The organism is Nocardioides sp. F233 (assembly GCF_057813895.1).
Window position 1 is genome coordinate 1 of record NZ_JBVASH010000010.1, and the last position, 55,148, is coordinate 55,148.

Genomic DNA, 55,148 nt, shown 5'->3' on the forward strand with positions numbered 1-55,148 from the left:
GCTTTTCTGACCGACGCCCGAACCCAGAAGATCCAGAACAAGTGGCCGCGGGTTCCGGAAGCCCTCCGGCTGACCGCCGTCTTGCTTCCCGCCGCACCCGGCGACGAAGAGAACATTACGCACACCCCCTGCGGAACGACAAATCGAAACCGCATGACCCGGGCCACACCGCCTGGACCCGTCAGATCCGGGGCTCGGCAGCGGCTCGGATGCGCGCCACCTCGGCGCGGGCGTGGCTGACGTCCTCGCTCTCGGCGCCCCGGCTGGCGGCCACCTCGTGGGTGAGGTCGAGGATCGCGTGCCGCAGGTGCCTGCGGGCGCGACGCGCGTGGTGGGTCGGCCCGGCCTTCCGGTAGGCCTTGCCGGCCTTCCTGTCCAGCACCGCCTCGATCTCCTCGACGGACACGACTCCGTCGGCCGCCTCGGGCGCCAGGATGTCGCGACGAACTGGTGCTCCTGGCCGACGGCGAGCCGGAAGGCGATGCGCAGCAGGACCATGGCCAGGACGATCGAGCCCGCCATGGTGACCAACGTGAGCAGACCGCTGCCGAAGCCGAGCCCGGCGGCGTCGTCCCACGTGAAGTGGAGGAACATGCCAGCGAAGGACGAAGGCGATGCCTCGCCCGGGCCGGCGGCGCTGGGCCGCCGTACCGATCAGGTAGACGAAGCCGCTGCAGACCAGGGCGCTGAACAGCGGGTGCGACACGAAGCTCACCGCGATCCGGGTGAAGGAGTTCGACACGGCGTTGCCGACCGGGTCGGTGCCGAAGGCCGTCATGGTGCCGTTGGCGGCGCACAGGAAGTCCTCGAAGGCGGCGAGCCCTGCGGCCCAGCTGTTGGTCCAGTCCTGAACACCCAGAAGCAGAGGTTGCGCGGCTGGAAGAAGGTGAACCGCTCGCCCCAGGCGGACACCTCCAGCGCGTCGTTGCAGCGCTGCTCCGCGTGTGCCCGCTCGCCCATCAGGCTGGTCATGAGTCGGCCCGCTCGACGACACGGACACTGACGATCATGTCCTTGATGTCGGGAGCCGCTGCCGTCATCTGGGCGGGGGCGCCGAACGCACGGATCTCCACACCCGTGCCGTCGATCGCGAACGCGGCCACGATGCCGTCACCACGAGCACTGCTGTAGGTCTGCAGCACCCCGGTCTGGCCCGAGGCCGCGGTGATCGTCGTCGTGTCGCCGTCGACCACGAACGACGGGTCGTCGGTCGAGCTGGTCACCTTGGCGATCTGGGCCACCAGCTCGCGCGGCGTCCCGCCGAACTTCCCGGGCATCACGTCGAGGGTCACCCCGTCCCCGACGAGCGTGGCCGCGCCGGAGGGGGGCGACAGTGCGAGTCGTTCACCTGCCTGGACCGGGTCGTCCCAGGCGACGGCGTCATCGATGCGTGGCACGACCACCGTGAGGACCACGAACACCGCCAGGACGGCCAGCGCGGTCGGGAAGGACCTGTTGTCGAGGCCCAGAAGGCGGTGTTCCACCGGCACCTTCCTCCGGGCAGGTGCATCGGCGTCCGTCGCGCTTCGTCGCCGTCCCGAGGACGGATGGGGCGAGCGCCCGCGATGGCGGAGCCCGGAAAGCGACAGGGCCCCTCGCCTCGGGAGGCGATGGGCCCTGACTGCTTGGTGGAGGTGAGGGGATTCGAACCCCTGACCTTCTCATTGCGAACGAGACGCGCTACCAACTGCGCCACACCCCCAAGCGAGGAGAAACGGTAGCACCCGCTGATCAGCGGGACCGAATCGGGGTCAGCTGCCGGTGGCGCGGCGCTGCTCGGCGTCCGACGCGGCAGCGTCCTGGGCGCGCTGGGCGTCGGCCTCGCGGGCCAGCTGGGAGTCGGCCTCGTTGCGGCCCGAACTCCAGACACCGGTGGAGTCGAGGTCGATCGTGCGGACGGTGCGGCCGGCCGGGGCCTTGGCGACGTACGTCGGCAGCGGGACCGGCACCGGGGTCCAGCCCCCTTCCACGGGGGCGGCGGGCTCCGCTGCAGGCTCCTCGAGGAGCTCGGCCGTCACGACCGGGATCTCGTCGGTGTCGTCGCGCAGCTCGTCGAACGGGCCGACGTCGTCGGACTCATCGGACTGCGACGCGTCCTCGGCGGCGAGCTCCTCGTCGGCGAGCGTCGTACGACGCTTGCGGACCGATGTCGAGCGGGCGGCGCGCTCGCGCTTGACCATCAGGCGACAGGCGACGAGCCACGCAGCCATCAGGGTCACGGGGGCGGCCAGCCAGGACCAGGCGACGACCTTGCCGATCGCGAGGGCGGCGACGACCACGATCGCGAGCAGCAGCAGGTTGAAGACCCGGCGGCGGCGCGCGGCGGCGCGACGGGCAGCCGCGGACTGGCGGAGCCGGCGCTGGACCGACGACTCCGCGGCGGGGCGGGTGGCACGCGGCGCAGGGGTGGGCGCCGCGGGCTCCTCGTCCCGCTTGTCCCGGACGGGCCGGCCGGTCGCGACCAGCTCGGCCTCGGAGGACGACACCGCGTCCCGCCGGGCGAGCACACGCAGCCGGTCGGAGAACCCGTCGACCGAGCGGCTGGAGGCGTCCTCCTCGTGGCGCCGCAGCGCCATCGGGATGAGGTACACCGCCCACGCCACGAACAAGGCGACGAAGATCAGCGAGCTCAGGTCCACACCGAGAGGTTAGGAGCGGTACCTCAGCGCGGGGCGCATGTCCATCGGTGTGTCACAGATTGATTCGTGTGACTCATGTGATTTGACGGTCGAGGCGGACGAGGACGCCGCGGGGGGCCTCCTCGCGGGTGACGGCGAAGATGCGGTGGTCGCGCCACTCGCCGTCGATGTGGAGGAAGTACGGCGCATAGCCGACCTCGCGGATGCCGAGCTTCTCGACGACCCGCAACGAGTTGGAGTTCTCGGGGCGGATGCAGATCTCGATGCGGTGCAGGCCGCCGAGGAAGAAGCAGTGGTCGATGACCATCGCGACGGCACGCGGGATGACGCCGCGACCGGCGAACTGCTGGTCGATCCAGTACCCGACGGACGCGAACTGCGCGGAGCCGCGCACGATGTTGTTGACGCTGACCTGGCCGGCGAAGACACCGTCGACCTCCACCACGAACGGGTACGTCGTCCCGCGGCGCGCGGCCCTCCGCAGCCGCTTGACCAGCGCGCGGAACGAGGTCGGGCGGGCATCGGAGCCGGGCGGGGCGGTGGCGTCCCAGGGGCCGAGCCACACCGCGTTGCGGCGGCGGGCGGTGCGCCAGGCGCGGGCGTCGGAGCGCGCGATGGGGCGCAGCCGGACGACGGGGTCGGTGCCGGAGATCAGCTCGTTGGGCCAGGCGCGGCCGGGGACGCCGACGATCATCCGCTCGCGGGGGGCCTCACTCAATGGTCGCTCCCGACGATCTGCTCCACGGCGTGCACGAGGACCGGCTCGAGCACGGCGAGCGCGTCCTTCACCCCGCCGCGTGAGCCGGGGAGGTTCACCACGAGCGCCTGACCGGCCACGCCCGCGAGTCCACGGGACAGGACGGCGGTCGGGACACCCTTGGCGACACCGGCGGCACGGATCGCCTCGGCCAGGCCGGGGACCTCGCGGTCGAGCAGCGGGCGGGTCACCTCGGGGGTGCGGTCGGTCGGGGTGAGGCCGGTACCGCCGGTGGTGAGCACGACGCGCGCCCCGCCGGCCACGGCCGCCGAGATCGCCTCCCCCACCGGCTCGCCGTCGGGCCGGACGACCGGATCACCCACCGCGAAGCCCCACGAGCGCAGGGCGTCGACGATGAGCGGACCGGTGGTGTCGTCGTACACACCCGCAGCGGCGCGGTTCGACGCGACCACCACCACGGCGGACAGGTCAGGGGAACCCGTCACCGCGACCAGTCCCCCGACTTGCCGCCGGTCTTGGTCTCGACCCGGATGTCGGTGATGACGGCGCCCTTGTCGACGGCCTTGACCATGTCGACGACGGTGAGCGCGGCCACGGACACGGCGGTGAGTGCCTCCATCTCGACGCCGGTGCGGTCGGTGGTCTTCACGGTCGCGGCGATCTCGACGGCGTCGTCGGCGACGGTGAGGTCGACGGTCACCCCGGAGATCGACAGCGGGTGGCACAGCGGGACGAGGGCGGGGGTCTGCTTGGCACCCATGATCCCGGCGATCCGGGCGACGGCGAGCGCATCGCCCTTCGGCACGCCCTCGCCACGCAGCAGGCCGATCACCTCGGCCGAGACGAGGACCCGGCCGGACGCGGTCGCGACCCGGTGGGTCACGTCCTTGGCCGACACGTCGACCATCCGCGCCGCGCCGGAGGCGTCGACGTGGGTCAGTCGTGCCTGCTCGTCAGCCATGGAGGCCCTCCTGGGGTCGCGGGTGCAGGGCGAGCACCTCGAGTGGCGTGCCCTCGGGCACCAGCCTCCCCGAGGGCGGTACGACGAGCAACGCGTCGGCCGCGGCGAGCAGCCGCTGGGAGTGGCCGGCGTGCCCGGGCAGCGGCCGGACGGCCCCGGACGCCTCGACGACGGCGGGCAGCAGCACGGTCCGGTCGCCGGCCTTGACCGACGCTGCCAGGGGCGCGGTCAGCGGCTGCCAGGGGGTGCCGGCGAGCGCGTGGAGCAGCGGGACGACGTACAGCAGGAAGGCGGCGTAGGCGGCGATCGGCGTCCCGGGCAGGGTGACGACGGGGACCCGGCGGCCGTCGGAGGCGACGAGCACGCCGCAGCCCTGAGGGCGGCCGGGCTTCATCGCGACCGGGCCGAACCAGAAGGCGGGGTCCTCGCGCAGGGCGGCCTTGACGACGTCGTGGTCGCCGGCGGAGATGCCGCCGGTCGTGACGACGACGTCGGCTGCCTCGGCCGACGCGGCGAGCAGCGCGTGGAACCCGGGGAGGTCGTCGGGAGCAGGCCCGTACGCGGCGGCGTCGGCGCCTGCGTCGCGGCCTGCGGCCACCAGGGTGGGCGAGTTGCTGTCGGGCACGTGGCCCTCGACCAGCTCGGCCCCGGTGGACAGGACGGCCAGCCGCGGGCGGGCGTGCACCGGGGCCGACGATGCGCCGACGGAGGTGAGCAGGCCGAGCTGGGCCGGTCCGAGCCGGACCCCGGCAGCGAGCGCGACGTCGCCCGCCCGGACGTCCTCGCCCTCGAACCGAATGTGCCGACCGGCGTTCGCGCGCTCGCGGACCTCGACCGGGTCGGTGCCCGACGTCCACTCGAACGGCACGACCAGGTCGGCCCCGGGCGGGACGGGGGCGCCGGTCATGATCCGGACCGCCGTGCCGGGTGCGAGGGGCATGACGGCGTCGCCGGCCGCGACGGCGCCCGAGACCGGCAGCGACACCGGCACCGAGGCGACATCAGCGGCGCGGACCGCGAAGCCGTCCATCGCGGCGTGGTCGAACGGCGGCACGGAAAGGTCCGCGACCACGTCGGCGGCGAGCCGCCGGCCCAGCGCCTCGGCCAGAGGCACGACCTCGGCGTCCAGCGCCCTGACGCCCTCGAGGACCCGCGCCCGGTGCTCGTCGACCGAGCAGGCCGGGTCAGTCATCCGACCCCGACAGGACCTCGCCGGCCGGGATGCGCTGAGCGCTCTTGGCGCCCAGCTCGACGGCACCGACGACCTGCACGCCGTGGCCGAAGGTCCAGTCGCCCTCGACCTTGAGCGCGGTGGCCTTGGCCAGGGACGGCGCGCCCTCGGGGAAGCGCTTGTCGAACTCGCCGACGACCTTGTAGTGGGCGACGTCGAGGTCGACGTACGGGACGTCGGTGGCGACCTGGGTGAGCGCGAAGTCGGCGCCGATCTCGTAGACGTCGGAGCGCAGCACCAGGAGGTCGTTGGTCGTCTTGACCGGGATGAACCGGTCGCGGCCGACCTCGATCAGGCGCGCGCCGTCGAAGACCTCGATCGCCGCACCCATCGCGGTCTCGATCTGGACCACCTCCGGCGAGGACGGGTCGGCGGGGTCGACGTGCTTGACGTTGCGGATCAGCGGCAGGCCGAGGATGCCCTCCCGACCGTCGAGCACCGCCTTCATCGCCCGCAGGTCGAACCACAGGTTGTTGGTCGAGGTGAACCGGTGCCGGTCGAGGTCGGCCAGCGCCGCCTGGTCCTCGGGCAAGGTCTGCGCAGTCTCGCGCAACACGATCCGGCCGTCGGCCTTGCGGCGGGCGAAGTGGCCGCCCTTGCGGTCCGAGGCGGTACGACGGACCGCCTCGATGGCGAACGGCGCACCGGTCGAGGCGAACCAGCCCGCGACCCGGGGGTCGGGTACGGCGCCGAGGTTGTCGGAGTTGGAGACGAAGACGTAGCGGTAACCCTGCTCGATCAGCCGGTCGAGCAGCCCGGTGCCGCGCAGTGCGGTGTAGAGGTCGCCGTGGCCGGGCGGACACCACTCGAGGTCGGGGTCCTTGGGCCAGCTGGCCGGCGTCAGGTCCGAGGTGAGGAGCTTGGGCTCCTTGTTCTGCAGGAACTCCAGGGGCAGGCCCTCGACAGCGAGGTCGTCGTAGCGGCCGAGGGCGTCGAGCGTGTCGGAGGACGTGCGGAAGGAGTTCATGAAGAGCAGCGGCAGCCGGGCGTCGTACTGCCGGCGCAGGTGCAGTGCCTGCCGGGCGATGATGTCGAGGAAGGACAGCCCGCGGCGCACGCACAGCAGGGACTTGGCGCGCTCCATGCCCATCGAGGTGCCGAGCCCACCGTTGAGCTTGATCGCGACGGTCTTCCCGATCGCGTCGGCCGCAACCTCCTCGGAGACCTCGACGTCGGCGAGGCTCTCCATGTCGACCGGCTCGATGGTCGACTCTGGGATCATGCCGGTCTCGCCGTGCTCGAGCAGCCGGTAGTAGTGCGCGAACGTCTCGATCGCCACGGGGTCGACCCCCGCGTCGAGCATCTTCGCCCGCGCCTTCTCGAGACCGCCGCTACGGCCACTCATACCCATACTGCCGATCGTAGGCTGGTCCGGTGACAGGTCCACAACCGTGCCACGGAGCGGCCAAGGTCGCGGCCCGCGACCAGCTCCTCACCGCCCGTCGGCGCCGCTCGCTGACCGACGTCGGCGCCGCCGCGCGAGCCATCGCCGACCACCTCCTCGCAGCCCCGGAGGTACGCCGGGCAGCCACCGTGGCGGCGTACGTCTCCGTCGGCACCGAGCCCGGCACCACCGCCCTGCTCGACCTGCTGGTCGAGGCGGGCAAGCGGGTCGTGCTGCCGGTGCTGCTGCCCGACAACGACCTGGACTGGGCGGCGTACCACGGCCCGACGTCGCTGGCACCGGCCCGGCGCGGCCTGCTCGAACCGGTCGGCACGCCCCTCGGTCCCGACGCGGTCGCGACCGCCGACGTCGTGCTCGTCCCCGGCCTCGCGGTCTCCCGCGCGGGGTTGCGACTGGGCCGCGGCGGCGGGTCCTACGACCGGGCGCTGGCCCGAGTGCCCGTCGGCACCTTCACCTGTGTCCTGCTGTACGACGACGAGGTGCTCCTCGACGTCCCTGCCGAGCCGCACGACCGTCCGGTCGCCGCGGCCGCCACTCCTGCCGGCGTGGTGCGGTTCAGCCCGATCAATCCGTTCGATCGATCGGATTGATCGCCGAGGTCTCGCCGCAACGTGAGCGAACCGCGCAATTGAACGGTCCGGTCAGCCCCCGGGCTTGAGCAGCAGCACGTCGTCGGCGGCCCGGTCGACTGCCTTCTCCGAGAACACCCACGGCAGCGTCTCGCCGCGGGCCCAGAGGTCGGTCTGGTCGGTGTAGTGCGGGTGGAAGGCGTGCCCGGAGACGCCGGTGAGGTTGATCCAGCGGGCCGCGTCGAGGTCGTCCAGCGGGACGACCATCCGCATCGAGGGTGCGGTCGCGACCTGGTAGCCGGCGCGCGCGTCCCAGCCGGTCGCGTTGACCAGCGAGCCACCGCCGCCGACCTCCCAGCCGCCGCGGTTGAAGAGCCGCTCGACGATCCCGATGCCGGACTCCCCCAGCGTCGAGGAGCGCAGCTCGAGCTCGTGCAGCGCGCCCCAGGTCCACTCGTCGGGGTTCGGCGACTCGAGCGCGGTGAGCTCGTCGCGGGCCGCGATCATCGCGTCGCGCAGGATGTCGCTGCGCCGCTCGACCTTGTCGTCGGTGCGCACGTCGTCCCACCACGGGTTCTTGCCGCGCGGCAGCAGGGCGCTGACCACCGCGAACCACCGACTCCCCCCGTTGGGCTGGATCACGTCGGGCAGCTCGTCGGAGAAGGTGCGGGAGAGGACCTCGCGCCACACGACGTTGAAGTACGCCGCGGCCGGGCTGTCGGCGTCCTGCTGGTAGTTCCACGACTTCAGCAGCCTCTGCCCGTCGGAGTAGTAGCCGTGGGGCAGGTCGACGTCGAGGAGGTACGGCGTGAGCGCCTCCCCGATCGCGCTGCGGTCGTCGAGCTGGATGGCCGCCATCGTGTCGACGCCGAGCTCGTCGTCGGCCGCGAGCAGCCGGTTGATCCGGTCGGAGCGGTAGCCGAGGTCCCAGTCCGAGGTGAGATACGGCGGGTAGCGGGTCGGGTCGATCACGGCCTGGTTGGCCGTGGCGATGATCCCGGAGTCGGGGTCGAGCACGTGGGGCAGCTCGTCGTACGGCACGACGTCGCCGGTCCAGTCGGTCTCCTTCAGCCAGCCGGCGGCGGGCTGAAGGCCGTCGTTGCCCGGACGGCGGATCGGCACGACGCCGGTCGCCTGGTAGCCGATGTGGCCCTCGGTGTCGGCGTACACGACGTTCTGCCCCGGCACCGCGAAGGACGAGAGCGCCTTGTGGAAGGACGTCCAGTCGCTGGCACGGTCGAGGGCGAGCAGCGCATCGGCGGTCGGGCGCGGGGTGAGCGCGGTCCAGGCGAGCGAGATCGCCGGGTCGGCCTCGTCCTGCGCGTCGGCGACGTCGTCGACCTGGTCGAGCAGACCGTCGTCGGTGACCTCGACGTCCTGGTCGGCAGCGAACCGGGCGAGGTCGGACAGCAGCGGGCCGTGACTGGTCGCGCGGACCGTGAGCTCGACGTCCTTGCCGTCGCGGACCGCGATCTTCTCGGTACGCAGGGTCAGCGGGACCTGCTGGCCGTCGTACTCCCACTCGTCGCCGGTGACCCGCTCGACGTACAGGTCGGTCACGTCGGGGGCGAGGTTGGTGAAGCCCCAGGCGATGTCGCGGTTGTGGCCGATCACCACGCCGGGCACGCCGGAGAAGCTGAACCCGGCGACGTCGTAGGGGCACTCGACCGACAGGGTGCGGCAGTGCAGGCCGACCTGGGTCCACACGCCGGGCAGGGAGATCCCGAGGTGGGGGTCGTTGGCGAGGATCGGCGCGCCGGTGTCGGTGTGGTCGCCGTCGACGACCCACGCGTTGCTGCCGATGCCGTCGCCCTGGCCGAGCAGGGCGGGTACGCCGGCCAGCACGCTGCGCACCTTCGCGAGTGCCTGCACGGTCGCGGGGTCGCCGAGCGGCGGGCGGGCGAGGGAGCCGGCGCCGGCGCCGGTCGCGTCCTGGTCGAAGACGCCGTCGACCACGCCGCCCTGCTGGACGATCGGCGCGTGCGCGCCGTACGGGTAGCCGGGGTAGAGGTCCTGGGTGCGGTCCTCGCCGACGGTCGCGGTCGCGATCGCGCGGCCGATCTCCTCGTCGAGGTTGCCGCGCAGGTCCCAGGCCATCGCCTTGAGCCAGGCGACCGAGTCGACGGCGGTCCACTGCTCGGGCTGGTAGTCGAGGCCGGTGATGCCGAGGAGGGCGTACTCCAGCGACATCTCCGAGGTGGACCGGCCCTCGAGGTAGGCGTTGACGCCCTCCGCGTAGGCGTCCAGGGCGCTGCGGGTGGCCGGCCGCAGCATCGCGACCTCCTTCTCGGCCACCTCGCGCCAGCCGAGGGTGCGCACCACGAGATCGGTCTCCAGGCCGGACTTCCCGAAGAGCTCGGAGAGGCGCCCGGCGGTCGCGTGGCGGCGTACGTCCATCTCGAAGAAGCGGTCCTGCGCGTGCACGAAGCCCTGCGCCAGCATCAGGTCGTGGGTCGAGTCGGCGTAGATCTGCGGGATGCCGTGGTCGTCGCGGACCACCCGCACCTCGCCGTCGAGGCCGCTGATCGACAGCTCCCCGCCGGTCTGCGGCCAGGAACGCCGCACGCCGACGACCGCGGTGGTCAGCCCGGCGACCAGGACGAGGACGAGGAGCACGCCCAGGGCCGCGGTCCAGCGCAGCCAACGGGGCCAGCGGGCTCGAGCCGGGGCCGGGGCCGGGGAAGGAGAGTCGAGGTCCGCCATGGTGGGCGCCATTGTGCCGTGAGGTTGCTTGCTGACGTAGCATTGGCACTCGCCCGGTAAGAGTGCTAGGGCGAGAGTGCCAAGCGAGGAACGTCGATGCCCACCTACCAGTACCTGTGCACCGAGTGCGGTCACGCCTTCGAGCAGGTCCAGAAGTTCAGCGACGACGCCCTGACGACGTGCCCTGAGTGCACCGGCAAGCTGCGCAAGGTGTTCAACTCGGTCGGCGTCGTGTTCAAGGGCTCCGGCTTCTACAAGACCGACAGCAAGTCGTCGAGCAGCGCGTCGAGCACGGCGTCCAGCACGCCCGCGGCAGCGTCGTCCGCCTCGTCGAGCAGCTCCTCGAGCAGCTCCTCGAGCGACTCGTCCGGGTCGTCGAGCTCCAGCTCGGCCGCCTCTCCCGCCTGACGCACCCTCCCTGTGGAGGACGCCGGCAGCCGGCGGCGCGGCGGCCTACGGTCGCCCGCATGGAATCCCGCTCACTGCTGCACCGGCTGCGTGACGCCCGCGACCAGGTACGACGACGGGTGCTGCGCCGTCGGCGACTGATCGCCGCCCTCCTGCTCGGCGTGGGCGCTGCTGTCGCCGTGCGCTCCGTCGCGCCGCCACCGCCCGCGACCACCACCCTCCTGGTCGCCGCGCACGACCTGCCCGCCGGGCGCGAGGTCGCCGCCGCCGACCTGGTGTCGGTGGAGGTGCCACCGGACGTCGTGCCGCAAGGACTGGCTCGCACCCCCGTCGGTCGGCGCCTCGCGGCGCCGGTGCGGGCCGGCGAGGCGGTGACCGACGTCCGCCTGGTCGGCCCGGCCCTCGGCGCGGCCCAGCCGGCCGGCACCGTCACCATGCCCGTCCGGCTCTCCGACGCGGGTCAGGTGGCGCTGCTGAGCGCCGGCGACCGGATCAGCCTGCTCGGCACCGACACCCAGGCGGGCACGACCGAGGTGCTGGCGCGTGACGCGACCGTGCTCGCCGTACCGGATCCCTCGTCGGCCGCCGACGGCGCGCTTCCCGGGCGCCTCGTGGTGCTGGCCCTAGATTCTGCAGCCGTGTACCACGTCACGTCGGCGTCCGCTGCCGAATACGTGACTTATACATGGAGTCGCAGTTAGTTTCGGTGCCACAAGAGGGTCCCGACCTCCACCACTCGTCTCGGGAAAGAGGAGAGATTCATGTCCGGGTTCAAGAAGTTCATCCTGCGGGGCAACCTGGTCGACCTGGCCGTTGCCGTGATCATCGGCGCCGCGTTCGGCACCGTCGTCAAGGCCTTCACCGACCTCCTGATGGCCTACCTCGCCAAGGCCGGCGGCGCGAAGAAGGTCGGCGTCATGGAGCTCGGCGGCGTCGACGTCGCCCCGTTCGTCAACGCCGTCATCGCCTTCGTCATCCTGGCGGCGGTCGTGTACTTCTTCGTCGTGGCGCCGTACACGAGGGCCAAGGAGCGGTTCTTCCCCGACCCCGAGCCGGGCGAGACCGAGCTCGACGTGCTCACCCAGATCCGCGACTCGCTGGCCAGCCGCTGACCAGCAGCACTGCAGCACACGGGACCGAGGGCCGGTGGGGACATCCCCACCGGCCCTCGGTGCGTTCCGGGGGTCTCGTGACGGCCGCGGGCGGCCTCCTCGACCTCCGGTGCTGTCAGCTGCCGTGGTGCGGCGGGACCTGCGACCTGAGCCAGCGGTCGCCGGCGCTCTCGCGGGCCGCCGGCTGGACGTCGTCGCGCTCGTCGGAGGTCACCGACGGCTCGACGTCGCCGAAGATCTCGGCCAGCCTGCGCCGCCGCTCCCAGTCCGTCTCGCGCTGCTCGCCCACGACGACCTGCCTCAGGTGCACAGGCCGGCGGCCTCGCGGCCGGAGGCGCTGAGGCCTCCGGGCGTGACCGGCGGGGTCTGCGTGCCGTTGCTCGCGGTGTCGCCCGGCGTACCTCCCGGCGTGCCGGACGGGGTGCCGGTGTCGGAGGGGGTGGCGGAGTCGGACGGCGACTGCGAGGCGGTGCCGCTGGCGGACGCGGTGCCGTCGGGCTTGTCGCCGGCGCTGAGCGCGTCCTTGAGGAACTCGGGCGTCAGGGGACGGTCCTTGCGGACCAGCTGCCACAGCTTGGCGACCTCGGGTGTCCACTCGATGCCGGAGCTCACCTTGTCGGAGTAGACCCACGGCGTGGTGATGAACTTGATGTTGTCGGCGCCGATGCCCTTCGCGGTGACGGCCAGGTCGGCCATCTGCGCGATGTTCCTGAAGTCGGTGTGCAGCGACGAGGACGCCGCGTTCATGAAGCCGATCAGGCGGTCGGGCCGAGCGATCATGCCGGCGGTGAGCGCCTTGTTGATCATCGAGCCGATGAACGCCTGCTGACGCCGGGTGCGGTTGGGGTCGGTACCGTCACCGATCCGGTACCGGGCCCGCACGTAGGTCAGCGCCTCGTTGCCCTTGATCTCGCGGGTTCCGGCCTTGAGGTGGATGTTGTGCGTGCTGTCGTCGATGTCCTCGGGGATGCAGACCTCGACGCCGTCGAGCGCGTTGACCATGTCCCGGAACTGGTTGAAGTCGACGAGCACGTACTTGTTGATCCGCACGTTCGTGGCCTTCTCGAACTGGCGGATCGTGCACGCGGGACCGCCGTACGCGAAGGCGGCGTTCCACTTCTCGTAGCCGGTTGCCGCCGGGATCTCCTCGCCGTCCTCCTTGTAGCAGGTCGGGCGGATCACCGCGGTGTCACGCGGCACCGAGATGCCGTAGGCGAACTTCCGATCGGCCGAGAGGTGGAACAGGATCGTCGTGTCGGACAGGCCGCCACCGGCCTCGCCGTCGATCCCGTTGCCCTTGCCCGAGCGGGTGTCGGTGCCCATGACGAGGATGTTCATCGCCTTCTTGGGACCGGTGTCCTCCTCGGTCGGCCGGTCGGGGCCGAGCTGGGCCCCGAGGTCCTGGGTGTCGATGTTGCTGTTCCAGTTGTTGTAGATCAGCACGACACCCAGGCCGGTCGCCAGGCCCAGGGAGAGCAGGCTGGCGAGGATGACTTTGAAGACGACCTTGCCGGGCTGCGGCCGCTTCCGACGGCCACCGGCAACCCGCCGTGCCGAACGGCCGGTCGGGGTGGCCGGGGCGGCCTGGGCTCCGCGGGCACTGCGGCTGCCTCGCTCGTTGCGCGGGCGGCGCCGGTCGCGATCGGCCCGCGAGGTCGGCACCCGGCGGGCGCGGCTCCCGGGCGCGTCGGAGCGCCTGGTCTCGTCGTCCTGCGTCATGGATCACCTGGTCGTGTGGCCGCTCGCGGCGGATGGTCTGTACTCGACGCTGCTGCCGAGTCAGCGGCCGATCGGCACCCGGTGGTACCACGCCCACCGTACGGTCCGCATCAAGTGCGGCGGCGAGTCGCTCACCATTGTCACCGCTCCCCCGGGCGTCGACCCAATCCGGGCCGGGCCGTGCCGACCTGACAAGATGGCCCCCACGCCCCAGTAGCTCAGTGGATAGAGCAGCCGCCTCCTAAGCGAAAGGTCGCAAGTTCGACTCTTGCCTGGGGCACCGAGGGGAAGCACACGCCGGCGGGGCACTCCGTCCGGCGTCAGCCCCGATGACGTGCAGCGAGCTCGAGGTAGGGCTCGACTGCCTCGCCCGCCGTGTCGAAGCCGGCCCCCGATCCGGAGCCCGCCCTGCGCCGGTGGTCGATGCCGGCGGAGATGACCGCGATCTTGAAGCAGGCGAGGGCGTGGTGGAAGTCCCAGTGCTCCAGAGCGGCACCGCCGGCGCGCTCGTAGCCAGCGGCGAGGTGCTCGACCGACGGCAGCCGCGGGCTGGTCCAGGCGCTGGGGGCGCCGACGACGAGGTCGAACGGCTCGTACCGGTAGGCGCACATCATCGCGACGTCGGCGACAGGATCGCCGATGGTCGAGAGCTCCCAGTCGACGACGGCGGCGACCCGGTCGGCGGAAGTCGCGTCCGGGCGCCCCAGCAGGGTGTTGTCGACGCGGTAGTCGCCGTGCACGATCGAGGTGCGCTGCTGTTCCGGGACGGCCGCGCCGAGCCGAGCGACGACCTCGCGGGCCAGGCCGCCGAGGCGCTCCTCTCCCACCGTCTCCCACTGCCCGGACCATCGGCGCAACTGACGTGCGGCGTAGGCGTCGGGTCGGCCGAGTGACTCCAGGCCAGCGGCGACGTGGTCGACCCGGTGCAGGGCAGCCAGGGTCTCCAACAGGCTCTCGACGACGACCGGCAGCCGGTCGTCGCCGTACGCCGCGAGGTCGTCCTGGGTCCGGATCGCGACCCCCTCGACGAAACCGCTGACCGTGAAGGGTACGCCGAGCACGTCCTCGCCCTCGTGGAGCAGCACCGCGTCGGCGACCGGGACGTCGGAGGACATCAGGGCGGCGGTGACCCGGTGCTCGCGGGCGACGTCGTGGGCCGATGCCGTGCGGCCCGCGCGGGGCGGGGTCCGCAGCACCCACCGGGTGCGGCCGTCGGTGATCGCATAGGTGAGGTTCGAGCGGCCTCCCGCGATCAGCACGGACTCCAAAGGCCCCGACAGCGCGACACCGGCGCTGCCGAGACGATCGGCGACCGCGGCCAGCTCCGCGGCACTCAGCTCGCTCATCGCTCGCCTCCCGCGAGTCGTCGTACCGCACGCTTGGCGATGGACCAGCGGTGCACCTCGGACGGCCCGTCGTAGATGCGGAACGGCCGGATCTCCCGGGCGATCCGCGCCACGGGCAGGTCACGGGACACACCGAGCCCGCCGCACATCTGCGTCGCCCGGTCGACCACCCGGTGCAGCGCCTCGGCCGCGAAGGTCTTCGCGATCGACGTGGACTCCGACGCCCGCCCTCCGTCGTCGAGCTCGCGGCAGGCCTCCAGCAGCAGCGCACGCGTCGCCGCGAGGTCGATCTCGTTGTCGGCGATCATCTGCTGCATCATCCCGAGGTCGGTGAGGCGCCCACCGAAGGCCTCACGCCCCGCGACGTGCCGCACCGCGACCTCATGCGCACGGCGAGCCGCGCCGGACCAGCGCATCACGTGGGTCATCCGGGCCGGCCCCAGACGCACCTGGGCGTAGCGGAAGCCCTCGTCCACCCCACCCAGGACGTCCTCGTCGGACACGAAGACGTCGGTGAACCGCATCTCGCAGTGGCCGCCGAGCATCGAGCGGTCCACGGTCCCGATGTGGCGCACCACCTCCAGCCCGGGCGCGTCGGCCGCGGCGAGGAGCATCGTCGCGCCACCGGCACCGCCCTGCTCGCCGCTGGTACGGGCCATCACGATGAAGAAGCCCGCACCGTCGGCGCCGGTGATGAACCACTTGTGACCGTTGACGACCCAGCCCCCGTCGACCTTCGTCGCCCGGGTGGACAGCATCGACGGATCCGCCCCAGCACCCGGCGCCGGCTCGGTCATCGCGAACGCCGAGCGCACCGTGCCCGCGACCAGAGGCCGCAGGAAGCGGTCACGCTGCGACGGGGTCGCCACGTGGTCGAGGAGGTGGATGTTGCCCTCGTCGGGCGCATTGATGTTCAGCGCCATCGGCCCGAACAGCCCTCGCCCCGCCGCCTCGAAGACCGGCGCGCGATCCACCATCCCGAGTCCGAGCCCGCCGCAGTCGACCGGACCGTGCGGCGACAGCAGCCCCACGGCGGCGGCCTTCGCCTGCAGCTCACGGCGCAGGTCCTCGCCACCGGCCGCCTCGACATCGCCGTCGTGCTCGTCCTCGATCGGCAGCACCTCGCGGCGTACGAACTCCTCGGTCTCGTCGACCAGCGCCCGGTCAGCCGACACTTGCGCCGCCGTCGACGTAGAGCGTCTGACCCGTGATGTACGACGCCTCGTCGCTCGACAGGAAGGTCACCGCAGCAGCGATGTCGCCCGGCTGTCCAACGCGGCGAACGGGAACAGCCTCGGCGTTGAGGCGACGGAACTCGTCGACATCGAGCTTGAGCCGGGCCGCGGTGGCATCGGTCATCTCGGTGGCGATGAACCCGGGGGCGACGGCGTTGACGTTGATCCCGAACGGGCCGAGCTCGATGCCGAGGGTCCGGGTGAAGCCCTGGATGCCCATCTTGGCGGCCGAGTAGTTGGCCTGGCCCCGGTTGCCCAGCGCCGAGATCGAGGAGATGTTCACGACCTTGCCGTACTTCTGCTCCACGAAGTGCTTCTGCGCGGCCTTCGTCATCAGGAACGCGCCCTTGAGGTGCACACCCATGACCAGGTCCCAGTCGTCCTCGGTCATCTTGAACAGCAGGTTGTCGCGGGTGATGCCCGCGTTGTTCACCAGGACGTGGATCCCGCCGAGCTCGGCGACGACCCGCTCGATGGCGGCGTCGACCGACGCGCCGTCGGAGACGTCGGCGCCCACGCCGATGGCCTTGGCGCCCTCGACCAGGGGCAGCTTGGCAGCGGCCTCGGCGGCAGCGGCCTCGTCGAGGTCGACGATCGCGACCGATGCGCCCTCCTCGGCGTACCGGCTGGCGGTGCCGAACCCGATCCCTCGTGCGGCTCCGGTGATGACGGCGACTCGCCCGTCGAAACGACCCATGACTCTCCTCGATCTCGTTGTTCTCGTGGGTGGTGCCGGTCTCAGACCCGGCGGAAGAGGGCGGCCAAGGCCTGGCCGCCGCCGATGCACATCGTGACGATCCCCAGCTCGAGGTCGCGTCGGACCAGGTCCCGAGCGACGCGGAGCGACAGGATCGCGCCGGTCGCGCCGACCGGGTGGCCGAGCGCGATCGCGCCGCCGTACGGGTTGACCCGCTCAGTATCGAGTCCGGCGTCGCGGATGCAGGCGACCGCCTGGGAGGCGAAGGCCTCGTTGAGCTCGATCGTGCCGACGTCGGCAGGCGTCGTCCCGGTCTTCTCGAACAGCGTCTTGAGCGCGAGGACCGGGGCGTAGCCCATCAGCTCCGGCTCCATCGCAGCGGTGGCCACGGCCTCGAGCGCGACCAGCGGCCGCAGTCCGCGCTCGGCGGCCGCCGAGGCGCGGGCCAGCACCACCGCAGCAGCACCGTCGTTGATCCCCGACGAGTTGCCCGCCGTGACCGTGCCGTCCTTCGTGAAGGCGGGCCGCAGACCGGCCAGCGTCTCCACCGTCGTCGCGGGCCTGGGGTGCTCGTCCTCGATCACCGTGACCGGCTTGCGGCCGCCCACCTCGACCGGCACGATCTCCTCCGCGAACACCGCCTTCGCCTCCGCGGTCGCGGCCCGACGCTGCGACTCGGCCGCGAACTCGTCCTGCTCGACCCGCGACACGCCGTACCTCACCGCAACGTTCTCGGCCGTGACACCCATGTGGATCCCGTGGAACGGATCGGTCAGCATCATCACGGTGCCGTCGACCAGCGAGCGGTCCCCGAGCCTGTAGCCGTCGCGCGCCCCGAAGTCGTAGAACGGCATCCGGGTCATCGACTCGTCGCCACCGGCCAGCGTGACGTCCAGCCCGTTCCAACGCATCTCCATCGCCGCCGACCAGATCGCCTGCAGACCCGAGCCGCACAGCCGGTTCACCGTGTACGCCGGCACATCGGTCGGCAGTCCGGCCGCGATCGCGACCCTCCGGGCGTTGTAGGCGTCCGGCCCGACCTGGCCGATGCAGCCCATGACGACCTCGTCGACGTCGGCCGCGTCGACGCCCGAGCGCGACAACGCGCCCCGGACGGCGGTCGACGTCGGCCGCGTCGACGCCCGAGCGCGACAACGCGCCCCGGACGGCGGTGGCCCCCAGCTCGAACCCGGGGACCTCCTTGAACACCCCACCGAAGCTGCCGATCGGGGTTCGCACCCCGTCCACCAGCACGATCTTCTCCTCCACCATCAGCTCCACCTTCATCGGTTGACTCGTCGTGACGCAGCGACCGGCTCAGAGCCGGACGAGCGTCTTGCCGACCGTGCGGCCGGCCAGCATGTCGGCCATCGCGGCGGGGGCGCTCTCGAGTCCCCCGTAGACGGACTCGCGGTGGACGACCCTCCCGTCCCGCAGCCACTCCCCGACCCGCTGCTCCATCTCGGGCAGCAGGTCGAGGTGGAGGCTGCCGCGGAAACCCGCGAGGGTCAGGTGCTTCGCCGTCGCGAGGAAGATGTTGCGCGGCCCGCGAGGCTCCGACTCGTAGTCGGAGACGGTGCCGCACAATGCGATCCGGCCATGCATGCGCATCGCGTCGAGCGCGGCCTCGAGATGGTCTCCACCCACATTGTCGAAGTAGATGTCGACGCCGTCCGGAGCGAGCCGGCCGAGCCCGTCGCGCAGCGACTCGTCGCGATAGCTGAACGCCTCGACCCCGAGCTCGTCCCTGAGCCAGGCCACCTTCTCCGGCGATCCCGCGGTCGCGATCACCCGATGGCCCAGGTTGCGGGCGAACTGGGCGACCAGGGACCCGACCGCACCGGCACCCGCCGACACCCACACCACGCCGCCACCGTCGAGGCCGTCGACCAGCGCAAGTCCGCTGTACGCCGTCAGGCCCATCGGCCCGAGCGGCCCGAGGTACCACTGCGGCTCGGCGGTCGACAGATCCAGGCGCCGAAGCGTCCCGAGCCCGTTCATCGCCTCCTCATCGGCCCGGACGACGGCGTGCTCACGCCAGCCGAGGGAGTGGCTGACGGTGTCGCCGGGCCGGAAGCCGGCGGCGCGGGAGGCGACGACCTCGCCGACCGTGAGGATCCCGTCCATGGCACGCCGGAGCGGGAAGGACGCGAAGTAGCCGTCCGGAGCCGCGGCGCGCAGCCGCAGCCGCAGGCCCGGATCGACAGACGTCCAGGTGTTGCGGACGAGCACCTCGCCCTCCGCGAGCTCGTCGGGGTCGGGCAGGTCGACCACCGCCACGACGAACTGCTCCGCGCAGATCCGGCCGGTCGGGTACGTCGCGACGTGCAGCTGTGCACTCTTCATCGTGCGCCTCCTCGGTGCTGGACACCGCCAGCGTACCTGAACTAACTTCAGTTCATGAACACTGAGACGATGCGGGCCTGGCAGTGGACCGGGACCGGGCACCCCCTCCGGCTGCATGACGTCCCCGTGTCCACACCCGCGGCCGACGAGGTGCTGGTGCGCGTGCGCGCGGCCGGGATGTGCCATTCCGACGTGGGCGAGCTGGACGAGCCGTCCTGGCGCGACAGGATCACCCGGAACCCGATCACCCTCGGGCACGAGATCGCGGGCGAGGTGGTCGCCGTCGGCCGCGACGGCGGGTACGCCAGCCACCACCTGGCCCCGGCCAGCGACCTGGTGGCCGTCGCCGCGGTGAGGCCGGGCGGCACGGTGGTCACGGTCGGCCTCGGCGCCGAGCAGACGACAGTGATCACCGCGGACGTCGTACGCCGCCGGGTACGCATCGTCGGCTCCTCCGGAGGCACCCGGACGGACGTCGAGGCGGCCTACCGCGGGCTCGCGAGCGGCGCGCTCCGGCCGACGGTTGAACGGCTGTCCTTCGCCGAGGTTCCTGCCGGGATCCAACGCCTGCGCGCGGGCACGGTCCGCGGCCACCTGGTCGTCGACCCGACCGACACCGGAGCAGCGGCATGACGCGGGTGTTCCACGGCGCCGCGGAGTTCCGCGACGCCGCTGGCGGCGAGCTCGGGATGAGCGACTGGCTGACCATGGAGCAGCCCCGGATCGACGGCTTCGCCGATGTCACCGAGGACTGGCAGTGGATCCACGTCGATCCCGTGCGCGCTGCCGCGAGCGACCTCGGCGCGACGATCGCGCACGGCTACCTGGTCCTCGCACTGATTCCCCGGTTGAGCGCGGAGATCTTCGAGTTCGCCGGTATCGACCGGGCCATCAACTACGGCCTGGAGCGCGTCCGGTTCCTCGCCAGCGTTCGGCCGGGCGACCGGCTTCGGGCGCGGGCCGAGCTCGTCGAGGTGGCCGACCATCCCGCCGGCGCCCTGGGCCGGGTCCGCTACACGCTCGAGCTGGACGGCAGCACCCGACCGGCGTGCGTGGCCGAGGCGCTGATGCTCGTCATCGGAGGAGATCGTGCCTGATCGCCCCGGTCTGGCCGAGCCCCTGCACCTGGCCGGCCGTGTGCTCCGCAACCGCCTGGCCGCCACGGCGCACGGCCTCGCCGCCGTCGACGACGGCATGCCCAACGACGCCGACGCCGCCTACTGGTCCCGGATCTCGCGCGGGGGTCCGGCCCTGGTGATCACCGGCGGCGTCCAGGTCTCCGCCCCGACGACTCTGCGACAGCGCTACCTCGGCGAGGCCTGGCACCCGTGGGCGGCTCGCGGCTTCCGCAAGCGCGCCGACGCGATCGCAGCAGGCGGAGCCGTGCCGGTCGTCCAGCTCGGCCATCTCGGACGCGAGACCCTCGGCGCGCCGACCTTCTTCCCCTTCGAGGCGCCCAGCGCCGTCCGGGGACCACGGGAGCCGGTGGCGTCACGGGTGCTGGGCACCGACGACGTGCCGGGCGTCGTCGCATCCTTCGGGACGTCGGCCGCCAACATGGTCGAGGCGGGCTACGAGGGCGTCGAGATCCACGCCGCCCACGGCTACCTGATCGCCCAGTTCCTCTCCACCCTCGTCAATGACCGGTCCGACCGCTACGGCGGCGACGTCGTCGGCCGGACGACGCTGCTGCTCGAGATCGTCGAGGAGATCAGGCGACGGACGCCCGGTGCGTTGCTCGGCGTGCGGTTCTCGGTGGAGAACGACCCCGGCGGTCTCAGCGCAGACGACCTCGCCGAGGTCGTCGAGGTGCTCGCCGCCCGCTCTCCCGTCGACTACGTCAACGTCAGCTTCGGGAACCGGGGCCACTACGTGCGGGACATGGCGACCGGCGAGCCGCCGCTGGCGCAGGAGGTGAGCGGTCTCGCGAGCGCGGCCGGCGTGCCCCTGCTCGTCTCGTCCGCCTTCCGGACCCGCGAGCAGATCACGTCCGCACTCGACGACGGCGCCGCCCTCGTGGGCATGGCGCGCCCGTTCCTCGCCGATCCCGAGGTGGCACTCAAGCTGCTCGAGGACCGCGAGCACGACATCCGCCCGTGCGTCTCCTGCAACGAGGAGTGCCGGGCCTTCGAGCCCACGGCGATGTGCACGGTGAACCCGTCGCTCGGGCCGGACGGCGCGGCCCGCAAGCCGGCACAGCCGATCCGGATCGGGCGCCGACCCCGGCAGCCGGCCGGCCGCGTGGCCGTGGTCGGTGCCGGTCCGGCCGGGCTCGAGTGCGCACTCACCCTCGCCGGAGACGTCCGGACCGAGGTCACCCTGTACGACGCCGCGGACGATCTCGGCGGCCAGCTCCGGATCGCGGCGGCCGGCTCCGGCCGGCACACCTGGGGCGCCCTGCTCGACTTCTACCGTCGTCAGCTGGCCAGCTCCGGCGTCCGGCTCGTCCTGGGCACCAGGGTCGACGGCACCGACGAGCTCGCGCAACATGACGCGATCGTGTGGGCGCTCGGGGCGACCGAGGCCGCGACCACGGACCAGGGCGGCCCTCAGCGGACGACCTCGACCGACTTCCTGCTCGGCGCCGCCGCTCCCCGGCACCCGGTCGTCGTCGACGACGGCTTCGGATGGTGGCCGACCGTGACCGCGGTGGAGACGGCGCTGGCCCGCGGCGCGGAGGCGGTCACCGTCGTCTCGGCCGGACCGGGGTTCGCCGGGTCCATCCCTGCCGAGTCACGGCTGCAGCTGATGGAGCGGCTGCACGGCGCGGCCCTCCGCGTGCTCCCCCACACCCGGATCGGCTCCGCCGGCCCGGATCGGCTGACCGCGCACCACAACGGCTCCAGCCTGGGCGTGGAGCTCACCACCGACCTGGTCATCGCGGTCGGCGAGCGTCGGGCACGCCCCGCGCCCGACGCCGGCCCAGTGCCAGCGCTCGCGATCGGCGACTGCGTCATGCCGCGCCGGGTCTCCCACGCTCTCGCGGAGGGTCGCGCCGCGGCCGCCACCCTTCTCGGCGAGGACGTGGTTGCGGTCACACCCCATCGCCACCTAAACTGAACTCATCTCAGTTTGCTTGGCAGGGGGACACCTGCCTGACGACGCGCCGGAGGTGCAGCAACGTGGACCAACTCCTGATCACGCTGATCGGAGGACTCGCCAACGGCGCCGTGTACGGGCTGATCGGACTGGGCCTCGTGATCGTCTTCCGCTCGACGGACGTGATGAACTTCGCGCTCGCGACCATGGCGACCATGGCGACGTACGTCGCCCTCAGCCTGCACAACAGCGGGCTCGCCCTGGTGCTGGCCGCGGTCGCCGCCATCGTCTTCGGCTCCGTGAGCGGCCTGGTGGTCCGCGAGGTGCTGATCCGGCCCCTCGGCCAGGGTCGGCTGTTCGCGGCCCTGGTCGTGACGATGGGGCTCTCGCTGATCGTCGAGCACTACATCGGCCAGCACTGGGGGGAGCAGCCGAAGGCGTTCCCGCGCCTGGTGGACGGCACGGTGACGATCGGCAGCTCCCGGGTGACCGTGCAGGACCTGCTGGCCCTGGCGTTGGCGGCCATCGCCATGGGGCTCGTCGGCTACCTGTTCACCCGTACGCCGCTCGGCTCCGCGATGCGAGCCGTCGCCGAGTCCTCCGAGACCGCCGCGATCATGGGCGTCGACGCGCACCGGGTCGCCCGGATCGCCTGGGTCCTCGGACTCGCCCTGGCCACGCTGGGCGTCCTGCTCTACGCCCCCAAGACCGGGTTGACACCGGTCGTGATGGCCCCGGTCATGTTCCGCGCGTTCGCCGGCATCTTCCTCGGCGGGCTCAACAGCATGGTCGGCGCCGTGGTCGGCGGCCTGATCATCGGCGTCCTCGACAACCTCGCCGCGGCGTACGTCTCGGCCAGCTTCCGCGACACCTTCGTCTTCAGCGTCGCCATCCTGGTCCTCCTCATCCGGCCGCAGGGCATCTTCGGCCGCCCGGTCTTCGAGCGGGTGTGACGACTTGAGCACCTCCCTGACCTCCCCCGAGCACGACGACATCCGGACGGAAGCGACGACGATGGCCAGCAGCAGCGCACCCGCGCGGACGATGTCACCGACCTGGGTGAAGGCATGGCTGCTCGCCCGCCTACTCGGCGGGCCGGTCGGCGCCGTCGCGGTCGTCCTGATGATCACGTCGGGCAGCATCCCGACCTACACCGCGTTCACCGTCGCCCTCGCCGCGGTCTACGCCCTCACCATCCTCTCGCTCAGCCTGCTCGCGCACTGGAGCGGGATCTGGTCGATCGGCCACCCCGCCCTGCTGGCGATCGGCGCCTACACCGCTGCCTGGGGCAGCTCCCACGAGTGGCGGCTCGAGCTGACCGTCGCCCTCGCCATGGCCGCCTGCGGCGTGCTCGGCGCCTTCCTCGGCTTCGCCGGGTCCCGGTTCTCCGTCCTGTACGTCGCCCTGCTCACCTTGGCGTTCACCCTGGTCGTGGCAGAGGTGGTCCTGGTCTGGAAGGACGTGACCAACGGCGACGAAGGCGTCTCGGTGATGGGCTTCAGCTGGCTGTTCGGCGAGTTCTACGCCTCCGACAACACCGCGCTCGCGATCGTGGTCGCCACGCTCGGCCTCTGCATCGCGGTCGCCGAGCTGGTGCGCCGTACCCCCCTGCGCATGCGCCTGGTCGCGGCGAAGACCCACCCCATCGTTGCCCGCACCGTCGGCATCTCGCCCGAGGCCCAGTCCTCGATCGGGTTCGCCCTCAGCGGCGCCGTTGCCGGCCTGGCAGGCGTGATGCTCGGCCTGGTCTCTGGCTTCGTGAGCCCCGAGTCGTTCTCGCTGGTGCTGGCGATCAACCTGATCGCCGCCACCGTCCTGGGCGGCACGGGCAGCCTGATCGGCGCCGTCGCGGGCGGAGCCTTCCTGGCCTGGGCACCCAGCATCGCCTCCGACCTCAGCATCGACCAGCCCTACCTCGTCGGCGGGCTGCTGATCCTCTCCCTGATCTTCCTGCCCGACGGCGTGGTCCCCACACTGGGCCGCCTGCTCGACCGGTTCACCCACTGGTCCGAGCGACTGCGCACCGCTGCGGTCGCCGGCAGCACCGAGGCAGCGGAGGGTGTCGCCCTCCCCACCGGCCACGGCACCGACGGGTCGGGCCACAACCTGCTCGAGGTCGACGGCCTCGGCGTGCGGTACGGCGGCCTGCAGGCCGTCGACAACGCCTCGCTGACGCTCGCCCGCTCGGAGGTGCTGGCGATGATCGGCCCGAACGGCGCGGGCAAGACCACCTTCGTCAACGCGCTGAGCGGCCTGACCGGCGACGGCAAGGTCGACGGCAGCATCACCCTCGACGGCCAGGACCTGCGCCGGGTCCGCACCACCCGGCGTCGCGGCGCCGGGATCGGGCGCACCTTCCAGCACGCCGAGCTCTTCGACGAGCTCACCATCATCGAGAACGTGCTGGCGGTGCGCCGTCGGATCAGCCCCGCCGACCGGGTCCGCGCCTTCGCGCTCCTGGAGGCGGTCGGGCTCGCCGATGTCGCCCACCGGCGCCCCAGCGAGCTGCCGTTCGGACTGCAGAAGCGGGCCGACCTCGCCCGCGCGATCGCAGAGTCGCCGGCGCTGCTCATCCTCGACGAGCCGTTCGGGGGCCTCGACGCCGACGAGCGGGGCATCCTCGCCGGACACATCCGCCGGGTTCGCGACGAGGGGACCTCGGTGCTGATCATCGACCACGTCCTCGAGGACCTGTTCTCGGTCGCGGACCGGGTGGTCGCGGTCGACTTCGGCCACACGATCACCACCGGCAGCCCCGACACCGTGCTGCAGGACCCCGACGTGCGCCGCTCCTACCTCGGGGTGATCGACGAGGAGAGCACCTCCGTCGCGGCGCTGCCCGTCGGCGGCGAGCCGGTCCTCACGCTGACCGACGTCGGCCACCACTACGGCGGCGTGCAGGCCCTGCGCGGCGTCGACCTGACCATCCCCCGGGGCGGCATCGTCGGCATCGTCGGCGCCAACGGCGCGGGCAAGAGCACCCTCGGCCGCCTCCTGCACGGCTCGCTCACTCCGTCGTCCGGCGAGCGGGCCACCCATCCGACCGAACGCGAGCCGCTGCGGATCAGCCTCGTCCCGGAGGGTCGTGCGCTGTTCAAGACGCTGTCCGTCCGCGAGAACCTCGAGGTCTCGGCGTACGCCATGGGGCTCGGCGGCCGCCAGCTCGCGACCACCCTGGACCAGATGACCCAGCGGCTGCCGGAGCGGGTTCGCACGCGGATGCACATCTCGGCCGGCGCGCTCTCCGGCGGCGAGCAGCAGCTCGTGGCGATCACCCGCGCGCTGATGGCCGACCCCCAGGTGCTGATCCTCGACGAGCCGGCCCTCGGCCTCTCGCCGGCGATGGTGCAGGAGGTCTACCGCCAGATCACCGCCCTGGCCGAGCAGGGCATCACCACCGTGCTGCTCGACCAGTCGCTCCCCCGTGCCCTGCAGACGTGCTCGACGGTCGTCGTCCTGCGCCAGGGCGAGGTGGTCGCCACAGGCAACGCCGACGACGAGGCCTTCGCCGCACGGGCCGAGGAGGCCTACTTCGGCGAGGTCGGATCGTCCGGCCCCGCATGAGAACCGCGCTCCCCTGGTGGCATGCCCCGGCCTGCCACCAGGTCGCCGACGGCGTGCACCGGATCGTGCTGAGCATGCCGAACGACGGCCTGCGCGCGGTGAACGTCTACGCGGTCGAGCTGGGCGAAGGCCGTGACCTCGCCCTGATCGACGGCGGTTGGGCGGTCCCGTCGGCCTTCGCCGAGCTGTCGGCCGGCCTGGCCACGATCGGGCGGACACCCGCGGACATCCGCGACGTGTACGTGACCCACATCCACCGCGACCACTACACCTTCGCCGTCCGGCTGCGGGAGCGGTACGGCGCCCGGGTGCACCTCGGGCGCCCCGAGGCACCGGGCCTGCACGGCATCCAGCAGCTCGGCAGCAACGTCCCGACGACCTCGCTCCACCAGCTGCGCCGCTCCGGCGCCGCCGACCTGGCGGACGCGGTCCTGGCCGTCACCCGAGACGAGCCGTACGACCCGGCCGACTGGGCCGACCCCGACTGCTGGCTCGACCCCGGCCCGATCGGACTCGGCCTGCGCACGCTCGAGGCGGTCGCGACGCCGGGGCACACGAAGGGCCACCTCGTCTTCCACGACACCGAGCAGGGGCTGCTCTTCTCCGGCGACCACGTGCTGCCCACGATCACCCCGTCGATCGGCTTCGAGCTCGGCGACTGGGACCTGCCGCTCGGGCACTTCCTGCGCTCGCTCGAGTCGCTCCTGGCGCGGCCGGACGCCACCCTGGTCCCCGCCCACGGGCTGCCCGGCGGAAGCGTCCACCAGCGGGTCCGTGACCTGCTGGGCCACCACGAGGACCGGCTCGCACGGACCCGCGCCACCGTCACGGCCGCACCCCGGCAGTCAGCAGCCGCCGTCGCCGGCCGACTGTCGTGGACCCGCCGCGGCGTCCCCCTGGCCGAGCTCGACCGGTTCAACCAGATGGTCGCGATCTGCGAGACGATCGCGCACCTCGACCTGCTCGTCGAGCGGGGCGAGGTCGACGCCGACCCCCAGGACGGCGTCGACCTCTTCAGCTGACGCGTGGTCAGCGCGCCGACCAGCCGCCGTCGACCCGGACCTCGCTGCCGGTCATGTACGACGACTCGTCGCTGACCAGGAAGGCCACCACGGCGGCGATCTCCTCCGCCCGCCCCAACCGTCCCATCGGCGTGTTCGCGAGCATGGCGGCATGCCGCTGCGACCCCTCGAAGCGCTCGAGGAGCTGCCGGGTGCCGATGAACCCCGGATGCACGGAGTTGACGCGCACCCCGCGCTGCGCCCAGTGCAGCGCGGCGTTCTTGGTCAGGTTCGTGACCGCGCCCTTCGCGGCGGCATAGGCCGCGCTGTTGCCCAGACCGCCGCCGATCCCGAGGATCGAGCTGATGTTGACGATCGAGCCGCCGCCCTCCTCCACGAAGGCACCGGCGTACTTCATGCCGAGCCAGACACCGGTCTGGTCGATCCCGACGATCCGGTCCCAGCCGGCCAGGGTCTCGTCGGTGACCGACGCCATGCCCCCGATCCCGGCGTTGTTGACCAGCGCGTCGAGGCGGCCGTAGCGCGCGCGGACGGCGGCGACGACCTCCTCCCAGGCCGCCTCGCTGCTCACGTCCTGCGCGAGCGCGAGATGGCGCTCCGGGGCGGTGAGTCCCGCCACCAGCTCAGCGCAGGCGTCCCCGTCCAGGTCGGTGACGACGACGCTCGCGCCGTCGGCCGCCAGCCGGCGGCAGATCGCCTCCCCCAGCCCTCCGGTCGCACCGGTGACGAGCGTGGTCGTGGTGCTCAGGTCGGTCATCGTCAACGTCCTCCTCGTCGCCGCGCAAGCGGCGCGGCCGGGCAGTAATGAATTCAGTTCAGAAGATGCTTGCAGCCGAGATGTGACGGAGCCTACACTGAAGTGAACTCAACTCAACTTGGAGGCTCTTGATGAAACTGCTGCGCGCGGCCGCCCTGGCGATGTCCGCGACCCTGATGCTGGCCGCCTGCGGCAGCGGCGACGGCGACACCGCTGGCGACGACTCCATCAAGATCGGAGCCTGGTTCCCCTTGAGCGGGGCCCAGGCCTCGAGCGGGACGCCCCAGATGGTCGGCGCCTCGACCTTCTGGAAGAAGGTCAACGCCGACGGGGGCATCAACGGCGAGAAGGTCGACTTCGTCTACAAGGACAATGCCTTCGACCCCCAGCAGACGCTGCAGATCGCCCGCGAGATGGTGACCCGGGACAAGGTCGACATCATCGCCAACACCAACGGCACCGCGACCACCGAGGCGACCTTCCCGCTCGTGCTGGAGCAGAACAAGGTCCCGATCTTCGGCACCTACGGCGGCCTGAGCAGCTGGTACGCCCCGGCGCGGCCGTTGCTCTTCGGCACCCAGACGCTCTACGAGAACCAGGCGAAGATCGCCGCCGAGTGGGCACTCGAGGAGGGCGCCCGCAAGATCACGATCGTCCACGACGACCCCGCCGCCTTCGTGACCGTGAAGGACACCGCTGCGAAGTCCATCCAGGCCGAGGGCGGGACCGCCGACAACGTCGAGGTCAAGATCGGCACCACCGACTACGGCCCGGCCGTCGCCGCGGTCAAGAAGCAGAACCCGGACGCGGTCCTGCTGATCCTCCCGCCCCAGGAGGCGGCGGCCTACCTCAACGAGGCGGCCCTCCAGCGCGTCGACGCGCAGGCCTACGGCTACTCGCCCGCTGTCATCGAGGCCACCGTCGAGCTCGCCGGCGACAACGCCGAGGGCTTCCGCGGGGTGGCGCTCACCAAGCCGACCACGGCCGACGACCCGGCCGTCCAGGAGTACCGCGACGCCCTGGCCAAGTACGGCGACGGCGCCGAGCCCGACCTCTACTCGCTGGCGACGTACGGCTACGCCAAGGCCCTCTCGATCATCCTCGGATCGATCGACGGCAAGGTCGACAGTGCGAGCATCGCGAAGGCGATCGAGTCCGCGAAGGACATCGAGACCGGCATCGTCCCGCCGCTCTCGTACTCCTCCGACGACCATCTCGGCACCGACGCGGGCGTACGCGTCGAGGTCGAGAACGGCGAGTTCGTCGCCAAGAGCGACTTCGTCTCGCCGAAGCAGTGATCGGCTGACCCCGCTCCTCCCGAGAGCACAGGAGGCCCCGACGAGTTCCTCGTCGGGGCCTCCTGGCGTCCGGGGCACGGTCAGGCCAGCGGCACCATGACGCGTTCGTCGCCGGTGACGATGATGCTGCGACCGCCCATCGACCCGACGTGGGCGACGGCCCGCTGCCACTCCTCGCTCGCCAGCGCGGCGTCCAGTGCGTCCCGGTCGTCGAAGCTGAGCACCGACATGCCGTCCCATCCCGCCGAGCGCCCGTCGTCCATCGCACCGAGCACCTCGGTGTGGAGCCACCGCCGCAGCCCCGGCAGCGGATAGGTCACCTCGGCGTGCTCGCCGCGCCACCACGCGATGAACTCGTCGTGGGTCCACTCGGACGGCTTCGACGCGAGGACGATGAGGTTGTACATGGAAGGGCTCCTGACTTGAATTCGGTTGAGGTTGGGTAGCGGCAACGACACGGCCGGGACGTCGCACGACGTCCCGGCCGTTGCCGCCAGGACTTCGCCCCGGCGGCGGCTGCTGTTCGTGGGTCAGCTGGTCAGTGGATCAGCCGCGCGCAGGAGTCGACGACGACGTCGGAGATCTCCGCGAGGGAGTGGGCCCCCTGCGGCCGGTACCAGCGCCACACGCTGTTGATCATCCCGAGCATCAGCCGGGCGAGGACGATCTGGTCGTCCTTGCGCCTGCGCCGAGCCGTCGTGGCGGCCTTGATCAGGCCCGCCCACTCGTGCTCGATCTCGCGGACCAGCTCGCGGGCCCGCTGGCGCTCGGCCTCCTCCCGCTTCGAGGAGCGCTCGCCGACGAGGAGGTCCTGGTGGCTCATCAGGATCCGCGCCTGGAGCGCCTCGCGCTGGGTCACGTCGAAGGCTGCCGCCACCGCGACCCGGATCTTCTCGACCGGGTTGTCGACGTCCGCCGTGACCTTGCGCGTGCGCTCGAGGGAGCGCTCCAGCTCGGTGCTCATGATGGTGAGCAGGCAGTGCACCTTGGACTCGAAGTAGTGGTAGAGCGCGGTCTGTCCGATGCCGACCTCATCGGCGATCGTCGCCCACTTGGTGTGCTCGAAGCCCACGCCGCCGAAGTTGTCGATCGCCGCGTCGAGGATCATCCGCCGCTTCGACCGGGGGCTCTCGGTGCGCTCCTGCTCGTCTACCGTCATCAGGCCGTCCTTGATTCCAAGTGAATTCAGATCAGAGTATCCCGTGAGGAACCCGATTCAGCGGACCGTGCCGGTTGCCGGCGCAGCGAGCTCCGTCGCCAGTGCCACGGCGCCGTTGCGGTCGAGCTTCCCGACCCGGTTCTGGGGCAGCGCCGGCACGGCGTAGACGAACTCCGGCCACTTGAACTTGGGGAAGTCCGCCGCGGCGAGGTGCTGCCGCACGGCCTCGAGGTCGAGCACGGGACCGGCCGAGACCACGAGTGCCGCGGCACGCTCGCCCAGCAGGTCGTCGGGCACCGGTACGACGCACACCTGGGCCACCCCCGGGATCGCCGCCAGGGCGGCCTCGACCTCGTTGATGTCGATGTTGCGGCCGCCGCGGATGATGACCTGCTTCTCGCGGCCCAGGATGTTGATGGTGCCGTCAGCGTTCACCCGGGCCAGGTCACCGGTCGGGAAGAACCCGTCGTCCGTCACGTCCGGCATCCGCGGAGCGCCGTCACGGGCATAGCCGACGAACAGGGACGGGCCACGCACCTGGGCGTTGCCGACCTCGCCCTCGGGCAGCACTCGGCCCTTGGCGTCGACGACGCGAACCGTCGTCCCGGGGAACGGTCGGCCGTCGCGGCCGAGCCGGGTCGCCACGGGCTCCGCGGGCAGCGGCGTGGTGTGGCCGAGGCACTCGGACATGCCGAAGACACGCAGGAATCGTGTGCCGAGATGCAGCTCCGCCGTCTCCAGCGCATGGGTGTTCATCGGCCCACCGCCGACGGTCATCGCCTTCAGCGAGGACAGCGAGCCCTCCGAGCCGACCACCAGCGAGAGCTGCAGCGCCATCGTCGGGACCAGCATGGTCCAGGCGACCCGGCGCTCCCGGAGCAGCGCGACGGCGTCCTCGGGACTCCACTTGTCGAGGCAGACCATCGGGCTGCCGAGCATGGCCGGCAGGTGCATGCCGAAGCAGAACGCCGCGACGCTGGACAGCGGCACGAGGGCGCCGACAGGGTCGCCCGGCGCCAGGCCGACGGCGTCGATCGTCGACTGCCCGGCGTAGCGCAGCGCCGACTCGGACTGCACGACGCACTTGGGACGGCCGGTGGATCCGGACGTCATCGCGATCACCACGCCGCCGTTCCAGCGCTCGACGCCGGCGGTCCGGCCGGCGGCCGCCGCACGCAGCGGCCATCCGTCGAGCACCTCGCCGACGACGGGCATCGTGGCGGCATCCACCTGCCAGGTCGCCATCGCCTGCGGCGACGCGATGACCGCGTCCGGCTTGATGTCCTCGAGCGCGAGGTCGTACTCCGAGCGGGCGGCATGGCCACTGATCACGGCGATCAGTCCGCCGCGCAGGCCGACCGCGACGGCGGCCGCGAGGGTGCGCCAGGAGTTGTCGGCCTGCACCAGCACCGTGGGCGCACCCACCAGTGAGCGGTCGAGGAGGTCGGCGACCTCCCCTGCCTGGGCGACCACCTGGCCGAACGTGTGCACGCCCTCCCCGTCGATCACCGCGACGGAATCCGGCTCGTGCTCCGCGCGCTCGACCAGCTCCTGCGCCAGCTGCCTCATGTCCCAGCCTCCTGCTCCACGTTGATTCTGCTCAATGCCCCGGTACGACGACAGCGCGGCCCCGGATCTCGCCGGCGCGCAGCCGCCCGTAGGCCGCCAGCGCGTCGTCCAGCTCGAACGTCTCGGTCTCGGCGCGCACCCGGCCGGCTGCGGCCAGCGCCACGACGTCCTCGAGGTCGCGTCGGGTGCCCCAGAAGGGCGCGGCGACAGCGAACCCCCGCGGCAGGCCGTCGCCCTTGGCCACCTCGAGGCTGCCGCCGGCCGAGCCGACCACGACGATCCGGCCGCCCGGCGCCAGCAGGTCGGCCGCGGCGCCCATCGTGTCCGGCGAGCCGACGAAGTCGATCACGACGTCGGCACCCTGGCCGTCCTCACGGTCGTCGAGCCACTCCGCGGCATCCTTCGCGGAGGCCGTCACCGCATCCGCGCCCAGCCGGATGGCCAGCTTCCGCGCCTCGGCCCGCGGGTCGACCGCGACCAGGCAGGCGAGGTCGGCGGGCGCGAGGAGCTGCAGGGCGAGATGGCCCAGACCACCGACGCCGATCACCACCGCCGTCGCACCGTCGAGGTCGCCGTCGAGTGAGCGCACGACGTGCTGGGCGGTCAGCCCGGCGTCGGTGAGCGGCGCGAGCTGCACCGGGTCGGCGCCGTCGGCGGCGACCAGGTGCCGGCCCCCGGGCACCAGCAGGTAGTCGGCGAGGCCGCCGTCGTGCCCGATGCCGCAGCCGATGGGTCCGGTCAGGGCGAAGCAGTAGTTCTCGCGTCCCCGCCGGCAGGCGCGGCAACGGCCGCACGACCACACGCCGTGGACCGCGACGAGCCGCCCGAGCCAGGCCGGATCCGCATCCGGGCCCGCGTCGACGACGGTGCCGACGACCTCGTGGCCCAGGGTGAACGGCAGCTCGTACGGCATCCGGCCGTGGGGCGCGTCCATGATGTGCAGGTCGGAGTGGCACAGCCCGGCTGCCTCGACCCGCAGCAGCACCTGGTCGCCGCCCGGCTCGGGCACCGGCAGCTCGACCAGCTCCGGCGGCTGCCCCCAGGCCACCAGGCGGAGGGCACGCATCGTCCGCGGCAAGCTCATCGCGCCGTCCAGCCCCCGTCGACCGCCAGCACCTGGCCGGTGACGTAGCTCGACGCACCCGAGGCGAGGAAGAGCAGCGCGCTGTCGACCTCGCCGTCCCGGCCGCCGCGCCCGAGCATGGTGTTGCGCCGGACCCATCCTGCCGACTTCTCGTTGGTGAAGAGTCCTTCGGTCATCTCGGTGTCGAACCAGCCGGGAACCAGGGCGTTGACCCGGACCCGGCGGCGCCCCCACTGGCCGGCCAGCTCGCGCGTCACCCCGATGACCGCCGCCTTGGACGCGGCGTACCCGGCGCCCCCGATCGGCGCCGTGGACACCAGGCCGACCACCGAGGAGATGTTGACGATCGAGGCGCCGCGGTCCTCCGGCAGGGTCCGGACCACGTCGACGGCGAGCCGGACGCCCGCGGTCAGGTTGAGGTCGAGGATCCGCCCGAAGTCCTCCGCCGACTCGGCGAGGGCGTCCGGCGGCCCCGGCATCCCGGCGTTGTTGACCAGCACGTCCACCCCGCCGTTGATCTCGTTGGCCGCGGCCACCAGGCGCTCCCTGTCGGAGGCGACGGTGACGTCGCAGGCGATCGGCACCAGTCCCGGGACGTCGGCGGCCAGGGCAGCGAGTCGGTCCACCCGCCGGGCAGCGGCGACGACCGTCGCGCCGGCCGCGGCGAGAGTGCGGGCGAAGCCGTCGCCGAGTCCCGAGGACGCGCCGGTGACCACGGCGACCTGCCCGGTGAGGTCGAAGGCCGCGAACGGTGCGGAGGAGTGCATCAGTAGACCGCCGTCCGGCCGCCGTCGACCGGGATCAGCGCACCGGTCGTGTAACCAGCGACGTCCGAGGCGAGGTGCACCACCAGGCCGGCGAGCTCACGCGGATCGCCGAGGCGTCCGGCCGGGAGCCGGTGGGTGACCAGCCCGATGAAGTCGTCGTCCCACTCGCTGGCCATGTCCGTGGCGAAGGCGCCCGGCATGACGCAGTTGACCCGCACGGACGGTCCGTACTCCTGGGCGAAGGCACGGGTGAGGGCGTTGAGGCCGTTCTTGGACGCGGCGTACGTCGCCTCGGGCGGGCTGGGCCGCTCGGCGCCGATGCTGGAGATGTTGACGATCGCGCCGCCACCGGCAGCGTGCATGTGGGCCCCGGCGACAGCCATCAACCGGAACGGCCCCTTGAGGTTGACGTCGATCGTCTTGTCGAAGAGCGCCTCGGTCACGTCCTTGGCGCACGGCGCGAGCGGCGCGATGCCCGCGTTGTTGACCAGGATGTCGATCCGTCCGTGCTCGGCCACGATCGCGTCGACCGCGGGCTCGATCGCGTCCCAGTCGCCGACGTGGAGGGGCAGCGGATGCGCCTGCACGCCGCTGGCCACGCTGATCTCCGCGGCGACCTGCTCGCAGGAGTCGGCCTTCCGGCTGGAGACGACGACCGTCGCTCCGGCCGCTGCCAGCGCGTCGGCGATCGCGCGCCCCAGCCCACGGGTGGCGCCGGTGACCAGCGCGACCTTGCCGTCCAGGATCCCGGTCACGCCACACCTGCCGGCGCCGCGTCGTACTTCTTCAGCTCCCGCAGCGCGATGCTGCGCAGGTGGACCTCGGTCGGGCCGTCGGCCACCTGGAGCGCCCGGGTCAGGGAGAACAGGCGGGCGAGGACGGTGTCGTCGCTGACACCGGCGGCACCCCAGGTCTGCACGGCCCGGTCGACCACCCGGTGGGCGACCTCCATCGCCGCGACCTTGATCGCCGCGACCTCGGTGCGTGCCGACGCATTGCCCGTCGTGTCCATCAGCCACGCGGCCTTGAACGTGTAGAGGCGGATCTGGTCGATCTCCGTCCGGCTGCGGCCGATCCACTCCCGGACCACGCCCTGGTCGGCGAGCGGACCGCCGAATGCCTCTCGGGTCCGCGCCCTCCGGCACATCAGCTCCAGCGCCCGCTCAGCCATGCCGATCGCGCGCATGGCGTAGTGCATGCGGCCCGGCCCCAGCCGGCCCTGGGCGATGGCGAAGCCGTCGCCTTCTTCGCCGAGCATGTTCTCCGCGGGGACCCGGACGTCGGTGAACGTGACCTCCCCGTGGCCGAGGCGGTCGTGGTAGCCGAACATCGGCAGGTCGCGCACGACCTCGACCCCCGGGGCGTCGGCCGGGACGAGGATCATGCTCTGCTGACGGTAGGTCGGTGCCTCAGGGTCGGACTTGCCCATGAAGATGATCAGCCTGCAGTCCGGGTCGAGGACCCCGGAGGTGTACCACTTGCGGCCGTTGAGCACGTAGTGGTCGCCGTCGCGACGGATCGTCGAGGTGATGTTGCGGGCATCGGAGCTCGCGACCTCCGGCTCGGTCATCGCGAACGCCGAGCGGATCTCGCAGGCCAGCAGCGGGTCGAGCCACTCCTTCTGCTGCTGCTCGGTGCCGTACATGGCGAGGATCTCCATGTTCCCGGTGTCGGGCGCGGAGCAGTTGATCGCCTCGTTGCCGATGATCGACCGGCCGACGATCTCGGCGAGGGGCGCGTACTCGAGGTTGCTGAGCCCGGCACCCCGGTCGCCGTGGGTCATGAAGAGGTTCCACAGTCCCTGCTCACGCGCAGTCCGCTGCAGGTCGCGCATCACCTGGGGCTGCTCGTGCGGGTTCGTGTTGGCCGCGACCTGGGCGTCGTACACCGCCTCGGCGGGATAGACGTGCTCGGTCATGAAGGTCTCGAGCCGGGCCGCCAGGTCGGCGGTGCGGGGGGTGAGGTCGAAGTCCACGGAGGTGCCTCTCGCGTCGGTGCGGTGTACGGCGGTCAGGTGAGCCGGTCGGTGCCGGTCTCGATCAGGCGCGCGATGGTCGCGGGCAGGAGCTCCTGAGCGGGGTCGTGGTGGCGACCCTCGCGGTGGCGGCGCAGGTTGTGGCCCATGATCGCGGCCATCTTGAAGCGGCCCAGCGCGTCGAACCAGGTGAGCTCGGGAGGCGGCGGGCCGCCGTCGGTGTAGCGGTCGACCAGCTGCTCAGGCGCAGGGAGACCCGGCACGATCCGTCCGACACCGGGGAAGTTGGCGCCGTCGGCGAAGACCAGGAACCAGCCGAGCTCCACCCTCGGGTCCCCCGGGCTCCAGATCTCCCAGTCGATCAGCGCGGCCGGCTCGGTGCCGACGGAGAGGAGGTTGCCGAGACGGTAGTCGCCGTGGACCAGGACCGGGGCGGCGGCGGCGGGCGTCGCGACCGCGAGCAGCCGCTCCAACCGGTCCGCACCGGGCACCAGCTCGGGGGGCACCGCGCCCAGGGTGCGGCTCCAGCGGGCGAGCTCGTCGGCGGGCGAGAGCGGCTCAGTGTCGATCGGCAGTCGGTCGAGCGGAACCCGGTGCAGTCGCGGCAGGATCTCGGCGGCCCGGAGCATCCGGGTGGCGGCGAGCGAGGGCTCGAGCGCCGGATCGTCGAGCACCGGCTCCAGGGACTCCCCCGCCACCAGCTCCATCGCGAACCAGCCCGGCTCGGTCTCGTCGGTGGCGCAGATCCGCGGCACCGGGACGTCGGTGTCGGCCAGGGCCGCCATGATCCGCGCCTGGCGGAGCATGTCGTGACGACCGATCGGCCGCTGGCCGGGTGGCACGGCCTTCACGACGTACGCCCGGTCACCGAGGCCGATCCGGTAGGTCAGCCCGGAGTGGCCGCCCAGCATCGGTTCGAGCGCGGTCGGCGTCCCGTCGTGCCCTCGGGCACGCAGGCCGGCGACGACCCGCTCCTGGAGGTCGAGTGCGTGCAGCTCGGCCGGCGTCGGCCGGGTCTCGGTGACCATCAGCGGGGCTCCCTGGGCAGGCCGAGCACCCGCTCGGCGAGGATGTTGTGCTGGATCTCGTCGGTGCCGCCGGCGATGCGGTAACCAGGTGCGCCGAGGACGTGCTCGGTCCATGCCCAGGCGCCCCACCGGTCGCTCTCGACGGTGAGGTCGGCGCCCAGCAGGCTCCGCACCACCTCGGACGTACGCGCCATGGTGTCGGTCGCGAGCAGCTTGCCGACCGAGGCCTCGGGGCCGGCGTCATGCCCGGCGACCACGGCTGCCGCGACCCGCATCCCGGTGAGGCGCTGGACGTAGCTGCGGGTGACCAGGTCGGCGACCTGGTCACGCTCGAGCTCGGTGAGCGTCCGGCCCAGGTTGCGGGCCAGCTCCACGGCCCGGTCGGCGTTCTCCAGGCCGAGGTTGCCGGAGTCGAGGCGCTCCGACGCGAGCACGGTCAGGGCGACCCTCCAGCCCTGGCCCTCCGGACCGAGCCGGTGGCCGTCGTCCAGTCGCACGCCGTCGAGGTAGACCTCGTTGAACGAGCTGCCGCCCGTCATCTGCCGGATCGGGCGCACCTGCACGCCGGGAGCGTCCATCGGCACGAGGAAGGCCGTGAGCCCGGCGTGCTTGGCCACGGTGGGGTCGGTTCGCGTGATGGCGAGGCCGTGGTCGGCGATCCGCGCACCGGAGGTCCACACCTTGTGCCCCTCGAGGATCCACTCGTCGCCGTCACGCACCGCCCGGGTGCGCACGGCGGCGAGGTCGGAGCCCGCCCCGGTCTCGGAGAACAGCTGGCAGGCGATCAGGTCGGTGCGCAGCATCGCCCGGACGTACGTCGTCCGCTGCTCCTCGGTCCCCCACTGGGCGATGGTCGGGGCGATCAGCTGCTGGGTGACCGGGAACATCTCGGTGCGTCGCGGGACGTCGTACTCGGCCTCGACGCGACGGAAGGCGAGCAGGTACGAGGTGGGCAGGTCGCGCCCGCCGTACTCCGCCGACCACGTGATGGCGCCGAAGCCCGCGTCGAACTTGGCCTGCTCGTAGGAGCGGATCCGATCGGTCTCGGCCCGCTCCTCGTCCGCCGTCCAGTTCTCGAAGACCGCGACGGCATCGGAGCCCTCGCCCCAGGCACGGCGGGTGCGGGGTTCGGCGACGGTGGCGAGCCAGGCCCGGGCCTCGGCGACGAAGGCGTCGATGTCAGGAGTGCTCATCTCAGGCCCCCAGCACCGTGCAGGCGCTGATGCCGGGCGCGCCGTACACGTGGGTGAAGCCGAGGCGCGGTGCTCCGGGTACCTGTCGGTCCCCGGCCTCGCCGCGCAGCTGGGTCACGATCTCGTGGACCTGACGCAGGCCCGAGGCCCCGATCGGCTCGCCGTTCGCGATGCAGCCGCCGTCGGTGTTGACGGGCAGTCGACCGCCGATCTCGGTCTCACCGGCGCTGATCCACTTCTCCTGCTCGCCGTGTTCGCAGAACCCGCACTCGGCCAGGTGCATCAGCTCCGCTCCGGCCTCGGTGTCCTGGAGCTGGGCGACGTCGATGTCCTCCGGACCGACGCCGGCCATCTCGAACGCCGCCCGGGCTGCGGTGGTGCTGACGCTGGTCGGCACGCCCGCTCCCTGGATGGAGGGGCTGAAGACCTCGAAGGTGCCGAAGGCGCGGGTGCGTGGCGCGACGGCCAGGACCTTGACAGCACGGGCGCGCAGCCGCGTCGCCGCGGCAGCGCTGGCCACGACGATCGCCGCGCCGCCTTCGCCGGGCGAGCAGAACATGTACTGCGTGAGCGGGTCGTTGACCATGGCGGACGACGCCACCTGCTCCTCTGTCAACGCCTCGCGACGCCAGGCGTTCGGGTTGAGCACGCCGTTGCGGTAGGCCTTGGCGGCGATCTGCGCCAGCAGGCTCTCCGGGAGGTCGTGCTCGCGCAGGTAGCGTGCGATCTTGATCGCGAAGAACTGGGTGGTCACCATCAGGCCCGCGTCGCCGTAGCCGACCGGAAGCCCCCAGTCCTCCGGTCGCGGGTCGAAGGCGCCCCGGGGATGCTTGTCGAAGCCCACCGCGACTGCGATCTCGGCCGCACCCGAGCGGATCGCGTTGACGGCGGCGACCAGCGCGCTGCCGCCGGTCGCGCAGCCGTTCTTGACGTTCGTGAACGGGATGCCGGTCAGGCCGAGCTCGGCGACCAGGGTGTCGGCCAGGCCGGCCCCGTCGCTGCCGCCGAACGCGACCTGCACGTCGGGCCAGGCGATGCCGGCATCGGCGAGGGCGGCGTGGATGGCCTGGACCGCCATCTGCCGCCCGGTGACACCGGGCTGGCGACCGAACCTCGACAGTCCGGCGCCGATGATCGAGACCTCGCCGCTCATCGCCGACCTCCCTCGCCATCGTGGCCGGCCGCGGCCAGCCACTGCGGGGTCGCGAACCGCGGGACCGGGGTCGTGGCGACGAGAGTGACCGTCGCGCCGGTCAGCTCGGCCGGGTCGTCGATCGTGGCGGCCTCGAGCACGGCTTCAACGCGGACCCCGTCGGGGAGCTCGACGTACCCCACGGCGAAGGGCCTGAAGCCCTCCGCCGCGGGTACGTACGGAGGAGACTTGGGCGCGAAGCGCTGGACCGTGTGGGCCCACACCGTGCCAGTGCCGGCCAGTGCGAGGGCGTCCACGTCGGTGCCCCCGCAGCGCTGGCAGCCGGTCGCCTCGGGAAAGGCGACGTTGCCGCAGTCGCGGCAGCGACTGCCCGTCAGGTGGGGTGCTTCGGACATGGCCGGCACGGCGGTCATCTCGCAGTCTCCTCGAGTGGTTCCAGCACGGACTCCCCCGACCTCACTGGTCCAGGGCGGACGGGGTCGGACGGGTCAGCGACCGACCCACTTGGGCTCGCGCTTCTGCAGGAACGCCTGGACGCCCTCCTTGCCGTCCTCGGACTGCAGTGCGTTGCCGACGGCCAGGTGCTCCATGATCATGAGCGACTTCACGTCGGCGTCGAGGCCCTGGTTGATGGCCATCTTCGTCAGCTTCATCATGAAGGGGGACTTGTCGGTGAGGGTGCCGATGAAGTCCTCGACGCACTGGTCGAGCTGGTCGGCCGGCGCTGAGTCGTTGATCAGGTCGAAGTCCTTGGCCTCCTGGCCGGACAGGAGCTTGCCGGTGAGCATGAGCTCCTTGGTCTTGCGCAGGCCGATCATCCGCGGCAGACGGTAGATCGGTCCGGCGCCGCCGAAGAGCGCGCGCCGGATGTGGAAGTCACCGATCTTGGCGTCGTCCGAGGCGATCGCGAAGTCGCACGAGATCATCAGCTCGAAGCCGCCTGCGGTGACGTAGCCCTCGAGGACCGCGACCGAGGGGGTGTTCATCGAGTACAGCCGGTCGCAGACCTGCGCGCTGAGCACCGCGACGTCCATCGCCGTGGTGGTGCCGATGAAGTCGGAGAGCAGCTCGTCGAGGTCGAAGCCGGAGCAGAACTGGTTCTGCACGCCGCGCAGGACGAGGACCTTCATGTCAGGGTCCTCGTCGACCTCCTTGATGATCTCGTCGAGGCGGTGCAGCAGCTCCACCGTGACGGCGTTCTTCTTGTGCGGGCGGTTGAGCCACACCCGGGCGACGTCGCCGTCCTTCTCGAGAAGAACGTGGTCGGTGTCCACCATGTCGTTAGTCCTTTCAGAACCGAACTGGATTCAGTTTAGTTTGAACTGAGTTCAGTAGACCTGTCAAGCGACGATCCCGGAAATCTCGGCGTCCGCCGGGCTCAGACCGTGAACCGCCCGCCGTTGCTGAGCAGCACGGCGCCCACGACGTTCGACGCACCGGGCGAGGCGAGGTAGCAGATGTTGTCGGCCAGCTCCTCCGCACTGGCGTACCCGATAGCGCCAGTCGCCTCCATGGCCGCGCGGACCGACGCCGGCGTACGCCCCGCCATCGGGGTGTCCACGGGACCGGGAGCGACGGTGTTGACCCGGATGCCGTACGCGATGGCCTCCTTGGCGACGGACTGGCACAGGGCATGCACGGCGGCCTTGGACGCGGCGTAGTGGGGATAGCCGACCAGCGTGTCGAACGCCGCCGACGAGCCGACCGTGACGATGGCCCCGTTCCCCTGGGGCCGCATGGCACGCACGGCCGCGCGCAGCACGTGGAAGGTGCCGTCGAGGTTGATGGCCATCACCCGCCGCCACTGCTCGTCCGCGAGGCGCCCGATGACGTCGACCGGCCGGCCACCCTCACCGGCTTCACGGATCCAGGCCTTGGCGACCGGGTCGTCGACACCGGCCGTGTGCACGACGACGTCGAGCGGACCCTGGTCCGCGATGCCGGCGACCAGCGCGTCGACGGCGTCCGCATCGGCGACGTCGACGCCGTACGCCGTACCGCCGACGGCCCCCGCCACCGCGGCGGCGTTGTCCGCGACGACATCGGCGACGTGCACGCTCGCCCCCTCCGCCGCCAACCGGTGCGCCACTGCGGCCCCGATCCCCGAGCCGCCACCACTCACCAGCGCGGTTCGTCCGGCGAACCGGGCGCCGGACACTGCGTTGTCGTTCATCCCTTACCTCCTGATCGATCCGGTCCCGCCGCCTTCAACAGCGGGCCGGCAGTCTGCGTGCTGACCGCGCGCACGGCATCGCGCAGTCGTCGCTCGGGAACGGTCAGCCGGGTGGTCTCCTGCTCGACGAGGAGGGCGCGATCCCGGACGAGATAGCTCTCGACGTAACGCCCCCCGGCTCCCTGGTCGGGCGCGAGGCTCCACGTCCGGGCGCCCAGCCGCAGCCGGGACAGGCGCAGGTCGGCCATGGCCCGCCGGAAGGCGGGCTCCTTGCCCCGGGGGACGAGGTACTCGTACCGCACCACCAGCTCGCCGTCCCCGGCCCTCTGGGCCAGGGCGGGGATCGCGGCATCGGGGACCGCGAGCACCGGCTCGATGCCGACGCTCGAGCGCAGTCCGCCCAGGGCGAGCCAGCCCGCGTACGCGACGAGCAGGACGGCAGCGAGCCCGAGCGCTCGGTCGATGCCGATGGCGTCCGCGGCCGCACCCCACGCCAGCGCCCCGACCGCCTGGGCACCCTGGAAGAGCATGAGCACCAGCGCGATCACCCGCGGCCGCACCCAGTCGGGCAGCGCCTGGTGGGCCAGCATCATCCACGTGCTCTGCACGGCGACCCAGCCGACGCCGGCCAGCAGGAGGAACGGCGCCAGCAGCCACAGCTGGCGCACCAGGCCGAGGGCCAGCAGGTTGGCGGCGTAGCCGGAGGCGAGGAGGGCGACGAAGTGGTGGGCAGGCAGCCGGGCCCGGACCCGGCCGAGGGCGAACGCCGCGGTCACCGCGCCGACCCCGAGCAGGCCCATGGCGATGCCGAAGCCCGCGGCCCCCAGGCCCATCAGGTCGTGCACGGCCAGCGAGACCAGCGCCCACAGGGCGCTGGCCGGGAGTCCGAACAGCACCATGCGCAGCAGCAGGCCACGGGTCCACGGCGAGTGCCGCACGAACCAGAGCGCACCCCGGACGGCCGCTCCGATGGACTCGGTCCGCGGCGCGCGGACCGCACCCGCGGGACCGGCGACCGCCAGCAACAGCACGCCCGACGCGAACAGCGCGGCGACCGCCCCGAAGAGGACGAACGGTCCACTGACACCGAGGACGATGCCGGCCGTGAGCGGCCCGACGGCGCGGGCGATGTTGAACACGGCCCCGTCGACCATGGCGGCCGACGGCACCGCCGCCCGGGGGACGACCTCCGGCAGCAGCGACTGCCACGCAACGCCGACCACGACCAGCGCCGTGCCGACCACCAGGACCGTGACCAGGAGTGGTGCCGCACGATCCGCACCAGTGAGGACCAACACCGACGCGGCGACGGAGGCGAGGCCGGACACCGCGACCGCGCACCCGATCATCCGCTGCCGTGGCGCGTGGCTGACGACGACGCCCACGGGCAACGCGAGCGCGATGAACGGCAGCGACATCGCCGCAGGGGCGAGGGCGACCACGACGGCGGCCTCGCCGCGCTCGGTGAGCAGCCACTGCACACCGACCACGTGGACCCAGACCGCGATCGCGTTGACGAGCTGCACGCCGATCAGCAGGCGGAAGATCCGCACCCGCAGCGCCGCACCCGGCCCGGTCGACACGGCTGCCCGGCGTACGGACTCGGCGTCCATGCTCCACCACCCTCTTGAACTGAAGTGAGTTTAGTTTAGGCTAGCGAGCATCACCAACGGAAGGGACGACAGCGAGATGGTCGAGACGGATCTGCTGGTCATCGGCGCCGGGATGGCGGGCCTCACGGCAGCCGCGCGCGCCGCAAGGGACGGCCAGCGCGTGGTGGTCGTCGAGGTCGGCGACGACGTCGGCGGATCGGCGCGCTTCGCGGGGTACGCATGGACCGCGCCCAGCCGCGAGGTCATGGACGAGGTCAACCCGCGCGGCGACGTACGGTTGGGGCACGCCTTGGTCGATCGCTTCCCCGACGGCGTCGAGTGGATCCGGTCGATCGGCGTCGAGACGCGCGACGCGGTGCCGGTCCTCGGCTTCGGCAGCGGCCACCAGTTCGACACCAACCAGTACGTCGACCTCTGCCGCCGGATCGTCGTCGAGGCCGGCGGGCAGGTCCGGCTGCACACCGAGACCAGCCGCCTTCTCACCGACGGGGGTCGGGTCGTGGGCGCCGAGGTGGCCGGACCGGACGGACCCGAGGAGATCCGGGCTCGCTGGACCCTGCTTGCGACCGGCGGCTTCCAGGGCGACCCGGCACTGCTGGCCGACAAGGTCCACCCGCGGGCCGGCGACATGCAGCTGCGCTCCAACCCGCGCAGTGCCGGTGCGGGCTACCGGCTGGCCACCGCCGCCGGCGCCGCGACCGGAGCCGAGGACGCCGGCTTCTACGGCCACCTGATCCCGAGCGGGATCCCTTTCGCCGACCCGGCGGACTTCGTCGACCTCTCGCTCTACTACAGCGAGCACGCCCTGCTGTTCAACCTCGACAACCGGCGGTTCGCCGACGAGACCCTGGGCGACCACCTGACGACGGTCGCGCTGCTGGAGCAGCCGGAGTCGCGCGGCCTGCTGATCTGCGATGCCCGGGTCCACCGGGAGTGGATCGTCACGTCGTACGTCGAGGGCGCGGTCGCCGTCGACAAGTTCGCCCTCGCCAGCCGGCGCGGCGGTCGTGTCGGCCTGGCCGAGACGCTCGACGAGCTGGACTACCTCCCGGAGGAATGGGGCTACGACGGCGCGGCGATCCGTGCCGCGATCGACGAGTTCAACCGGGCGGCCGCGGCCGGCGAACCCATGGCTCCCGAGCGCAGGAAGGACCCGGCGCCGATCGACGAGGGGCCGTGGTACGTGGTCGAGTGCGTGCCTGCGGTGACCTTCCCCTTCCACGGGATCCGGATCGACGACCGCGCCCGGGTGCTCGACACCGCGGGTACACCGATCCCCGGCCTGCTGTGCGCCGGCTCCGACACCGGCGGCCTCTACCACCGCGCGTACGCCGGCGGACTCGCCTCGGCCCTGGTGTTCGGGCTGACGGCCGCCGCGACCGCGTCCGCCACGGTCACCACCTGAGGACCGCTCCCCCGACACGAACGAAGGGGCGCCCGGCCGAGCCGGGCGCCCCTTCGCCGCGTGCGCCGATCAGATGCCGACGAGGTCCGCGACCCGGGCCCGATGCTCCCGCGACGAGCCGAACAGGCCCTCGTCGCCCAGCACCCGTCGGACGTAGTAGTGCGCGCGGTGCTCCCAGGTGAAGCCGATGCCGCCGTGCAGCTGCACCGCTTCGTGGGCCGCGCGCATCGCGGCGTCGGCACAGACCGCGGCGGCGATGGTCGCAGGAAGTGCGGCCGCGGCCGGACCCGCGTCGAACGCGAGCGCGGCACAGCGCGACGCAGACCAGGACCGCTCCCGGTCGACGAGGACATCGGCGAGACGGTGCTTGACCACCTGGAACGAGCCGATCGCGCGACCGAACTGCTCACGCTGCTCGACGTACTCCACCGTGCTCCCGAGCAGCTCCGCGACGATCCCGCTGTGCTCGGCGGCGACCGCGAGGTCACTCAGGATCCGGAGCCGCTCGGCGATCCGCGGGTAGCGCTCCGGGCCCACGACGCAGCGCGCCGGGACGGAGCCGGCCGACAGGTCGGCCTGTCGGCGGGTCGGGTCCATGGTCGTGCGCGCGGCGACCTCCAGGTCCTCGGCCCGCAGCGCGAACAGCGCCGACCCCTCGGACGTCGCAGCGTCCACGAGGACCAGGTCCGCCGCGGAGCCGTGGAGCACGCGCTCACGGCGACCGCGGACCAGCCACTCGCCCCCCGTGCGTTCGGCCGTGAGGAGCGAGCCACCGAGCGACACGGTGACGACGACAGCTCCGGCAAGAGCAGGCTCCAGGAGGTCGGCGATCCCCGCCGGCTGATCCGCCGCCGCCAGCGCCTGGCACCCGAGCACCGCCGAGCTGAGCACCGGCTCGGGCAGCAGAGCGGCTCCGCACTCCTCGAGGACGACGGCGAGGTCGGCGATCCCGAAGCCGTGACCGCCCACCGCCTCGGGGACCGCCACCCGGCCGATCTCGACCTCGGCGTTGAGTCGATGCCAGAGCTCCTCGGAGTATCCCGGCGCCGGGTCGGCCGACGCGCGGACCTGCTCGTGGTCGGCGTGCTTCTGCAGCAGTCCGCGGACGACGTCGCGCAGCTGCTCGCGCTCGGCGACGGGCGCCATGAGCGCGGGATCGAGTTCTGGCCAGGGGTGCACCACAGCGCCCTCCACGAAATTGGATTGAGTTCAGTTCAGTTCAGACTAGGCGGACAGAGAGTCAGGGGGCAAGCACACTGGACACCAGATACGAATTGAACTAGGTTCAGGTCATGCCCAGCACGACGCTCGCCCGCTACTACGCCGCCGTCGACGGCGGTGACCTCGACGCCGCGATGACGTTCCTCGCGCCCGACGTGCGCTCCGCGATCCTGCTGCCCGGCAAGGCCGTCCGCGGCACGCGCCGCGAGGACCTGCGCAGCTACCTCTCGGGGCGCGGCGACGTCGTCCGCCGTCACGTCACGCTTCGGGAGAGCGTCGCGGGCGACCTCGAGTTCGTCTACGGCAAGGTCGTCGAGAACGAGCGGACCACGACCGGTTACTTCCTGGCCTCGGTGCGCATCGACGACGACGGCCTGATCGCCGCGTACCAGGTCTCCTTCGACACCGAACACGCTCTGCTGCCCGACGCCTGAGGAGGCGACCCGATGAGTGCCACCCCCCTGCTGCGCGACTGGTTCGAGATCATGGATTCGACGACTCCCGAGCGGGTCCTCGACATGATCACCGACGACTTCCGGCTCTCGATCCTCTTCTCGACCGGCGACCATGCCGCCGAGTTCGACGGCGACCGCGCCGGCCTCGAGGTCTACCTCGCCCAGCGCGAGGTGAGCGTGCTGACCCACCACATCCTGCAGGGCGCCGGCATCGACGGCACCGAGCTCGTGCTCGGTGAGACCCGCCGCGACGGCGCGTTCGAGGCCTCCTTCAACGCGAGCGCGCAGGTCACCGAGGACGGTTCGCGGGTCCGGCGCCTGCTGATCTGCCGCAGCCCCGAGGTGCGGTTCACCGACCGCTGAGGCGGCGCGGGCCCTCTCGCCGCACGTCGCCGGCCGACGAGTCGCTCAGCCCCGGTCGGCGAAGATCGCCAGCGGGACGTGCACGACGTGCACCCCTCCACCGGCGATCGCCTCCCGCATCGAGGCGGCGAGGTCCGCGGCTGACTCCACGCGCGTGCCGTGGCCGCCGAAAGCCCGGCCCAGCGCCGCCCAGTCGGGCTGGTGGAGGTCGACGCCGATCGGCGCGATGCCACGGTCGGCCTCGTTCTGCTTGATCTCGGCGTAGCCGCCGTTGTCGACGCAGACGACGACCAGGTCGAGGCACTGCTCGACGGCGGTGGCGAGCTCCTGGATGGCGAACATCAGCGCGCCGTCGCCGGCCACGCAGACGACGGCACGCTCGGGGGCCGCGATCTTCGCGCCGATGGCGGCGGGCAGGCCGTAGCCGAGGGTCGCGTACGCCGGCATGTAGAGGAACGAGTGCGGCCGGTCCTGGGCGATCGAGGAGGTCCCGAAGTAGGTGACCTGCGACGAGTCCCCGGCGACGATCGCGCCGAGGGGCATCCCGGCGACCAGCTCACGGGTCAGTGCGACGAGGTCGGGCGCGGTCCCGGCGGACTGGGCACGGATCTCGTCGCGCAGCACGGCGGCGCCCGCGGCGCCGCGGCCACGGCCGCGAACGCCGGTCCGCTCCAGTGCCTCGACGAGCTGCGGTACGACGGCCGCGCTGTCGCCGACAAGGCGGATGTCGGCCGCGAGGTTGACGTCCATCTGGGTCTCGAGGACGTCGACGCGGACGACGGTGCCGGTCGGCTCGACCACACCGCCCCACAGCTCGGCCTCGCCGACCTTCGACCCGAGCACGAGGAGGACATCGGCTCCGCCGCACGCCTTCTGCGCCGCCGGGGTACGGATGTCGGCGCCCAGCGACAGCGGGTGCGACTCGGGCACCGACGCCTTGCCGTTGAGCGTGGTCACGACGGGCGCGTCGAGGAGCTCGACCAGGCGACGTACGTCGTCGCCGGCGGGCAGCGAGCCGCCACCCGCCAGGACCACGACGTCGGACGCTCCGGCCAGCGCCGTCACAGCGGCACCGATCGCGGACCCGTCCGCCCGCTGCGGGACCGGAGCCGGGCGTGCGGCGAGCAGGTCGGCAGCGACCTCCACCTCCGCCTCGAGGACGTCGAGGGGGATCTCGATGTGCACCGGACGGGAACGCGAGCCGCGGAACAGGGCGAAGGCGTCGTGCACGGCCTCGACCGCCTCCTCGGCGGAGGAGACCCGGCGGCTCCACTGCATGACCGCGGCCGCCGCACCGCTGGTGTCCTTGGTCTCGTGGAGTGTGCCGCGGTCGGCACCCTCCTGGCCGCGAGCCGGCCCGGGCGAGATGACGATCATCGGCCGGGACTCGCAGTAGGAGGTGGCCGCGGCGGAGAGCGCGTTGAGCAGGCCGGGGCCGGAGGTCGTGATGACGACGCCGGGCAGGCCGGTCTGCTGCGCCCAGCCGTCCGCGGCGTACCCGGCACCCTGCTCGTGGCGCGTGGTCACCGGGTGGATGCCGAGCCCGGGCAGGTGCCGGTAGAGCTCGAGGTTGTGCGTGCCCGGGATGCCGAAGATCGTGTCGATGCCGTAGCTGCGCAGCACGGTCATGACGGCGAGGCCGGTGTTGTGGGCGGCACTGCTCGCGGTGGTCACTGCGGGGACTCCTTGGTGTGTCGGACGACGCCGCCCACCCAGGTCTGCAGGACCTCGATGGCGGCGATCTCGCTGGGGTTCGTGGCGAGCGGGTCGGCGGAGAGGACCGCGAAGTCGGCCCGCTTGCCGGGCGCGATGGAGCCGAGGTCGCCCTCACGTCCGATCGCGTGAGCCGCGTTGATGGTGTGGGCGCGCAGCGCGTCGAGCGGGGCGATGGCCAGGGTGTCCGGCCCGAGCTGGACGCCGCGCCGGGTGACCCGGGTCACGGCAGCCTGGATCGCCTCCATCGGCAGCGGATCGGCGACCGGCGCATCCGAGCTGATGGTGACCGGTACGCCGGCCGCGGCGAGCTCCCCGAGCGGGTTGAACCGCTCACCGGGCGTGCCGACCGCGGCGGTGACGCCCTCGCCCCAGTTGTAGTGGTGCTGGGGCTGGTTGACCGGCCAGATCCCCGCGGCCGCCATCCGCCCGATCTGCTCGGGGGTCGGCAGGCCGCAGTGCTCGATCCGGTGTCGCGCGTCGGTGTCCGGTCGCTCGGCCTGGGCGTCCTCGATCGCGCCGACGACCATCTCGATGGCGGTGGGCGACTGGGCGTGGGTGGCGGTCTGCAGGCCGGCCAGGTGGGCCCGTCGGACCAGGTCCCGGTACTCCTCCGGCTGGTGGTAGAGCTGCCCGGTGCGGCACGGGTCGCCGACGTAGCCGTCGGGGAAGTACGCCGTCCAGCCGCCGAGCGTGCCGTCGGCGTACAGCTTGATGCCGGCGAAGCTCAGCACGTCGTTGCCGAACGCGGCGTGCAGTCCCATCTCGAGAGCGTCGTCGAGCAGGTGCGAGAGCAGGTACATGCTGACCCGCGTGTGCAGGCCGTCCTCGGCCGCGAGACGCAGGTACATGTCGAGCTCGCGCCGGGAGACCTGGGCATCGCCGATCGTGGTGACGCCGCCGGCGAGGAAGCGCTCCTGGGCGGCGGCGAGCTGGCGCAGGTGCTCCTCAGGCTCGTCGGCGAGGTGGAAGTTCGGTCCGTGGTGGCCGATCTTCACGCCGTGCACCCCGGTGAGGACGTTGCAGGCCGCGTCGGAGAGCTCGCCGGTCAGCTCGCCGTCTGCGTCGCGGAAGAAGACGCCGCCCTGGGGGTCGGGGGTGTCGCGGTCGACGCCGTGCAGCGCGAGGGTGAAGGAGTTGACGACCCCGCCGTGACCCGACGCGTTCATCAGGTAGACCTCGCGGTCGGTGGCGACCTGGTCGAGCTCGTGCCGGGTGGGGTGGCGGCCCTCGGCGAGGTTGCGGTGCTCGTAGCCGAAGCCGCGCACGGGGCGGCCCCCCGGCGTACCGGCCGCGGCCTCGCGCAGCAGGGCGACGATCTCCGGGATCGACCCGGCCCGCGCGGGACCGCAGTCGACCCAGGTCATCATCTGGCCGAGCATCAGCGGGTGGGCGTGGGCGTCGATGAAGCCGGGCACGAGCGTCGCGCCGGCGAGGTCGACGACCTCGGGCCCGGCGCCGAGGACGGATGCAGCGGCACGGCACTCCTCGAGCGTGCCGACGGCGACGACGTCGGCCCCGAAGGCCAGCACCGCCTCCGGCGCCGGCCCGGGCTCGAGGGTGTGGATCGTGCCGCCAGTGAGCAGGACCGCGCTCGCGGAGGCGGCCGGGCGGTGGAAGGTCGAGAGCTTGCGCATCAGGTCAGATCACCTTGGACAGGAAGGACTGGGTGCGGGCGTGCTGCGGCCGGAGCAGGACGTCGTCGGGCGCGCCCTGCTCGACGATGACGCCGCCGTCCATGAACACGACGACGTCGGCGACCTCGCGGGCGAAGCCCATCTCGTGGGTCACCACGATCATCGTCATGCCGTCGGCGGCGAGCTGCTTCATCACGTCGAGCACCTCGCCGACCAGCTCGGGGTCGAGCGCCGAGGTCGGCTCGTCGAAGAGCATCACGTCGGGCTTCATCGACAGCGCCCGCGCGATCGCGACCCGCTGCTGCTGCCCGCCGGACAGCTGCGAGGGGTAGTTGCCGGCACGGTCGGCCAGGCCGACCCGCTCGAGGAGGGCGCGTGCCTGCCGCTCGGCTTCGGCCTTCGGCGTCTTCAGCAGCCGCACCGGCCCGAACATGACGTTCTCGAGCGCCGTCATGTGCCCGAACAGGTTGAACCCCTGGAAGACCATGCCGATCTTCGCGCGGCGCCGGTCGATCTCGGCCTCGGGCGCCTCGACGAGGCGGTCCCCGCGGACGTCGTACCCGACCATCGAGCCGTCGACCAGGATCGCGCCCGAGGTGGTGACCTCGAGGTGGTTGACGCAGCGCAGCAGGGTCGACTTGCCCGAGCCCGAGGGCCCGATCACGCAGACGACCTGCGACGGCTCGACGACGAAGTCGACGCCCTTGAGGACCTCGACATGGCCGAAGCTCTTGTGGACGTTCAGGAACTCGACGGTGGCGGCCATCAGCGGGCCTCCCTCAGGGTCAGGGGTACGGCGTCGCGCGAGAACCGTCGCTCCAGGCGGCTCTGGCCGAGCCCGACGAGCGTGGTCAGCACGAGGTACCAGATGCTGGCGACGATGAGCAGCGGGATCTGCTCGAGGTTCTTGGCGTAGATCTGCTGGGCGTTGTAGAGGACGTCGCCCACTCCGATCACGACGACCAGCGAGGTCGTCTTCAGCATGGCGTTCACGTTGTTGCCGATCGGCGGGATGATCACCTTCATCGCCTGGGGAACGACGACGTGGCGCAGCGTCTGCAGGCCGCTGAAGCCCATCGCGCGGCTGGCCTCGGCCTGCCCCTTCGGCACGCTGAGCAGCCCGGCGCGCACGACCTCGGCCGTGTAGGCCGCCTCGTTGAGGCCGAGGCCGAGGATGGCGGCGGTCATCAGCGAGATCACCTGGTTGGTGTCCCAGGAGGCGAGCATCGGGCCACCGAACGGGACGCCGATGCCGACCTCGGGGAAGATCGCCGCGGCGAAGCCCCAGAACAGCAGCTGGACCAGGAGCGGGGTGCCGCGGAAGAACCAGATGTAGCCGCCGGCCACCCCGGCGATGACCCGACTGTCGCTCATCCGCATCACGGCGAGGACGAGGCCGCCGACGATGCCGATCACCTCGGCGATCACAGTCAGCTGGATGGTGACGAGCAGTCCCGCCAGGATCCGCGTGTCGAACAGGTAGCGTCCGACGACCGGCCAGTCGAAGCCGTCGTTGGTGACCAGTGTGCCGGCCGCCCAGACGACCGCGAGGACCAGCAGGACGACGACCACCAGCTGCCCCGGACGCCGGCGCCGGAGCACCGGCTTGCCGGACATCGCGACGAGGTCGATCCGCTCGTGCTCCGTGGAGGCGACGGCGCTCATCCCTGGTTCACCCCCGACCCGTCGATCGCGGCGGCGCCGAGGCCCCACGCGTCGAGGAGCTCGGCGTACGTGCCGTCCTCGATCAGCGAGGTGACGGCCGCCTCGATGGCCGCGGCCAGGCCGGTGTCTTTCTTGGTGATCGCGCCGAGCAGGGCGGGCTCGACGAAGATGTCGTCGACCTGGCTGAAGGCGTCCGGCTGGAGCTGCGCGTAGTAGGCGGTGAGGGCGCTGTCCGCGAGCAGGGCGTCGGCGCGGCCGGTCGAGACCGCCTGGTTGACGTTGTCCTGCTGCGGGAGGATCAGCTCGGTGATCTTCGCCAGGCCGGCGTCGGCGCAGTCCTTCTGGAAGGCCGGCAGCGTGGTCAGTGCCTGGGTGTTGCCGGTCTGGGCGGCGACGGTCCTGCCGCACAGGTCGGTGATCGCGGCGACCTTGTCGGGGTTGCCGTGCGGGACCAGGACCGAGGTGCCGCTGTTGATGTAGCTGACCATGTCGACGCGCTGCTGGCGCTCGGCGGTCACGGAGAACGACGCCCACGAGGCGTCGTACCGGCCGGCCTCGATGCCGGCGATGATGCCGTTGAAGTCGCCCTTCTCGAACTTCGCCTCGACGCCCATCTTGTGCGCGACCGCCACGGCGATGTCGGGGTCGAGGCCCACGATGGCGCCCTTGTCGTCGGTGAACTCCATCGGCGCGTAGGTGGGGTCGGTGACCACGGTGAGCACGCCGGCGTCGGCGACGGTCGCGGGCACCAGCGCCTGCACGTCGGGATCGGTCTTCACCGCCTCCGCCCTGTCCCGGCCACCCGTGCCGATGCCGGCCTTCTCGGCAGCGTCCGCGGTGGACTCGGTGTTGCTGCACCCGGCGCTCGTGGCACCGAGCGTCAGCAGGGTGAGGGCGGCGAGCGTCGTACGAATGCGAGGCGACATGGTGGACCTTCCATCGGGCACCCGAACCGGGTTGCCAACTTCAATATGCTCAACTTATTGTTTGTGTGACCGGTGACACTGTCAAGGGGCAGGTCCGAAATCGGGAGGAGACGCGATGCCGACCACCACGCCGCGCAGGACCAATGCGGTGACCGACGAGGCGATCGCCGAGCGCAGGGCCGAGATCCTGCGCCACACGGCGGACGTGATCGTGGCGACCGGCGTCGCGGGGTGCACCTTCGCGGCCGTGTCCGAGGCGAGCGGCCACAGCATCGGCCAGCTCCAGCACCACTTCCGCACCCGTGACCGGCTGGTCGCCGGCTGCATCGAGCACCGGATGACCGAGTCGCAGGACGAGTGGCGCGCCATCGCCGAGCGCGACGCGGCGCCGCTCGTGCGGCTGCGGGCGCTGCTCGACTACGCCGTGGCCGGCGAGAAGGACTTCGCCGACGCCTGGGGATTCTGGATCGAGGTGACCGCGGCGGCCCGTCTCGACCCCGACGTACGGGCGAAGGTCAACGAGCGCCTCGCCCTGTGGCACGAGCTGTTCACCGACGTCCTCACCGACGCGATGGCCGACTGCGAGAGCCACTACTCCCCCGCCGACCTGGCCGGCCTCCTCGTCGGGCTCGCCGACGGCCTCGCCGTCCAGTCCGTCAACGGGACCTACGACATGGACCCGCAGCGCATGCACGCGCTGCTCATCGACTTCGCCGCGACCGCGCTCGGCGTCGACCTGGACGGAGGCATCCGATGACCACCGCACCCGCATCCCTCCTGCCCTCGCTCCTCGCGGGTCGCGCCAGCGGGTTCCGCCCCTCCCCCGTGCGGGACTTCTGGGAGGTGTCGATGGAGCCCGACGTCATCTCGCTGGCCGGCGGCAACCCCGACCTGTCCGTGCTCCCCCTCGACGCCCTCGCGGACGTCGCCGCGCGGGCGGTGGCCCGCGACGGGCTCGACGTCCTGCAGTACGGCAGCGGCACGGGGACCGCCGGTGCCCGCGAGGCGGTCGCGCGCACCATGGCCGCCGAGGGCATCCAGGTCGACCCGGCGCACGTCCAGGTCACCGCGGGCTCGCAGATGGCGCTCGACCTGGTGGTCAAGCTGCTGTGCGACCCGGGCGACGTCATCCTGGCCGAGGGACCGACGTACGTCGGCGCGCTCGGGCTGTTCGCCGGCATGCAGGTCGACGTCGTCCACGTCCCCATGGACGCCGACGGCATCGTGCCCGGCGGGCTCGAGGAGACCTTGGCGCGGGTTCGTGCGGAGGGTCGCCGGGTCAAGGCCCTCTACACGATCCCGAACTTCAACAACCCCAGCGGCGTCACCCTCGCGGCCGAGCGCCGGCCGGAGGTCGTGCGCATCTGCCGGGCCGCCGGGATCGCCGTCATCGAGGACAACCCCTACGGGCTGCTGTCCTTCGACGGCTCGAGCATGCCGAGCCTGCGCGCGCTCGATCCTGACAACGTCATCTACCTCGGCTCGTTCTCCAAGGTGGTCGCCCCTGGCCTGCGCGTCGGCTGGGCCGTCGCCCCCGAAGCCGTACGACGCCCGCTGCAACTGGCGTCCGAGGCGACCACGATCTGCCCCTCGGTGCTCAGTCAGGCCCTGGTGGAGCAGTACGTCCTCCACCACGACTGGCCCGGCGTGCTCGACCGCGCCCGCAAGCTCTACGCGACCCGGGCGGCCGCCGTACTCGATGCGTTGGCGGAGAGTGCGCCCGCGGGCGTCACGTGGTCGGTCCCCCGCGGCGGCTTCTTCACCTGGGTCACCCTGCCCGAGGGCATCGACGTCCACCGGGTCCTCGACGCTGCCATCGACCGGCGCGTGGTCTTCGTGCCGGGCTCGGCGTTCCACGCCGACGGCGGCGGGACCCGGCAGCTGCGACTGGCGTACTCGCTCGAGCAGGAGGACGTGCTCGCCGACGGCGTACGACGGATCATGGGTGCGATCGAGGACATCGCCGCGACGAGCTGATCCACCACTGCCAGTGGCGGGAGCAGGTCCTCAGGCGGGCCGGGTCACGCGCACGACCTCGGGCGGCAGACCCCACTCGCTGCCGCCCAGCCGGGAGAGCGGCGCCAGCTGGTCGAAGACCGGGCGGCCGTCGGCCAGCACGTCGGGGTCGAGCGTCACGGCGACGACCAGGCCGAGGACGAGGGTCGAGTCGCCGACGACCAGGGTGTCGTGGAGCCGGCACTCCAGCGAGGCGGGGGACGCCGCGACGCGGGGCGGCCGGACCTCGGCGCTCGGCGCCATCGCGATGCCCAGCTCGCGCGCCTCGTCGACACCGGGCGCGAAGGAGGCGCTGGAGGCGTTGACGTCGTCGATCAGCGGTCGGCTCGCCAGGTTGATGGTGAACTCGCGCGTCTCGAGGATGTTGTGCAGCGTGTCCTTCGCCCCGACCGAGGTGAACAGCACGATCGGCGGGTCGGCGCTCGCGACGGTGAAGAAGGAGTGCGGGGCCAGGTTGCCGACGCCCGCGGCCGAGAGGCTGGACACCCAGGCGATCGGACGGGGTACGACGAGGGCGGTCAGCAGTCGGTAGCCGTTGACGCCCGGGGTGCCTGGGCGCAGGACGAGGTGGTCGTGGGCCATGGGCCGATCATCCTGCATCCGCCGTCATCCATCGTTCTCCCGTCGTTTCCCCCGCGGTGACGGCGACGCCGCCTGGTGCACCGAGGGTGCCGGTAGTTCTCGGGTGTTCTGCCACCACGACCTTGGGGGACCCCACCGATGGCTCACCTTCGCCACGCACGCCGCGTCGCCGGACTGCTCGCCGGACTCGCCGCCCTCGGAGCGCTGACCGCGCCGAGCGCCGTCAGCGCGCCCAACGCTCCCGGGCAGCGCCCGGAGCTGTGCGGCCACGACAACCGCAGCACGCCGTACGCCGGGTACCTGTGCGCCCGGAGCGGAGACCTGCTCGACGTACGGATCGGGGACGTGCACGCGACGCAGCCGTCCCTCGGCTTCGACGAGGTGTACTACAAGCTCGGCCGCTACACGTTGGGCAAGGATGCGATCAACAAGAAGTTCGCCGACTGGTGCGAGGCCGACGGCCGCTCGGACGTCGCGACCGCGCAACCCGACGCGCGCCTCGACGACCCGTCGTCGTTCACCTGCGTGCTGCCGCGGGGCAGGGAGACCGCAGCCAGCATCGCGGCGATGAAGACCGTCGTGATCGGCCCCGGCGGCGAGCCCTTCCTCACCGACGGCCACCACACGCTGACATCGTTCATCGAGACGCCCGACGGCGGACCGAACCTGCACGTGCGGCTGC

The 55,148-nt window shown here is 72.0% G+C and carries 55 protein-coding genes, 2 tRNA genes and 1 pseudogene (1 of these 58 running past the window's edge); 18 read left to right on the plus strand and 40 right to left on the minus strand.

Annotation, left to right across the window (positions count from 1 at the left end; all coding sequences use genetic code 11):
- Positions 1-181 precede the first annotated feature (181 nt).
- From ACZYRU_RS25780 to ACZYRU_RS25820, 9 genes are all read right to left on the minus strand, one after another.
- The gene (locus tag ACZYRU_RS25780; RefSeq protein WP_488959967.1) at positions 182-406 is read right to left on the minus strand and encodes a hypothetical protein; all 225 of its coding nucleotides are present in this window, start codon (positions 404-406) and stop codon (positions 182-184) included.
- A gap of 562 nt (positions 407-968) precedes the next feature.
- Positions 969-1,484 carry a hypothetical protein gene (locus ACZYRU_RS25785; RefSeq protein ID WP_488959968.1) on the minus strand — a complete coding sequence of 172 codons (516 nt, stop codon included), beginning with the start codon at positions 1,482-1,484 and terminating at the stop codon, positions 969-971.
- Positions 1,485-1,626: 142 nt separating this feature from the next.
- A tRNA-Ala gene (locus ACZYRU_RS25790) sits at positions 1,627-1,702 on the minus strand.
- Between the two features lie 49 nt (positions 1,703-1,751).
- Positions 1,752-2,639 (minus strand): divisome protein SepX/GlpR, encoded by an 888-nt coding sequence (gene sepX, locus ACZYRU_RS25795; RefSeq protein WP_488959969.1) that lies wholly within the window; start codon positions 2,637-2,639, stop codon positions 1,752-1,754.
- A 73-nt stretch (positions 2,640-2,712) separates the two neighbouring features.
- Complete coding sequence (locus tag ACZYRU_RS25800) at positions 2,713-3,333, minus strand: GNAT family N-acetyltransferase (protein ID WP_488960057.1); 621 nt, start codon at positions 3,331-3,333, stop codon at positions 2,713-2,715.
- Between the two features lie 20 nt (positions 3,334-3,353).
- Positions 3,354-3,842 carry a MogA/MoaB family molybdenum cofactor biosynthesis protein gene (locus ACZYRU_RS25805; protein ID WP_488959970.1) on the minus strand — a complete coding sequence of 163 codons (489 nt, stop codon included), beginning with the start codon at positions 3,840-3,842 and terminating at the stop codon, positions 3,354-3,356.
- Positions 3,839-4,318 carry a cyclic pyranopterin monophosphate synthase MoaC gene (gene moaC, locus ACZYRU_RS25810; RefSeq protein ID WP_488959971.1) on the minus strand — a complete coding sequence of 160 codons (480 nt, stop codon included), beginning with the start codon at positions 4,316-4,318 and terminating at the stop codon, positions 3,839-3,841. The genes ACZYRU_RS25805 and moaC overlap by 4 nt, the downstream gene beginning before the upstream one ends.
- A complete protein-coding gene (locus ACZYRU_RS25815) occupies positions 4,311-5,510 on the minus strand; it encodes a molybdopterin molybdotransferase MoeA (RefSeq protein WP_488959972.1) in 1,200 nt (399 codons plus the stop codon). The genes moaC and ACZYRU_RS25815 overlap by 8 nt, the downstream gene beginning before the upstream one ends.
- Positions 5,503-6,894, minus strand: coding sequence for a UTP--glucose-1-phosphate uridylyltransferase (locus tag ACZYRU_RS25820; RefSeq protein ID WP_488959973.1), 1,392 nt, complete (start codon positions 6,892-6,894; stop codon positions 5,503-5,505). Before ACZYRU_RS25820 ends, ACZYRU_RS25815 begins: the two co-directional genes overlap by 8 nt.
- 29 nt (positions 6,895-6,923) lie before the next feature.
- Here ACZYRU_RS25820 and ACZYRU_RS25825 point away from each other — a divergent pair, with 29 nt between their 5' ends.
- Positions 6,924-7,544: a 5-formyltetrahydrofolate cyclo-ligase gene (locus tag ACZYRU_RS25825; RefSeq protein ID WP_488959974.1), complete on the plus strand. Its 621-nt coding sequence runs from the start codon at positions 6,924-6,926 to the stop codon at positions 7,542-7,544.
- A 51-nt stretch (positions 7,545-7,595) separates the two neighbouring features.
- Here the strand turns inward: ACZYRU_RS25825 and ACZYRU_RS25830 are convergent, their stop codons facing one another.
- Entirely contained in the window at positions 7,596-10,226 is a 2,631-nt protein-coding gene (locus ACZYRU_RS25830; RefSeq protein WP_488959975.1) for a penicillin acylase family protein, read from the minus strand.
- 96 nt (positions 10,227-10,322) lie between these two features.
- On the opposite strand from ACZYRU_RS25830, the gene ACZYRU_RS25835 reads away from it, so the two are divergent.
- The 3 genes from ACZYRU_RS25835 to ACZYRU_RS25845 are packed head-to-tail and all read left to right on the plus strand — an operon-like array spanning position 10,323 to position 11,746.
- Positions 10,323-10,634 carry an FmdB family zinc ribbon protein gene (locus ACZYRU_RS25835; protein WP_488959976.1) on the plus strand — a complete coding sequence of 104 codons (312 nt, stop codon included), beginning with the start codon at positions 10,323-10,325 and terminating at the stop codon, positions 10,632-10,634.
- Positions 10,635-10,693: 59 nt separating this feature from the next.
- Positions 10,694-11,335, plus strand: coding sequence for an SAF domain-containing protein (locus ACZYRU_RS25840; protein WP_488959977.1), 642 nt, complete (start codon positions 10,694-10,696; stop codon positions 11,333-11,335).
- A gap of 60 nt (positions 11,336-11,395) precedes the next feature.
- Positions 11,396-11,746 carry an MscL family protein gene (locus ACZYRU_RS25845; RefSeq protein ID WP_488959978.1) on the plus strand — a complete coding sequence of 117 codons (351 nt, stop codon included), beginning with the start codon at positions 11,396-11,398 and terminating at the stop codon, positions 11,744-11,746.
- Between the two features lie 115 nt (positions 11,747-11,861).
- On the opposite strand, the gene ACZYRU_RS25850 is transcribed toward ACZYRU_RS25845, so the two are convergent.
- A complete protein-coding gene (locus tag ACZYRU_RS25850; protein ID WP_488959979.1) occupies positions 11,862-12,035 on the minus strand; it encodes a hypothetical protein in 174 nt (57 codons plus the stop codon).
- An 11-nt stretch (positions 12,036-12,046) separates the two neighbouring features.
- The gene (locus ACZYRU_RS25855; RefSeq protein WP_488959980.1) at positions 12,047-13,465 is read right to left on the minus strand and encodes an LCP family protein; all 1,419 of its coding nucleotides are present in this window, start codon (positions 13,463-13,465) and stop codon (positions 12,047-12,049) included.
- A 207-nt stretch (positions 13,466-13,672) separates the two neighbouring features.
- Here ACZYRU_RS25855 and ACZYRU_RS25860 point away from each other — a divergent pair.
- Positions 13,673-13,745, plus strand: a tRNA-Arg gene (locus ACZYRU_RS25860).
- 40 nt (positions 13,746-13,785) lie between these two features.
- Here ACZYRU_RS25860 and ACZYRU_RS25865 read toward each other — a convergent pair.
- The 6 genes and pseudogenes from ACZYRU_RS25865 to ACZYRU_RS25890 all read right to left on the minus strand — a co-directional run bounded on the left by ACZYRU_RS25865 (position 13,786) and on the right by ACZYRU_RS25890 (position 19,089).
- Complete coding sequence (locus ACZYRU_RS25865; RefSeq protein ID WP_488959981.1) at positions 13,786-14,811, minus strand: phosphotransferase family protein; 1,026 nt, start codon at positions 14,809-14,811, stop codon at positions 13,786-13,788.
- Positions 14,808-15,986 (minus strand): acyl-CoA dehydrogenase family protein, encoded by a 1,179-nt coding sequence (locus ACZYRU_RS25870; RefSeq protein ID WP_488959982.1) that lies wholly within the window; start codon positions 15,984-15,986, stop codon positions 14,808-14,810. The genes ACZYRU_RS25865 and ACZYRU_RS25870 overlap by 4 nt, the downstream gene beginning before the upstream one ends.
- The gene (locus ACZYRU_RS25875) at positions 15,976-16,743 is read right to left on the minus strand and encodes an SDR family NAD(P)-dependent oxidoreductase (protein ID WP_488959983.1); all 768 of its coding nucleotides are present in this window, start codon (positions 16,741-16,743) and stop codon (positions 15,976-15,978) included. The genes ACZYRU_RS25870 and ACZYRU_RS25875 overlap by 11 nt, the downstream gene beginning before the upstream one ends.
- Before the next feature lie 41 nt (positions 16,744-16,784).
- Positions 16,785-17,846: a thiolase family protein gene (locus ACZYRU_RS25880; protein WP_488959984.1), complete on the minus strand. Its 1,062-nt coding sequence runs from the start codon at positions 17,844-17,846 to the stop codon at positions 16,785-16,787.
- 73 nt (positions 17,847-17,919) lie between these two features.
- Positions 17,920-18,030 (minus strand): annotated as a pseudogene (locus ACZYRU_RS25885) (hypothetical protein); the annotation flags it as partial.
- A gap of 30 nt (positions 18,031-18,060) precedes the next feature.
- Complete coding sequence (locus ACZYRU_RS25890) at positions 18,061-19,089, minus strand: NADP-dependent oxidoreductase (protein WP_488959985.1); 1,029 nt, start codon at positions 19,087-19,089, stop codon at positions 18,061-18,063.
- A 54-nt stretch (positions 19,090-19,143) separates the two neighbouring features.
- Between ACZYRU_RS25890 and ACZYRU_RS25895 the strand changes: the two genes are divergently transcribed.
- The 6 genes from ACZYRU_RS25895 (at position 19,144) to ACZYRU_RS25920 (ending at position 26,714) form a co-directional block, all read left to right on the plus strand.
- The gene (locus tag ACZYRU_RS25895) at positions 19,144-19,722 is read left to right on the plus strand and encodes an alcohol dehydrogenase catalytic domain-containing protein (protein ID WP_488959986.1); all 579 of its coding nucleotides are present in this window, start codon (positions 19,144-19,146) and stop codon (positions 19,720-19,722) included.
- Positions 19,719-20,186 (plus strand): MaoC family dehydratase, encoded by a 468-nt coding sequence (locus tag ACZYRU_RS25900; protein ID WP_488959987.1) that lies wholly within the window; start codon positions 19,719-19,721, stop codon positions 20,184-20,186. The genes ACZYRU_RS25895 and ACZYRU_RS25900 overlap by 4 nt, the downstream gene beginning before the upstream one ends.
- Entirely contained in the window at positions 20,179-22,149 is a 1,971-nt protein-coding gene (locus ACZYRU_RS25905; protein WP_488959988.1) for an oxidoreductase, read from the plus strand. The genes ACZYRU_RS25900 and ACZYRU_RS25905 overlap by 8 nt, the downstream gene beginning before the upstream one ends.
- A gap of 62 nt (positions 22,150-22,211) precedes the next feature.
- Positions 22,212-23,081: a branched-chain amino acid ABC transporter permease gene (locus ACZYRU_RS25910; protein WP_488959989.1), complete on the plus strand. Its 870-nt coding sequence runs from the start codon at positions 22,212-22,214 to the stop codon at positions 23,079-23,081.
- A gap of 4 nt (positions 23,082-23,085) precedes the next feature.
- Positions 23,086-25,692, plus strand: a complete 2,607-nt coding sequence (locus ACZYRU_RS25915) for an ATP-binding cassette domain-containing protein (protein ID WP_488959990.1) — start codon at positions 23,086-23,088, stop codon at positions 25,690-25,692.
- The gene (locus ACZYRU_RS25920; RefSeq protein WP_488959991.1) at positions 25,689-26,714 is read left to right on the plus strand and encodes an MBL fold metallo-hydrolase; all 1,026 of its coding nucleotides are present in this window, start codon (positions 25,689-25,691) and stop codon (positions 26,712-26,714) included. The genes ACZYRU_RS25915 and ACZYRU_RS25920 overlap by 4 nt, the downstream gene beginning before the upstream one ends.
- 7 nt (positions 26,715-26,721) lie before the next feature.
- Here ACZYRU_RS25920 and ACZYRU_RS25925 read toward each other — a convergent pair whose 3' ends face one another.
- The gene (locus ACZYRU_RS25925) at positions 26,722-27,471 is read right to left on the minus strand and encodes an SDR family NAD(P)-dependent oxidoreductase (RefSeq protein ID WP_488959992.1); all 750 of its coding nucleotides are present in this window, start codon (positions 27,469-27,471) and stop codon (positions 26,722-26,724) included.
- 131 nt (positions 27,472-27,602) lie between these two features.
- Here ACZYRU_RS25925 and ACZYRU_RS25930 point away from each other — a divergent pair, with 131 nt between their 5' ends.
- Positions 27,603-28,769: an ABC transporter substrate-binding protein gene (locus tag ACZYRU_RS25930; RefSeq protein WP_488959993.1), complete on the plus strand. Its 1,167-nt coding sequence runs from the start codon at positions 27,603-27,605 to the stop codon at positions 28,767-28,769.
- A gap of 80 nt (positions 28,770-28,849) precedes the next feature.
- Here ACZYRU_RS25930 and ACZYRU_RS25935 read toward each other — a convergent pair whose 3' ends face one another.
- From ACZYRU_RS25935 to ACZYRU_RS26000, 14 genes are all read right to left on the minus strand, one after another.
- Entirely contained in the window at positions 28,850-29,176 is a 327-nt protein-coding gene (locus ACZYRU_RS25935) for an EthD domain-containing protein (protein ID WP_488959994.1), read from the minus strand.
- A 131-nt stretch (positions 29,177-29,307) separates the two neighbouring features.
- A complete protein-coding gene (locus tag ACZYRU_RS25940; protein WP_488959995.1) occupies positions 29,308-29,928 on the minus strand; it encodes a TetR/AcrR family transcriptional regulator in 621 nt (206 codons plus the stop codon).
- A gap of 57 nt (positions 29,929-29,985) precedes the next feature.
- Positions 29,986-31,497 (minus strand): class I adenylate-forming enzyme family protein, encoded by a 1,512-nt coding sequence (locus ACZYRU_RS25945; protein WP_488959996.1) that lies wholly within the window; start codon positions 31,495-31,497, stop codon positions 29,986-29,988.
- A gap of 31 nt (positions 31,498-31,528) precedes the next feature.
- Positions 31,529-32,581, minus strand: coding sequence for an NAD(P)-dependent alcohol dehydrogenase (locus ACZYRU_RS25950; protein ID WP_488959997.1), 1,053 nt, complete (start codon positions 32,579-32,581; stop codon positions 31,529-31,531).
- Entirely contained in the window at positions 32,578-33,348 is a 771-nt protein-coding gene (locus ACZYRU_RS25955) for an SDR family NAD(P)-dependent oxidoreductase (RefSeq protein ID WP_488959998.1), read from the minus strand. Before ACZYRU_RS25955 ends, ACZYRU_RS25950 begins: the two co-directional genes overlap by 4 nt.
- A complete protein-coding gene (locus tag ACZYRU_RS25960; protein ID WP_488959999.1) occupies positions 33,348-34,103 on the minus strand; it encodes an SDR family NAD(P)-dependent oxidoreductase in 756 nt (251 codons plus the stop codon). Before ACZYRU_RS25960 ends, ACZYRU_RS25955 begins: the two co-directional genes overlap by 1 nt.
- Complete coding sequence (locus ACZYRU_RS25965) at positions 34,100-35,323, minus strand: acyl-CoA dehydrogenase family protein (RefSeq protein WP_488960000.1); 1,224 nt, start codon at positions 35,321-35,323, stop codon at positions 34,100-34,102. The genes ACZYRU_RS25960 and ACZYRU_RS25965 overlap by 4 nt, the downstream gene beginning before the upstream one ends.
- Positions 35,324-35,358: 35 nt before the next feature.
- Positions 35,359-36,351 carry a phosphotransferase family protein gene (locus ACZYRU_RS25970; protein WP_488960001.1) on the minus strand — a complete coding sequence of 331 codons (993 nt, stop codon included), beginning with the start codon at positions 36,349-36,351 and terminating at the stop codon, positions 35,359-35,361.
- The gene (locus ACZYRU_RS25975) at positions 36,351-37,544 is read right to left on the minus strand and encodes an acyl-CoA dehydrogenase family protein (protein WP_488960002.1); all 1,194 of its coding nucleotides are present in this window, start codon (positions 37,542-37,544) and stop codon (positions 36,351-36,353) included. Before ACZYRU_RS25975 ends, ACZYRU_RS25970 begins: the two co-directional genes overlap by 1 nt.
- Position 37,545: 1 nt before the next feature.
- The gene (locus ACZYRU_RS25980; RefSeq protein WP_488960003.1) at positions 37,546-38,697 is read right to left on the minus strand and encodes a thiolase family protein; all 1,152 of its coding nucleotides are present in this window, start codon (positions 38,695-38,697) and stop codon (positions 37,546-37,548) included.
- Positions 38,694-39,110, minus strand: coding sequence for a Zn-ribbon domain-containing OB-fold protein (locus tag ACZYRU_RS25985; protein ID WP_488960004.1), 417 nt, complete (start codon positions 39,108-39,110; stop codon positions 38,694-38,696). The genes ACZYRU_RS25980 and ACZYRU_RS25985 overlap by 4 nt, the downstream gene beginning before the upstream one ends.
- 75 nt (positions 39,111-39,185) lie before the next feature.
- The gene (locus ACZYRU_RS25990; RefSeq protein WP_488960005.1) at positions 39,186-39,974 is read right to left on the minus strand and encodes an enoyl-CoA hydratase/isomerase family protein; all 789 of its coding nucleotides are present in this window, start codon (positions 39,972-39,974) and stop codon (positions 39,186-39,188) included.
- A 101-nt stretch (positions 39,975-40,075) separates the two neighbouring features.
- The gene (locus ACZYRU_RS25995) at positions 40,076-40,870 is read right to left on the minus strand and encodes an SDR family NAD(P)-dependent oxidoreductase (RefSeq protein WP_488960006.1); all 795 of its coding nucleotides are present in this window, start codon (positions 40,868-40,870) and stop codon (positions 40,076-40,078) included.
- Positions 40,867-42,483 (minus strand): MFS transporter, encoded by a 1,617-nt coding sequence (locus ACZYRU_RS26000; RefSeq protein ID WP_488960007.1) that lies wholly within the window; start codon positions 42,481-42,483, stop codon positions 40,867-40,869. The genes ACZYRU_RS25995 and ACZYRU_RS26000 overlap by 4 nt, the downstream gene beginning before the upstream one ends.
- 76 nt (positions 42,484-42,559) lie before the next feature.
- Here ACZYRU_RS26000 and ACZYRU_RS26005 point away from each other — a divergent pair, with 76 nt between their 5' ends.
- Positions 42,560-43,888: an FAD-dependent oxidoreductase gene (locus ACZYRU_RS26005; protein WP_488960008.1), complete on the plus strand. Its 1,329-nt coding sequence runs from the start codon at positions 42,560-42,562 to the stop codon at positions 43,886-43,888.
- 69 nt (positions 43,889-43,957) lie between these two features.
- On the opposite strand, the gene ACZYRU_RS26010 is transcribed toward ACZYRU_RS26005, so the two are convergent.
- On the minus strand, positions 43,958-45,034 hold the full coding sequence (locus ACZYRU_RS26010) for an acyl-CoA dehydrogenase family protein (RefSeq protein WP_488960009.1): 1,077 nt from the start codon (positions 45,032-45,034) through the stop codon (positions 43,958-43,960).
- 146 nt (positions 45,035-45,180) lie between these two features.
- Here ACZYRU_RS26010 and ACZYRU_RS26015 point away from each other — a divergent pair, with 146 nt between their 5' ends.
- Together ACZYRU_RS26015 and ACZYRU_RS26020 are read left to right on the plus strand one after the other, a co-directional pair.
- Complete coding sequence (locus ACZYRU_RS26015) at positions 45,181-45,543, plus strand: nuclear transport factor 2 family protein (protein ID WP_488960010.1); 363 nt, start codon at positions 45,181-45,183, stop codon at positions 45,541-45,543.
- Between the two features lie 12 nt (positions 45,544-45,555).
- Positions 45,556-45,927 (plus strand): hypothetical protein, encoded by a 372-nt coding sequence (locus tag ACZYRU_RS26020; RefSeq protein WP_488960011.1) that lies wholly within the window; start codon positions 45,556-45,558, stop codon positions 45,925-45,927.
- 45 nt (positions 45,928-45,972) lie between these two features.
- On the opposite strand, the gene ACZYRU_RS26025 is transcribed toward ACZYRU_RS26020, so the two are convergent.
- From ACZYRU_RS26025 to ACZYRU_RS26045, 5 genes are read right to left on the minus strand one after another with little or no spacing between them, the layout of a single operon-like run.
- Positions 45,973-47,601 carry a thiamine pyrophosphate-binding protein gene (locus ACZYRU_RS26025; RefSeq protein ID WP_488960012.1) on the minus strand — a complete coding sequence of 543 codons (1,629 nt, stop codon included), beginning with the start codon at positions 47,599-47,601 and terminating at the stop codon, positions 45,973-45,975.
- The gene (locus tag ACZYRU_RS26030; protein ID WP_488960013.1) at positions 47,598-49,277 is read right to left on the minus strand and encodes an amidohydrolase; all 1,680 of its coding nucleotides are present in this window, start codon (positions 49,275-49,277) and stop codon (positions 47,598-47,600) included. Before ACZYRU_RS26030 ends, ACZYRU_RS26025 begins: the two co-directional genes overlap by 4 nt.
- Before the next feature lie 4 nt (positions 49,278-49,281).
- Positions 49,282-50,043: an amino acid ABC transporter ATP-binding protein gene (locus tag ACZYRU_RS26035; RefSeq protein WP_488960014.1), complete on the minus strand. Its 762-nt coding sequence runs from the start codon at positions 50,041-50,043 to the stop codon at positions 49,282-49,284.
- Positions 50,043-50,942, minus strand: coding sequence for an amino acid ABC transporter permease (locus tag ACZYRU_RS26040; protein WP_488960015.1), 900 nt, complete (start codon positions 50,940-50,942; stop codon positions 50,043-50,045). Before ACZYRU_RS26040 ends, ACZYRU_RS26035 begins: the two co-directional genes overlap by 1 nt.
- Positions 50,939-51,868 (minus strand): ABC transporter substrate-binding protein, encoded by a 930-nt coding sequence (locus ACZYRU_RS26045; RefSeq protein WP_488960016.1) that lies wholly within the window; start codon positions 51,866-51,868, stop codon positions 50,939-50,941. The genes ACZYRU_RS26040 and ACZYRU_RS26045 overlap by 4 nt, the downstream gene beginning before the upstream one ends.
- Before the next feature lie 115 nt (positions 51,869-51,983).
- On the opposite strand from ACZYRU_RS26045, the gene ACZYRU_RS26050 reads away from it, so the two are divergent.
- Together ACZYRU_RS26050 and ACZYRU_RS26055 are read left to right on the plus strand one after the other, a co-directional pair.
- Complete coding sequence (locus tag ACZYRU_RS26050) at positions 51,984-52,625, plus strand: TetR/AcrR family transcriptional regulator (protein WP_488960017.1); 642 nt, start codon at positions 51,984-51,986, stop codon at positions 52,623-52,625.
- On the plus strand, positions 52,622-53,845 hold the full coding sequence (locus tag ACZYRU_RS26055) for an aminotransferase-like domain-containing protein (RefSeq protein WP_488960018.1): 1,224 nt from the start codon (positions 52,622-52,624) through the stop codon (positions 53,843-53,845). The genes ACZYRU_RS26050 and ACZYRU_RS26055 overlap by 4 nt, the downstream gene beginning before the upstream one ends.
- A 30-nt stretch (positions 53,846-53,875) precedes the next feature.
- On the opposite strand, the gene ACZYRU_RS26060 is transcribed toward ACZYRU_RS26055, so the two are convergent.
- Positions 53,876-54,466: a flavin reductase family protein gene (locus ACZYRU_RS26060; RefSeq protein ID WP_488960019.1), complete on the minus strand. Its 591-nt coding sequence runs from the start codon at positions 54,464-54,466 to the stop codon at positions 53,876-53,878.
- 138 nt (positions 54,467-54,604) lie between these two features.
- On the opposite strand from ACZYRU_RS26060, the gene ACZYRU_RS26065 reads away from it, so the two are divergent.
- Positions 54,605-55,148, plus strand: partial view of a ParB-like protein gene (locus ACZYRU_RS26065; protein WP_488960020.1) — the 5' portion only. Its footprint extends 524 nt past the window's final position; the window shows 544 of its 1,068 coding nt (coding positions 1-544); its start codon is at positions 54,605-54,607; the stop codon falls past the right edge of the window.

Coding starts and splice junctions, on each gene's coding strand:
- ACZYRU_RS25855 (WP_488959980.1), bottom strand. CDS start 13,465: ATGACGCAGGACGACGAGACCAGGCGCTCCGACGCGCCCGGGAGCCGC.
- ACZYRU_RS25995 (WP_488960006.1), bottom strand. CDS start 40,870: ATGAACGACAACGCAGTGTCCGGCGCCCGGTTCGCCGGACGAACCGCG.
- ACZYRU_RS26015 (WP_488960010.1), top strand. CDS start 45,181: ATGCCCAGCACGACGCTCGCCCGCTACTACGCCGCCGTCGACGGCGGT.
- ACZYRU_RS25945 (WP_488959996.1), bottom strand. CDS start 31,497: ATGAGGCAGCTGGCGCAGGAGCTGGTCGAGCGCGCGGAGCACGAGCCG.
- ACZYRU_RS25830 (WP_488959975.1), bottom strand. CDS start 10,226: ATGGCGGACCTCGACTCTCCTTCCCCGGCCCCGGCCCCGGCTCGAGCC.
- ACZYRU_RS25835 (WP_488959976.1), top strand. CDS start 10,323: ATGCCCACCTACCAGTACCTGTGCACCGAGTGCGGTCACGCCTTCGAG.
- ACZYRU_RS25920 (WP_488959991.1), top strand. CDS start 25,689: ATGAGAACCGCGCTCCCCTGGTGGCATGCCCCGGCCTGCCACCAGGTC.
- ACZYRU_RS26060 (WP_488960019.1), bottom strand. CDS start 54,466: ATGGCCCACGACCACCTCGTCCTGCGCCCAGGCACCCCGGGCGTCAAC.
- ACZYRU_RS25970 (WP_488960001.1), bottom strand. CDS start 36,351: ATGGTCACCGAGACCCGGCCGACGCCGGCCGAGCTGCACGCACTCGAC.
- ACZYRU_RS25895 (WP_488959986.1), top strand. CDS start 19,144: ATGAACACTGAGACGATGCGGGCCTGGCAGTGGACCGGGACCGGGCAC.
- ACZYRU_RS25845 (WP_488959978.1), top strand. CDS start 11,396: ATGTCCGGGTTCAAGAAGTTCATCCTGCGGGGCAACCTGGTCGACCTG.
- ACZYRU_RS26040 (WP_488960015.1), bottom strand. CDS start 50,942: ATGAGCGCCGTCGCCTCCACGGAGCACGAGCGGATCGACCTCGTCGCG.
- ACZYRU_RS25940 (WP_488959995.1), bottom strand. CDS start 29,928: ATGACGGTAGACGAGCAGGAGCGCACCGAGAGCCCCCGGTCGAAGCGG.
- ACZYRU_RS26035 (WP_488960014.1), bottom strand. CDS start 50,043: ATGGCCGCCACCGTCGAGTTCCTGAACGTCCACAAGAGCTTCGGCCAT.
- ACZYRU_RS25985 (WP_488960004.1), bottom strand. CDS start 39,110: ATGACCGCCGTGCCGGCCATGTCCGAAGCACCCCACCTGACGGGCAGT.
- ACZYRU_RS25890 (WP_488959985.1), bottom strand. CDS start 19,089: ATGAAGAGTGCACAGCTGCACGTCGCGACGTACCCGACCGGCCGGATC.
- ACZYRU_RS25875 (WP_488959983.1), bottom strand. CDS start 16,743: ATGGGTCGTTTCGACGGGCGAGTCGCCGTCATCACCGGAGCCGCACGA.
- ACZYRU_RS25950 (WP_488959997.1), bottom strand. CDS start 32,581: ATGAGCTTGCCGCGGACGATGCGTGCCCTCCGCCTGGTGGCCTGGGGG.
- ACZYRU_RS26045 (WP_488960016.1), bottom strand. CDS start 51,868: ATGTCGCCTCGCATTCGTACGACGCTCGCCGCCCTCACCCTGCTGACG.
- ACZYRU_RS25980 (WP_488960003.1), bottom strand. CDS start 38,697: ATGAGCGGCGAGGTCTCGATCATCGGCGCCGGACTGTCGAGGTTCGGT.
- ACZYRU_RS26020 (WP_488960011.1), top strand. CDS start 45,556: ATGAGTGCCACCCCCCTGCTGCGCGACTGGTTCGAGATCATGGATTCG.
- ACZYRU_RS25820 (WP_488959973.1), bottom strand. CDS start 6,894: ATGAGTGGCCGTAGCGGCGGTCTCGAGAAGGCGCGGGCGAAGATGCTC.
- ACZYRU_RS25865 (WP_488959981.1), bottom strand. CDS start 14,811: ATGAGCGAGCTGAGTGCCGCGGAGCTGGCCGCGGTCGCCGATCGTCTC.
- ACZYRU_RS26000 (WP_488960007.1), bottom strand. CDS start 42,483: ATGGACGCCGAGTCCGTACGCCGGGCAGCCGTGTCGACCGGGCCGGGT.
- ACZYRU_RS25955 (WP_488959998.1), bottom strand. CDS start 33,348: ATGCACTCCTCCGCACCGTTCGCGGCCTTCGACCTCACCGGGCAGGTC.
- ACZYRU_RS25925 (WP_488959992.1), bottom strand. CDS start 27,471: ATGACCGACCTGAGCACCACGACCACGCTCGTCACCGGTGCGACCGGA.
- ACZYRU_RS25935 (WP_488959994.1), bottom strand. CDS start 29,176: ATGTACAACCTCATCGTCCTCGCGTCGAAGCCGTCCGAGTGGACCCAC.
- ACZYRU_RS25800 (WP_488960057.1), bottom strand. CDS start 3,333: ATGATCGTCGGCGTCCCCGGCCGCGCCTGGCCCAACGAGCTGATCTCC.
- ACZYRU_RS25930 (WP_488959993.1), top strand. CDS start 27,603: ATGAAACTGCTGCGCGCGGCCGCCCTGGCGATGTCCGCGACCCTGATG.
- ACZYRU_RS26030 (WP_488960013.1), bottom strand. CDS start 49,277: ATGCGCAAGCTCTCGACCTTCCACCGCCCGGCCGCCTCCGCGAGCGCG.
- moaC (WP_488959971.1), bottom strand. CDS start 4,318: ATGGCTGACGAGCAGGCACGACTGACCCACGTCGACGCCTCCGGCGCG.
- ACZYRU_RS25900 (WP_488959987.1), top strand. CDS start 19,719: ATGACGCGGGTGTTCCACGGCGCCGCGGAGTTCCGCGACGCCGCTGGC.
- ACZYRU_RS25815 (WP_488959972.1), bottom strand. CDS start 5,510: ATGACTGACCCGGCCTGCTCGGTCGACGAGCACCGGGCGCGGGTCCTC.
- ACZYRU_RS26055 (WP_488960018.1), top strand. CDS start 52,622: ATGACCACCGCACCCGCATCCCTCCTGCCCTCGCTCCTCGCGGGTCGC.
- ACZYRU_RS25840 (WP_488959977.1), top strand. CDS start 10,694: ATGGAATCCCGCTCACTGCTGCACCGGCTGCGTGACGCCCGCGACCAG.
- ACZYRU_RS26005 (WP_488960008.1), top strand. CDS start 42,560: ATGGTCGAGACGGATCTGCTGGTCATCGGCGCCGGGATGGCGGGCCTC.
- ACZYRU_RS26010 (WP_488960009.1), bottom strand. CDS start 45,034: ATGGCGCCCGTCGCCGAGCGCGAGCAGCTGCGCGACGTCGTCCGCGGA.
- ACZYRU_RS25975 (WP_488960002.1), bottom strand. CDS start 37,544: ATGAGCACTCCTGACATCGACGCCTTCGTCGCCGAGGCCCGGGCCTGG.
- ACZYRU_RS25990 (WP_488960005.1), bottom strand. CDS start 39,974: ATGGTGGACACCGACCACGTTCTTCTCGAGAAGGACGGCGACGTCGCC.
- ACZYRU_RS26050 (WP_488960017.1), top strand. CDS start 51,984: ATGCCGACCACCACGCCGCGCAGGACCAATGCGGTGACCGACGAGGCG.